Here is a 55,653-nt window from a genome sequence, read left to right on the forward strand (position 1 = left end):
CCCCCCCCCCCCCCCAACCCCCCCCCCCCCGCCCCCCCCCCCCCCCCCCCCCCGGCCCCCCCCCCCCGCCCCCCCCCACCCCCCCCCCCCGGCCCCCCCCCCCCCCCCCCCCCCCGTCATCAGATCAATTCTTGCGAGATCAATTCTTGCGAGGCCGGTTCAGCGTACGGTGACGGGCGCGGGCAGCGGCGGCACCACCGTCGGCTGGGTGCCTCCGACCGGGCCGGCCTGCGCGGCCATCGGAGCGGGCCCGGCAGCGCCGGGCACGGGCGCGGCGGATGCGGTCGCGGTTCCCGGCGGCGGACCACCCGGCATCACGACCACGCGGGTGCCCACCTTGACGCGATCGAACAGGTCGGAGACGTCCTCGTTCAGCATGCCGATGCAGCCGGAGGACACGAACTTGCCGATCGTCGAGGGCTGGTTGGTGCCGTGGATGCGGTAAACGGTCGAGCCGAGATACATCGCGCGGGCGCCGAGCGGATTGCCGGGACCGCCGGCCATGAAACGCGGCAGATAGGGCTGGCGCTCGATCATCTCGGTCGGCGGATGCCAATCCGGCCACTCGGCCTTGCGGGTGATCTTCTGCACCCCGGTCCAGGTGAAGCCGTCGCGGCCTACGCGGACGCCGTAGCGGATCGCACGGCCGTTGCCGAGCACGTAATAAAGGTAGGTATTCGGGGTATCGACGATGAGCGTTCCGGCCGGCTCCTTGGTCGCCAGCGAGACTTCCTGGCGGCGCAGGTTTTGCGGCAGCTGCGCCGGAGCAGCGTCAGGCTGCTCCTCGGGCGGGAGCGAAGCTATCGCCATCGGCCGGCCGTCGGCACCCACGGGCGGCTGCCCGGCCTGGACCGTTCCGGTCGCGCCGGGACCAGCCACTGCCTCGGGCGGACGCAGGCCGTCACTGCCGGGCGCCTGAGCCGGACGATCGGCGTAGATCACTGCGGGCGGGCCGGCGGGGCGGCCGTAGCGCGGATCATCGGGTGACGTCACGGGACCCTGCGGCGGCGCGGCCGAATAGACGGGGGCACCTGCGGGACGGCCATAACGGGGATCATCGGGCGACATCACCGGCCCCTGCGGCGGCGCGGCGGAATACACCGGCGGAGCGCCGGGCGGACGGCCGTAGCGCAGATCAGGACCGGGCGGCGGCAGCGCTGCCTGCGGCATCGCATCGTCTTCATCGTCGAGCGCGTCGAAACTCGGCGCGCGGTCGCCGGGCCGATATTCGGCCGGCGCGCCATAGCTCGGCGCCTGCTGGACCGGATAGCTCTGGGCCTGCGCGAGCGAGGTTCCCGCCGCAGCGACTGTTGCGGCAGCGCATATCGTCAGAATATGTTTGATCATCATCGCTCTTGTATAGTCCCCGGGCCCCGTCCGGACCGTTAACGGCCAGATGACGGAAGATAGCGGCACATTCAAGACATTACAGGCAGATTTGTGCCTGATTTGCCGATTTGTGGTCCGCAAGACTACCGTTGCCTCCTTGCATCACGGGACGAAAATCAGCCCACGCCCGAGATCGCAGGAGTCGCCGGCTCCGTTTTTTACGGAACGGCGCGGAATCGTTGCGGTATGTTCGAATCAGCCTGATTCGCCTCCGCTTTGAGCTTCGATCCCCGCGTGGCGAACGCGGCAAGCAGTACCGTCACCGCGTTCAGATGGCTCATGGGCCCTGGCCACTTCGCCGCCGGGGCGGAAATTCGCAATCCCTCGATGCTTCCCGGCTTTCGCTTCCTGTTTGCCGCGATCCTGCTGTCAGCCTCCATCCTGGTGTTCGGCCTGGGCGCCGCCGCGCTGCTGCGGGCGAGCCACGAGCAGTATGTCAGCAACCCCTCCTGGCGGAATGGTCCGCAGGAGCAGGTGTTTGCACAAGCTCCCGAGCCGGCCCAGCCGGTGCTCGCGGTCCTGCGCACCGAGTCGGAAGCAGCCACCGATCCGACGCCGTCGCTGCGCGATCAAGTCCCGACCATCGCGCTGCCGATGAGCGAGCCCGAACAAGTCGTCGCGCTGACAACTGAGACCGACGGTCAGCCGCAGGTCGCTGCACCTCCGGCCGATGTCCCGGCCGAACCGGCCAATGTCGAGGCCAAGGCCGAGACGACGACGGAGACCGCGGTGCCGGCCTCAAGCAACACGCTTACTCCGGCCGACGCCAGCGCATCCATCGCCGAGACCAAGCCCGTTTCGATCGCTCTCACGAGCAAACCAGCACCTGCCGCAGCCCCGGCTTCGTCCACGTTCGACATGGCGAGCGCGAAGTTCGCCGCATTGAACGACCCGGCGACCAGGACCTGGAAGGATCCGCCGGCCAAGGCCAAGGCCAACGCTATGGCCGACAGCGGTTCGCCGGAGAGCAAGGCGACCAAGCCGCGGGCGCATCGCGTGAAGAAGCGCCGCCGCATTGTCCGGCGTCCGCCGCCACCGGTTCAGCAACTTGATCCGTTCGGACAACCGCAACCCACGCTCGCCGCAACGACGACCGCGCGCCTACGTCAGTAGGTTACGCCGGCCCCGTTGCGATCGGCGGTCCTTTTTCCTGACCCCATTCCGACCATGAGCCGTCGTAGAGCGCGGTGTCGGTGATGCCGAGGCGATAGAGCGCCAGCGTCAGCACGCCGGCAGAGACCCCGGAGCCGCAGCTCGTCACGATCGGCGCTTCGAGCTTGACGCCGGCGTTCGTGAAGGCAGCGCGCAGATCATCGAGCGGCTTCATCGTGCCGGTCGCGGCATCGAACAGGAGATTGTAGGGCACGTTGCGCGCACCGGGGATATGGCCGGAGCGGATGCCCGCGCGCGGCTCCGGCGCCCTGCCCTCGAACCGGTCGGCGGCGCGCGCGTCGATCACCTGCTCGGCACGGCTTTCGACGTTGGCGATCAGTTGCTGCATGCTGCGCACGCGCTTGGAATCATAGCTCGCCTTGAATGTCGCTGGCTTCGGCTTCGTCTCGCCGCTCTCGGTCGCACGCCCTTCGGCACGCCACTTCTTCAGGCCCCCGTTGAGGATGCGCACATTGCTATGGCCGAAAGCCAGGAACATCCACCACGCGCGGGGAGCAGCGACCCAGCCACCGGCATCGTAGATCACGACGGTGTCGGCATTGGAGATGCCGAGATGACCGACGTCGCGGCCGAACTGCTCGGCGCTCGGGTACATGTGCGGCAGCGGGTTGGAATGGTCCGAGACCGCGTCGACGTCGAAGAACACTGCGCCTGGCAGATGCGCGGCGAGGTAATCATCCTTCGGCAATGGCAGCACGCCGGGCAGCTTAAAGCTGGCGTCGAGCACCTTGACGTTGGCATCGTTGATGTGGGCGGCGAGCCATTCGGTGGAGACGAGGGGATCGGTGGGAGTGGTCATTAGGGTGCTCCGGCAATTGTCTCAGTCGTCATGGCCGGGCTTGTCCCGGCCATCCACGTTCTTCTTGCGGCGAAGACGTGGATGCCCGGGTCATCTAGCGCGAAGACGCGCTTCGCGCTTTTGCCCGGGCATGACGGAGTGTGTGGTGAGAAAGGTATTCACCTCACCCCTTCTTCTTCGGCTCCCACTGCTCGACCGGCCCGCCGGCGTCGCGCCAGGCGGCGTAGCCGCCGGCGATGTGGGCGACGGGCTTGAGGCCCATGTCCTGCGCGGTCTTGGCGGCGAGCGCAGAGCGCAAGCCGCCGGCGCAATGGAAGACGAACTTCTTGTCCTCCTGGAACACCGGCTTCGCATAAGGGCTCTGCGGATCGATCCAGAATTCGAGCATGCCGCGGGTGCAGGCGAACGCGCCGGGGATGCGGCCGTCGCGCTCGATCTCGCGGGGATCGCGGATGTCGACGATGACGACGTCGCCGTTCTTGGAGATCTCGATGGCGTCCTTGGCGGTGAGCGTCTCGATCTCGGCATTGGCTTCGTCGATCAGCGCCTTGATGCCGCGGGTGATGGTCTGGGGCATTGTTCGTATCTCCCTCTTCTCGTCATTCCGGGGCGCGCGTAGCGCGAACCCGGAATCCATTCATCTACACGTACTGCCACCCGATGGATTCCGGGTTCGATGCTTCGCATCGCCCCGGAATGACGACGGCGAGGTCAGTGCGTCAATTCCTTCATCGCACCTTCCAGACCTTCAATCGTGATCGGATACATGCGGTTGGCGAAGATGCGTTTGATGATGGTGGTGGATTCCGAATAGTCCCAGTGCTTCTGCTGCACGGGATTGAGCCACACCGAATGCGGATAGGTGCGGATGATGCGGTCGAGCCAGACCGAGCCAGGCTCTTCGTTGACGTGCTCGACCGAGCCGCCGGGCACCATGATCTCGTAAGGGCTCATCGAGGCGTCGCCGACGAACACGATCTTGTAGTCGTGCGGGTATTTGTGCAGCACGTCCCAGGTCGGCGTGCGGTCGGTGAAGCGGCGCTTGTTCTGCTTCCACACGCCTTCATAGAGGCAGTTGTGGAAGTAGAAATACTCCATGTGCTTGAACTCGCTCTTCGCCGCCGAGAACAGCTCCTCGACCTGCTCGATATGCGCGTCCATCGAGCCGCCGATGTCGAAGAACACCAGCAGCTTCACCGCGTTGCGTCGCTCGGGCCGCATGTGCACGTCGAGATAACCGTGATTGGCGGTCTCGCGGATGGTGGTGTCGAGATCGAGCTCGTCCGGCGCGCCGGTGCGCGCGAACTTGCGCAGGCGCCGCAGCGCCACCTTGATGTTGCGGATGCCGAGCTCGACATTGCCGTCGAGATCCTTGAACTCACGCTTGTCCCACACCTTCACGGCGCGGTTGTTGCGGTTCTTCTCCTGGCCGATGCGAACGCCTTCGGGATTGTAGCCATGGGCGCCGAACGGCGAGGTGCCGGCCGTGCCGATCCACTTGCTTCCGCCCTGATGGCGGCCCTTCTGCTCCTCGAGGCGCTTCTTCAGGGTCTCCATGAGCTTGTCCCAGCCCATGGCCTCGATCTGCTTCTTCTCATCGTCGGTCAGGTATTTCTCGGCGAGCTTCTTCAGCCACTCCTCGGGGATCTCGGCCCCCTCCATGGCGTCTAGCAGGCTCTCCAGCCCCTTGAAGACGGTGCCGAAGACGCGGTCGAACTTGTCGAGGTTGCGCTCGTCCTTCACCAGCGAGGTGCGCGAGAGATAGTAGAAATTCTCGACCGAATAGTCCGCGAGATCAGCGTCGAGCGCCTCCATCAGCGTGAGGTATTCGCGCAGCGTCACGGGGACCTGCGCATCGCGCAGAGAAGTGAAGAATTGCAGGAACATGGGTGACAGATTGCCCGTCGGGGGGCGAACGTCAAGGGGCGGAGGCCATCGCTCTGCGCTGGACCGGGAGGCTTTTTGCTCTAGAATTGGCAGTCTCACGGGGTTGTTTTGGGGACGTTTGCAATGGGAATTCTCGCAGCGCTCATCATTGGCGCGATCGCAGGCTGGCTTGCCGGCAAGATTGTCCACGGGGCGGGATTTGGGCTGATCGGCAACATCGTCGTCGGCATCATCGGTGCGCTCGTGGCCAGCTGGATTCTGCCTCAGCTGCATATCCAGCTCGCAACGGGCACGGTCGGGGCCATCGTGGATGCCACGATCGGCGCGGTGATTGTGCTCGTCATCCTTTCGCTGATAAAACGGGTCTGAAAGCCTGACCGAACCAGGAACGGCCGCCACGCGCGGCCGTTCCGTTTGTTGGACCAGGGCCATGAAACTGGCAACGCCTGGGACGACGACCAACAAGGACGCGCGATGAAATTTACCGGCACCAAGGACTATGTTGCGACCGACGATCTCAAGGTCGCGGTCAACGCCTCGATCGTGCTGGAGCGCCCGCTGCTCATCAAGGGCGAGCCCGGCACTGGCAAGACGGTGCTGGCGGAGGAAGTGGCGAAGGCGCTGAACGCCCCGCTTCTGACCTGGCACATCAAGTCCACCACCAAGGCGCAGCAAGGCCTCTACGAATACGACGCGGTGTCGCGCCTGCGCGACAGCCAGCTCGGCGATGCCCGCGTGTCGGACATCAAGAACTACATCAAGCGCGGCAAGCTGTGGGATGCCTTCACCGCCGAGCAGCGCCCGGTGCTGCTGATCGACGAGATCGACAAGGCCGACATCGAATTCCCGAACGATCTTTTGCTCGAGCTCGACCGCATGGAATTCCATGTCTACGAGACCGGCGAGACGATCAAGGCGAAGCAGCGCCCGATCATGATGATCACCTCCAACAACGAGAAGGAGCTGCCGGACGCGTTCCTGCGCCGCTGCTTCTTCCACTACATCAAGTTCCCCGACGCCGACACCATGACCCGGATCGTCGACGTCCATTTTCCCGGCATCAAGAAGCGGCTGGTCGAGGAAGCCCTGCGCATCTTCTTCGAGGTCCGCGAGGTGCCCGGCCTGAAGAAGAAGCCGTCCACCTCCGAACTGCTCGACTGGCTCAAGCTGTTGCTCAACGAAGACATGAGCGTCGAGCAGTTGCGCGAACGCGATCCGCGCAAGCTGATCCCACCACTGCACGGTGCGCTGCTCAAGAACGAGCAGGACGTGCATCTGTTCGAGCGGCTGGCGTTCTTGAGCCGGAGGGAAGTGTAGGTTCGAGCGCACTCCGCGTTGCGGGCGAGGCAATCGGCCAAATCAACCGGTGTCGTCCTGGCGAAGGCCAGGACCCATACCGCGTGACTATCGATAAAACTCCGGCGCCAGTACCGCCCACCAAACCCCTCCCTGGGGTAATGGGTCCTGGCTTTCGCCAGGACGACGGTGGTGAAGCATCACGCTTCAACACACCCGCATCCTAAATCGCAGACACGCCTTCGCATCCTCGCGGCGCATTCGCCCGAGCTATGCTCTCTCCGTCACCCCTTTGACAAAGAGGGTGCAGGGAAGGCCGGGTGCCGGCTGGCACCCACGGTCCGCTGTGCGCATGTAGCGCAAAAGGACTGCACAGCGGCATACAGGCGAAGCCCAACACACGGCCTTCCCTGCGCAATGGTCGGACGGCTTATGCCGTGCTCTCCCGGGAGCCGAACTTTCCTTCTGGCCTCCCTCGCCCCGCGAATTGACGATGCCGTCCGCCCGGTTGGGCTCGCGCACATCTCCGCAAAGGCTTGACCGTAGCAACGACGGCCAGGACCACACGGTTTTGCCGTACGCAGCTCATCCGGCTCCGCCAAGAGGCTTCGCCGGACTTCGGCGCCGCTCGTCCGCACGAAGCCTCGGGCTCACAGGGACTACCCGCCCTGCCCGCGCCTCTCGCGCACGACGCTGCTGCGTCCACCGCAACCCGGCCCGCGTTTCGAACGACTCGCGAACCGCCCCTCTTCGGAGGCCGGGCTGTTTCGATGTATGCCGCAATTCCGAATTTCGGTAAAGCGGAATATTTTTGTGGAAAGGGATTGACGGGTGTCGAGGTGTTTTGCCCGACGGGCCAAGTAGCCCGGATGGAGCGCAGCGCAATCCGGGAAAATCGTGCAAACCGATGCAGTCATCCCGGATTGCGCTACGCTCCATCCGGGCTACGGACGATCCGGTCTATCTTGCGGGCCTTTCGATCTGCTCCGCCGAGCGCGTTTCAGCCCAGCGCAAGAAGATCGAAATGACTTCGCCGAGCCTATCCGGAGGACACGCCCCGGTGAATACATCGTCCTTCACGCGACAATGGAAAAACTGCCGGTGATCGCTTGATTGAAGCTCGGCAATTTCTTCGAAAGCCCGACCGGACAAATATGTATCTCTAAGCTCCACCCTGAAGTTCCAACCGGGATTGTCGAGCGTCTCGATCGTTATCCCGTAGGTGTGCTCCCAGTCTCCATTGCATTGGGCCGCGTACCAGCGCTCCAGTCGTTCAAGCACTTCGCCTGCGTCTTGCATCGGATTTCTGTCCGTTGGATGATCAGCTTGTAGGGTGGGTTAGCGTCAGCGTAACCCACCTCTTTTGTCTCCGCGTCGAGGGACGTGGTGGGTTACGCCGCGCGAATTGCGCTTCGCGCAATCGCGGGGCTAACCCACCCTACAAGGTCACGCCACAGCCGCATCGGGCACGCGTGCGGCTTCCATCGGCTGCTTGCCGCGTATCAGGTCCGAGGCGCGGTCGGCGATCATCATGGTGGAGGCATTGAGGTTCGCCGAGATCATGCGCGGCATGACGGACGCATCGATGACGCGCAGGCCTTGCAACCCGTGGACGCGGAGCTGGTCGTCGACCACAGCCCAGGTGGAATCCGCCGGGCCCATGCGGCAGGTGCAGCCGGGGTGGAAAGTGGTGGTGCCGCGCTCGGTGGCGGCGGCCAAGAACTCGTCGTCGGTGTTGATGTTGGGACCGGGGAAATCCTCGTAGGCGTAATAGGGCGACAGCGGCGCGCTCTTCAAAAGCTTGCGCGCGAGCTTCATGCCGCCGACGATGACGCGGCGGTCGAGCTCGGCGTCGAGATAGTTGGTCTGGATGATCGGCGGCGCGAACGGATCAGACGAGCGGATGCGGACATAGCCGCGACTCTCGGGGCGCTGCTGCCAGGAGGCCACCGTCATGCCGGGCTCGTCCTCGAGCTGGCCCTGCACGCCTTCCTTGTAGCTCGCCGGGGTGAAGGTGAGCTGGAGATCGGACGAATCCGCACTCTCGCCGGAGTGCCAGAAGCAATAGACCATGGTTGGCGACAGCGAGAGCAGGCCTTTGCGCGCGGTCGCCCATTTCATCGCCTCGACCCAGAGACGCCAGCCGCGACGAAGCTCGTTGATGGTCCTGATGTCTTTGACGCGCGCGACCGTGCGCGGCGCATAATGATCTTGCAGGCCTTCGCCCACCGGAAGCGCGTGACGCACCTGGATGCCGTGGGCGCTGAGCAAATCAGGCGAGCCGATGCCGGAGAGCTGCAAGAGCTGCGGCGAATTATAAGTGCCGCCGGAGAGGATCACCTCCTTGTTGGCGCGGACTTCGACCGGCGTGCCGCCCGAGCCGCCTTTCATGTAGCGCACGCCGACGGCGCGCTTGCCCTCGAAGATGATCTCGGTCGCATGCGCGTGGGTGTGGACATGGACGTTCGGCCGCTTCATCGCGGGCTTGAGGAAGGCTGTGGAAGCCGAGACGCGCAGACCCTTGTCGATGGTGCGCTGGCAGTAGGAGACGCCTTCCTGCATCGCGCCATTGTAATCGGGATTGCGGGGAATCCCGAGCGAGACCGCGCCCTCCATGAAGGCTTCGCAAAGCGGATCACGCCAGTTCATGGTGGTGACGGTGAGATTGCCGTCGCGGCCTCGATAAATGTCCTCGCCCTCGCCGACCCGTTTCTCCAGCCGCCGGAAATAGGGCAGCACGTCGGCATAGCCCCAGCCACGATTGCCCATCTGCGCCCAGGTGTCGAAATCCATGCGCTGGCCGCGATTGTAGATATGGCCGTTGATCGAGGACGAGCCGCCGAGCGTCTTGCCCCGCGGCGCGTAGATGCTGCGCCCGCCGGTCCAGGGCCCGACCTCCTGCTGGTAGGCCCAGTTGATGCTCTTCATGTGGAAGGTCTTGATGAAGCCCGCCGGCAAATGGATGTAGGGATGCCAGTCGCTCGGGCCCGCCTCGAGCACACAGACGCTGGTCGCAGGATCTTCGCTCAGCCGGCTGGTAAGCACGCAGCCGGCGGAGCCCGCGCCGACGATCACATAATCAAATCTGTCCATGGTGCCTCGGCCGCCTCTAGCGCGGCTTGTCGTTGAGTTGATAATTCAAATGCGTTCGCACGGTCGGCCATTCGGCCGCGGTGATGCTGTAGACCACGGTGTCGCGGAGCGTGCCGTTGGGCGCGACCTGGTGGCTGCGCAGGATGCCGTCCTGCTTGGCGCCCAGGCGCTCGATGGCGCGGCGGCTCTGGTGATTGAAGAAATGCGTGCGGAATTCCACCGCGATGCAGTCGAGGGCTTCGAAGGCATGGGTGAGCAGCAGCAGCTTGCACTGCGTGTTGAGCGGGCCGCGCTGCGCGCTCTTGCCGTACCAGGTCGAGCCGATCTCGACGCGGCGGTTGGCGGCATCGATGTTCATATAGGTCGTCATGCCCACGATCGTGCCGCTGCCATCGAATACGGTGAAAGGGAGCATCGAGCCTGCGGCCTGAAGTCCGAGCCGGCGGTCGATTTCCTTGCCCATGTTGTCCGGCGTCGGAATCGCGGTGTACCAGATGGTGGAGAGCTCGCCGTCCTTCACGGCCTCGATCAGCCCCTCGCGGTGCTGATGCGACAGCGGCTCGAGACCGGCATGCTGTCCGCGCAGGGTGATGGGATCGGGCCAGGGCATATTGAAGTCTCCTTAGGTCGCGTCATTGCGAGGAGCGAAGCGACGACGCAATCCAGACTGTCACCGCGGCCGCATTCCTGGATTGCTTCGCTTCGCTCGCAATGACGGTCACTAGCACCGTTTATTGGTTTAGGAAATTGAGAGGCAAACCGCTGCGCGGCCAGTCCATGGCGATCAGCTCGCCCTTGCCTGAGAGCGTGATGTAGGCGGTCTTCAGCTCGGGGCCGCCGAAGGCGATGTTGGTGGTGACGCGGTCGCCGGTCGGGACCTGCTCGACCAAGGTACCATCAGGCGCGATCACCGAGATGCAGCCGGAGACGAGGGTGGCGACGCAGACATTGCCGTTCGCTTCGACCGCGAGCGAGTCGAACATCTGGTAGCCGCCGAGGCCGCAGATCGGTTTGCCCCGCTCGCCGCGATAGATCACGTCGCGCGGCTTGAGCGTGCCGGGCGCGGAGAGCTCGTAGGCCCAGAGCCGGCCCGTCGGCGTCTCCGCGATGTAGACGGTGGTCTCGTCGGGCGACAGACCGATGCCGTTCGCCGGCAACACGCCGTGGACGATTTCGACGATCTCCTTCATGCCGGGCTTGAGATAATACATGCCGCCAACGTCCATCTCGCGCGCGCGGCGCTTGCCGAGATCGGAGAACCAGAGGCCGCCCTGCTTGTCGAACACCAGATCGTTCGGCCCGCGCAGATCGTGCTCGCCACATTTGGTCACGACGGTCTCGATCTTGCCCGCTTGGAGATCGACGCGCTGGATCGAGCCGCCGAGATAATCGTCGGGCTGCGGACCCGGCATGATCATGTTGCGGGTCGGGATCCAGGAGAAGCCGCCATTGTTGCAGATGTAGATCTTGCCGTCGGGCCCGAGGGCTGCGCCGTTCGGACCGCCCGGAATCTTCGCGACGATCTCCTTGCGCCCGTCGGGATGGATTCGGGTCAGGCGCTGGCCGCGGATTTCCACCAGCACGACCGAGCCGTCCGGCATCACGACCGGCCCTTCGGGAAATTCGAGGTCGGTGGCGAGAACGCGGACGTTGGACATGTGGGGACCCTCCCGGCTGCTTGTTATGACTTGCACGGGATGTCCGGCACGGGCCCCACACGCAAGATTGCCTGCGGTTATGGCAAAGTCACCGGGGCTTGCCAAGCAAGCGGGATGGTATGCCAGCGTTGCGCGCTAATCTCGCACGGGTATCCAAATCTCCAGGCCGCCATTGCCGGTGGCGGGATCGAATTTCTCGTCGTAGCGTTCGAAGTTCGGCGCATCGGCAGCCTTCAGGCCGGAGGCCGGCAACCACTGATTCCAGATAGCGTTGACGGTGCGCCTGATCGAGGCGACGTGGTCGGCGTGGGTGAACACCGCATAGCGCTGCTCGGGGATACGGATACGGCCGAAGCGGCGGGGCAGCTCGGAGAAATCGGCGACCTCGACGCCGGCGATGTAGTCGAAATTGCCGGCATCGTCGCCGTTGCAGCAGACGCCATAGGCGACCGGTCCAACGCGCGCGGGAATGTCGGCGACATCCTGGTGGAAGCGCTGCCACAGTCCGGGAATCACCGCGCCGTTGTCGCAGGAGATGCGCTCGTTGATGCCTGCGATGAGGAAGGCCTTTGTGGTTTCGAAGCGCGGGGCGGCGAGTTTGTCGGAGATGGTCGAGTCCATGAGGATCGGCTCCTGAAGCTTGAGATGGCCGGTGCATTGCGCGGCGCGCACCGCTTCGGGCGTGGTGCCGAACTGGTCGCGGAACGCGCGGGTGAATGCTTCGTGCGAGCCGTAATCCGCCTCCAGCGCCAGCGAGAGGATGTCCGGCGCGCCGTTCGCAAGACTGCGCGCCGCTTCGCTCAGCCGCCGCGCGCGCACGTACCGCATCACCGGCAGGCCGGTGGCTGCGGCAAACGCGCGCACGATGTGGAACCGCGACACGCCTGATATCGCAGCAATCTCGTCGAGCGTCATAGGCTCGGCCAGATGGCTCTCGACATACCAGAGCGCGCGCTGGGCTGGGTTCATGGCGTCTCTCTCGTTCGAAGCGCAACCATGATGCACGGAAGTCCGCAGGCTTCGCTTGATCGGCGTTGCGATCCAGCAAGAGGATAACGCCGGACCAGCCACTGGCAACGTCCGGGCGTTCATGGCTACACTCGGGACGTCCTTGAAACCGCTCACGAGAAAGCAGGAGGAACCGCGTCATGAAGATCACCGATGTGCGCGCGCACCATATCCGCATCCCCTATGACGCCGGTGTCGCGAGCTTCCGTCAGGGCGCCTCCGCCATCACCGCCCTCGACATGGTGATGGTCGAGGTCACCACCGACGCCGGCTTGACCGGCTGGGGCGATGCCTTCGCCTATGTCTGCCCGCGCACCACGCGCAGTGCCGTCGAGGAAATGATCGCACCGCAGGCCCGTGGGCTGGAGGTTCCCGATGCCGCCGGCATTCCCGCGGTGATGGAGCAGATCCAGCGTAATCTGCATCTGTTCGGGCGTTACGGCATCACCATGTTCGCGATTTCCGGGCTCGACATCGCGCTGTGGGACCTCGCCGCCAAGATCAAGGGCGTGCCGCTGCACCGCCTGCTCGGCGGCACCCGGCGCCCAGCCATTCCGGCTTATGCGAGCCTGTTGCGGATCGGCTCGCCCGACAACATCGCCGCCGAATGCAAGAAGGCGCTCGCGCTCGGCTACGGCGCCATCAAGCTGCACGAGACCACGGCGCCGGCGGTGTTTGCCGCGCGCGCGGCGATCGGGCCCGGCATTCCGCTGATGGTGGACATGAACTGCCCGCTGTCCGGCGAAGAGGCGATCGCGTTCGCCAGGACATGCCGGGACGCGCAGCCGATGTTCCTCGAGGAGCCGATTTGGCCGCCGGAGGATTTTACGGCGCTCGCCGAGGTCCGCAGCAAGGGCGGACTCGGCGTCGCGGCCGGCGAGAACGCCTGCACGGAATATCAATTCCGCCAGATGATGGATGCGGGCGCGGTCAGCCACGCCCAGCCGTCGGTGATCAAGGTCGGCGGCATCACGGAATTTCTGAAGGTTGCGGCGCTCGCGGATCGGCAAGGCGTCAAGATCGTTCCGCACTCCCCGTATTTCGGCCCCGGCCTGCTGGCGACCTTGCATCTCCTGGCAGGGCGCGACGACGGGTTGGTCGAGATGTTTTACCTGAAGCGCGAGGCCTGCCTCTGGGGAGGCCGCGCCGATGTCGATGCCACCGGCCATGTCGCGGTGCCGACCGGACCTGGACTCGGCTATGAGCCCGACCGCAGCGTGATGGAGCGATATCGCGTCGCCTGAGCGCGGCGCCTATTTCGCCGCATCTTTCGGCGGCGGCGCATCCTGTTTCTTCTTTACATCCTCCGCGGTCTTCGCCTGCGCGCTCTGGAGATCGCCGAGCATCTTCTGCAAGCCGGCCACCGTCGTCTTCAACGCGTCGATCTGGCGGCCCGCGGCATCCAGCTTCTGCTGGTGATCGAGATTCAGCCTGGTGATCGTCTTCTGGAGGAAGTCGACGTTGCTCTGGAGGCAGCTGGTGCGGCGCTCCATGGTCTTCTCGACGGTGCAGATCTCGATGCCGGGCACGTCCTGCGCGCGGACCGGCGCAATCGCCAGCGTGGCGAGCAGCAACATCGCGAAGCAGACGCCGGTGCCTCGAAGCAGCATGCAGGTTCCTCGTCAAATCAATCACGGCAATGTGCGCTTTTTGCACGCGGCCTGTCGAGGCTACCACACTCGCACCGCATTCTCGCGTTGAGCTTGCAGCTGTTCCCTCGGACGGGGAGCGATGATCTGCACGCGGAGGAAATGGGCGCTCCTTCCGCGGCTTTGTTTAGGGGAGTTTTTGATGGCAACGCGCGACAGACGACTGGCGGAATTCGACGGCGCCGGAGAACCGCCGCCTGGCCTTGCAGTCGAAGTGCTGTGCGAGGACCACAGCGGGACTTATCAGCTGCCGTTCGCCTGCCGCTATGTCGAGGGACGCTGGCAGAACCACACGGCCGGTGTCGCGGTCGAAGCTACCGTCATCGGCTGGCGCGTCCCACGCATGAAGCATTCGGGCGTGGCCTGAGCACTGATGTCTGTCTCAAAATGCAACGGGGTCGCGTCCCGGCTTAACCTTCGGAACGCGGCCCGAACGAATCGCGTCCGAATCAGCCGTAGGGCCCCGTACGCGCCTGTTCACGGCTAGATGTCGCAACTGGCCACCAGGCGCATACAATATCTGCGCACCGCTTGAGCAGGGCCAGCCAGCCATGGGCGTCAAAAGTTAACGGCTTCAATGACATGACCGCGGGTGCGGCGATTGGATGCTCGCTTCCAAAACAGGCAGATGGCACCCGGCCTGCCTAATATTCGACCTCGAGCTCCTCGATCTCAGCCGGCTCATCCTTTGCCGCCGCGATCCATTCCTTCATCTCCGGCATGGCCATGATGGTATCGGCATAGGCCTGCAGCTGCGGCTCAAGCTTGACGTTATAGGTCACGAAGCGCGTCACCACCGGGGCGTACATCGCATCAGCCATGGTGCGGGTCTCGCCGAACAGGAAGGGCCCGCCCGATTTGTCCAGGCAGTCGCGCCAGATCGCCCAGACGCGATCGATGTCGGCCTGCGCGCGCGACCAGATCTTGAAGCCGGGGAAGTGCCCCTTCAGATTGACCGGCAGCGAGGCGCGCAAGGTGGTGAAGCCGGAATGGATTTCGCCGCAGATCGAGCGGCAATGCGCGCGCTGGACGCGATCCGCGGGCAACAGCCCTGCATCCGGCATCGCCTCGTTGAGATATTCGGCGATTGCCAGCGTATCCCAGACGATCGCGCCGTCGTGCCGCAGGCACGGCACCAGGATCGACGATGACAACAGCAGGATTTCGGCGCGCGCCGACGCGTCGTCCGGCGCGGTGACGATCTCCTCGAAATCGAGCCCGGAAAACTTCGTCAGCAGCCAGCCACGCAGCGACCAGGACGAATAGTTCTTGCTGCTGATGGTCAGTGTCGCCTTCGCCATGTGGCCTTCCCTCACGCCTGTGACTTGCACCCGCCCGGACTGCCGAGTGCGCACCGCCTGTGCTTCCCGCGAAAAGAGCAGCAAGCGACGTGCCAATCTTGAGGGCGGCCCATCTCCGGTTTGGCTCCGATATTGCATAACAGCACGGGGACAGGTGGGCGTTTCAGTATGATGTCGATGTATTATCAGGCCTTTCAGAACCATATGGACCTGACGGCGCCGTGGCGGTCGGGGGCTTCGTCCGCGCTCAAATTCCTCAATCTGGTGCCGCAGGGCTTATCGGATCAGGTCGTCGGCCGGCTGTCGGCCGCGCTGGAGCTGATCTCCCGCTCCACCCTCACCTACCACCGCCCCGCCTACGGCATCGACAGCGTCATGGTCGGCAATCGCGAGGTCGCCGTGACCGAGGAGATCGCTTATGCGACTCCGTTCGGCTCGCTGCTGCGCTTCAAGAAGGAAGGCGTGGGCGAACAGCCGCGCATGCTGCTGGTGGCGCCGATGTCCGGCCATTTCGCGACGCTGCTACGCGGCACCGTGAAGACGCTGCTGCAGGATCACGACGTCTACATCACCGACTGGCACAATCCGCGCGACATTCCCCGCAGCGAGGGCCGTTTCGGGCTCGACGACTACACAGAGCATCTGATCGACTTCCTCGGCCAACTGGGCCCGCGCCCGCACATGGTCGCGATCTGCCAGCCCTCGGTCTCTGCACTCGCGGCCGCCGCGATCATGTGCGAGGGCAACCATCCTTCGCGGCCGGCGACGTTGACGCTGATGGCCGGCCCGATCGACACGCGCATCCAGCCGACCAGAGTCAACGAATTCGCCAAGAGCAGGCCGATCGACTGGTTCGAGCAGAACCTGATCAACTACGTGCCGATGCAGTGCCGCGGTGCCTTGCGGAAAGTCTATCCCGGCTTCGTGCAGCTCACCGCCTTCGTCTCGATGAATCTCGAGCGCCACATCAAGCAGCATATCGATCTCGCCGATCACATCGCCAAGGGCGAGAAGGAGAAGGCGGCCAGCATCAAGACCTTCTACGACGAATATTTCGCCGTGATGGACCTGCCCGCGGAATTCTATATCGAGACCGTGCGCGACGTGTTCCAGGAGCACCTTCTGCCCCAGGGCAAGCTGATGCATCGGGGACGTCCGGTGAACACCAAGGCCGTCAGCCGCATGGGGCTGATGACGGTCGAGGGCGAGAAGGACGACATCTGCTCGATCGGCCAGACGCTGGCCGCGCAAGACCTCTGCACCGGCGTGCGCGCCTATCGCCGTGTGCACCACATGCAGGCCGGCGTCGGCCATTACGGCGTGTTCTCGGGCAAGCGCTGGAACAACGAAATCTATCCGCTGCTGCGGGATTTCGTGCACGTGAACTCCTGAAGCCGCGCCAAATTTCTTTCAGCAGGATTGGACAAGGCAGCGCTGCTTTGGGAAAGACGCTGGCGCTGCACCAGACCTAAAACCTGGCCATGCCGCTCGCCCCGGAGGCCAAGCCATATCCGAACTTCCCACCCCAGCTGCAACACCCGCCGCGGTCGTCGAGGCATTGAAGGCGGTCGCAGGCAATCCGCCGAAGGTGCGCGCGAGCTTCGCTAAGGGGCGATGTGTGCGCGGAACCTACGCCCCGTCCGACCGCGCGGCAGAGGTTACGCGATCGCTGAGCTTCACCAAGCCCTCGCGTGTGCTCGCGCGCTTCTCCGTCGGCGGCGGCAATTCCGGGGTGACCGACACCGACAACCTCGTGCTGCGCGGCTTCAGCTTCAGGCTTGGCGACGACGCCCATCGCTCGGACATCCTGACGGAAACCGCTCCGGTGCATTTTGCACGGACGCTCGACCAGATGCTCGCCTTCCTCGAGGCGCACATTCCGGGCGCGGACGGCAAGCCTGACATCGAGAAGGTCCGGGCCTTTTCCGCGGACAATCCTGAAACACTGAACCAGGCGAACTACCTCGCGGCACGCCGGCTGCCCGGCAGCTTTGCCGGCACGACCTATTGGGGCGTGCACGCCTTTCCCGCGACGAACGCGAAGGACGAGACCCGCTTCATCAAGTTCAAGGTCGCGCCTGTCGGCGGCGACGTCACCTTGAGCGAGGACGAAGCCAGGACGAAGTCGGCCGATTTCCTCCATGACGATCTCGCGCGGGGAATCGCAGCCGGCGATGTCCGCTTCAACGTGATGGCCTTGCTCGACCGTCCCGGCGATCCCACCATGGACGTGACCCTGCGATGGCCGGACGAGGACAACCGTGAGCAGGTGCGGCTGGGGACGATCGTCATCACCAGCCTCGAGGCCAACGAGGCCTGCGACGGCTCCATCTTCAATCCCGCCAATCTTGCCGACGGCATCGGCCATCCGCCGGACGAGATCTTTGCGGCGCGCCGCACGGCCTACACAATCTCGCTGTCGAAGCGCCGGTAAATTCAAGTCTTGTCCCGTCCGCCATCCGTTTCGCGGCGCCACGCGCCCGGACTGACACCGACGATGGACGAGAACACGCGGGTGAAATGGCTCTGATTGGCAAATCCGGCCGAGATGGCAATCTCGGACAACGGCAGGTCGCGGACTGTCATGAGTTGCTTGGCCGCCTTCACGCGCTGCTGGAGCAGCCATTGATGCGGCGGCAGGCCGGTGGAGATCCGGAATGCGCGTGAGAAGTGGCTGACCGACAGGCCAAGCTCGGTCGCGATCAGCTGTAGCGCGATCTTGCCCGAGAGATCGGAATCGAGCCGGTCACACGCACGCTTCACCTGCCATGGCGCGAGACCGCCGCGGCTCGGTTCTGCGGCTGGCTTCAGCCCACCATAGGTCTGGGCGACATGGGCGGTGAGCGCGAGCATCATGTGATCGACGAAAAGCTGGTTGGTCTCGTCGGGCCGACGCAGTCCGTGCTGCAACGAGGCGCCGACATGTCGAACGACTTCGTCGTCATGACCGACACCGGGCTCGTAGCTGAGCTCGCCAACGCGCGGCCCGCCCGGTTGCCTGGCAACGCTGTTGAGCGCCGAGCGCGGCAAATAGAAGAAGAGCGAGTGAAACGGCTTGTCGATCACATAGCGCGGATCGCGCTTGAGGTCGTACAGATAGGTCGCACCTGCGCGAACATCCGCTTTGGTGACACAGCGGCCCTCCTCCCAGCATTCGCAATCCGGATAGTCGCGGAGTTTCAGGCTGAGGAGATAGGCATCTTCCGCCGCCAGCGAGCCGGAAATATCCGGTGTCGGATCGTCGTTGCGGACTTCGGTAACCGCGAGCTCGGCGCTGTGCAGCGAACGCGTGATCAGGACCGGTGCTTGCTTCGAGCGAAGGCCCTGCCCGAGCCTCTGCCCGTAGACGCCTGCTTGTGTCATTCTAGCAAATCCATCCGAAGGCACGTCTTCGCCGGCCCTCCCGAGATCCGCGCATTATCGGAGATCGCCGGCCGACGGTCCAGCTGCAGCGCATAACACGAAGCCGTCGCGGCGGGCGGGTGCAGCGGGCCGCGACGCGATGATTTCATTGTGATTTCAGCGTGATGTCACCGGCCCGGCATGGCGAAGGACAACACCGTTGACCTGCCAGACAGATTGCTGCGCGACTTCATCGTGCATTTCGGAAATGATTTGCGGCCTGCGCACGTCAGGCGGACCATTCCTCGCCCCAGACCTGGACGACGTGGCCCGGCGACACCTCGCGATATTGGCGCACGGGCGGCTGGTAGTCGGGCGCGCGCACCGGGCTTCTGATCTCGTCGTTCGCTACCTCGCGCCTGGTGCCGCGGCGCGCTGGATCGGGCACCGGCACGGCCGCCATCAGCTTCTTCGTATAGGGATGCTGCGGATTCCCGAACAAGGCCGCGCGCGGACCGGTCTCGACGATCTCGCCGAGATACATCACCGCGACGCGATGGCTCATGCGCTCGACCACCGCGATATCATGGGAAATGAAAAGATAGGCAAGTCCCATGCTGGCCTGAAGATCCAGCATCAGATTGACGACCTGCGCCTTGACCGAGACGTCAAGTGCCGAGACCGCTTCGTCCGCGACGATCAGCTTCGGTCCGAGTGCAAGCGCGCGGGCAATGCAGATGCGTTGACGCTGGCCGCCGGAAAATTCGTGCGGAAAGCGCGCGGCCATATCGTCAGTGAGACCAACGCGAACGAGCAAATCGGCGACCTTCTCCCGCGCCTGCGACGCGGTGGCGAGCCCGTTGGCGAGCAACGGGGCCGCAATCGCCGTTCCCACCGACATGCGCGGGTTGAGGCTCGCGAACGGATCCTGGAACACGATCTGCATCTGCTTGCGAAAGTCACGCAAGGTGCGGGCATTCATCGCCAGCACATCCTGCCCGTCGATCAGAACGGTGCCGCTGTCCGGCTCCGTCAGCTTGAGAATGGAGCGGCCCGTCGTCGACTTGCCGCAGCCGGATTCGCCGACCAGCGCCAGCGTCTCCCCGGCGCGCAAGGTGAAGGAGACGTTCTCGACCGCATGGACGCGGCCCGAGACCTTGCCGAACAGGCCCGAGCGGATTGGAAAGCGCGTCGTGAGGTTGGAGACCTCGAGCAGCGGTCGCTCGGCAATCGAGACCGTATCGGGCGTCTCCGCCGGCTCGTCCGAGGTTCCCGTCAGCTTGTCGACGATCGGAAAGCGCATCGGCCGCGTCCGCCCGTCCATCGAGCCGAGGCGTGGCACGGCGGCGAGCAGTGCTCTTGTGTAGGGATGCGAAGGGGCTCCGAAGATGCGCGAGGTCCGGTCGGTTTCCACCGCCTGGCCGCCAAACATCACCACGGTGCGGTCCGCGATCTCGGCCACCACGCCCATGTCGTGGGTAATGAAGAGGATCGACATCTCCTCTTCCTGCTGAAGCTCCTTCAGAAGCTCCAGGATCTGGGCCTGGATCGTGACGTCGAGCGCTGTGGTCGGCTCATCCGCGATCAGCAGCCTCGGCTTGCAGGCCAGCGCCATCGCGATCATCACGCGCTGGCGCATGCCGCCGGAGAAGCGATGCGGATGCTCGTGGAAGCGCGATTTTGCAGCGGGTATCCGAACACGATCGAGCAAGCGGATGGTCTCGGCCTCCGCCGCCGCGCGCGACAGGCCGCGGTGCTGGATCAGTGCTTCCGCAATCTGGAAGCCGATCGTCAGCACCGGATTGAGGCTCGTCATCGGCTCCTGGAAGATCATAGCGATGTCGTTGCCACGAACATCCTTCATGCTCGCTTCGGGCAGCGTCAGCAGGTCGCGGCCGGCAAGCCGGACGCTGCCTTCGACGCGGCCGTTCTCCTTCGGAATGAGCCGCATGATCGAGAGCGCGGTGACGCTCTTGCCCGAACCGGACTCGCCAACGATCGCCACGGTTTCCCCCGAGGCAATATCGAACGACACGTCGCGGACGACGGGACTCCATTGCCGTTCGCGGAGGAAGGACGTCGTCAGGCCTGAGACCGACAGCACCGGCGACGGCGCGTTGGCAGCGACTTGATCAGCTCCGCTTGCGCCCATGCTCATGCCGGTGTCCTAATAGCCACGAGTACGGTCGACACGCCCCGGCAGCACTTCACCGCGACGGTGGCGTGCGATCACGTCCAGCACGAAATCGACAGCCGCATCCGGCGTCGTCATGCTGGCATTGTGCGGCGTGACCAGGATGCGTGGGTGGCTCCAGAAAGGGTGGCCCGCAGGCAGCGGCTCCGGCTCGGCGACATCGAGGACAGCACCCGACAACGCGCCGCTGTCGAGCGCCGCGAGAAAGTCGGCTTCGACCAGATGCGGGCCACGCCCGACGTTGACCAGCGACGCGCCGCGCGGCAGGCGCGCGAACAGATCCGCATCCAGGATGCCGCGGGTCTCATCGGTCAGAGGCAGCAGGCAGACGAGAATGTCGGTCTGCGCAAGGAAATCCGGCAACGTCTCCATGCCCGAATAACAGGTGACGCCGTCGATCTCGCGCGGCGAGCGATTCCAGCCGAGAAGCGGAAAGCCGAACGCCTTGAAGCGGTCGAGCACGGCCTGGCCGAGCTGGCCGAGCCCCATCACGCCGACGCGACGACGTTTGGCCGGCGTGATCCGGATCTCGCGCCAGACCTGTTCCTTCTGCTGGCCAATGAAGTGCAGGAGATCGCGATGCAGCGCGAGCACAGCCATGGTGACGTATTCGACCATCGTCTCCGCGATGCCCGGCTCCAGCATGCGCACCAGGGGAATGTGCGGCGGAACTTTTGACGCGTCGAACTGATCGACACCCGCGCCGACCGAGAAGACCAGCTCGAGATTGGGGAAAGTCGTCGCGATGTCGTCCGGCGGCACCCACGCCACGAGATAGCGGACGTCAGCGGGATCGCCGATGTCGGGCCAGAGCCGAAACGGAACATCGGGCGCGCGCTCGGCGAAGAAGCCCGCCCACTCAGCGCCCCGAACCATGTTGGCCTTGTAGAGAACCGTCATGCTGCAAGACCCTCAGAACGGGCTGACCGGCGCGAGCCGGCGGCCGTCGATCAGGCGCTTGTGGCTGTAGGCCACGGGATCGACCAGCGGCGTCGCGCCCGTCACGATGTCGGCGGCGAGCTTGCCGGCCGCAGGACCGATGCCAAAGCCGTGGCCGGAGAAGCCGGTGGCCAGGAAGAAGCCGGGCATGGCGTCGACCGGCGAGATCACCGGAATGGTATCCGGCGTGCAGTCGATCGTACCGCCCCAGGCTTCCGCGATCTCGATGTCCTTCAATTCAGGGTTCGACTTGATCAGCGAAGCCAGCGCGGCATTGACCAGCGACATGTCAGGCGCGGGATCGCGCACGCGCTCGGTCTCGAACGGCGACGGCTTGTCCAAGCTCCAACTGGTGCCCCGCATGAGCTGGTCGAAGAAGGATTTGCCGAATGACAGTTTCAACCCGTTCTTGCGATGCAGATAGGTCGGCCAGAAGGTTCGCGCGTAGCGGAACAGATCGGGCGACAGTTCGACCGTACCGCGGTTGCGCAGCGCCAGGGTAAAGCCGCCGTCGAGCCGGCGGCGGATGCAATAGAAATCGGTGCCGAGCGCGCCGGAGGTAATCTCCGGCCCCGGCGTGGTCCGGCACGCGGTGGCGTTGACGAGGCCAATCGGCAGCTCGATGCCGTGGCGTCGGCAGAACAGCGACGACCAGGCGCCGCCGGACAGCAGCACCGATTGCGTGCGAATGGTGCCCTTCTCGGTGACGACGGCGCTCACCCGTCCGCCCTGCGTCTCCAGTCCGCGAGCCGCGCAGCCCTGATGAATGGTGACGCCGTGTTTTCGGGCGGCGGTCGCAAGCGCAGGCACGGCCATCGAGGGCTCGGCGCGCCCGTCACTCGGCGTGTGCAGGCCGCCCACCCATGTCTCGGAATTGCCGGGCAGACGCTCGGCCACCTCGGCGGGCGTCAGGACGGTCGAGTGAACCTGCATGTCGCGCGCCGTTGCGGCCCATCGCTCCCAGCTGGCGAGCTCGTCCTTGCTCTTGGTCAGGAACAACACGCCGGTGCGGCGGAAGCCGGCATCGACGCCGGCGTCGTTCTGCATGTCTTCCCACAGGCGCAGCGCCTCGCGGGCCAGCGGGATCTCCTCACGCGCGCGGCCCTGCTGACGGCACCAGCCCCAATTGCGGCTCGACTGCTCGCCGCCGACATGGCCCTTCTCGACCAGGGCGACGGAGAGACCCTTCTTCGCGAGATGATAGGCCGCGGACACGCCGATGACGCCGCCGCCGATGACGACGACGTCAGCCTGCTGAGGCAGCTGTTCGTCGCTATTTATACGGGTGAGCGGCGGGGACATGGGGCACTCCTGGAAATCAGCTCGATCGAAGCTCGTCGGCTTGTCATGGGATGTTCATTCGCGGATCGAGCGCGTCACGCAGGCCGTCGCCGAGAAAATTGAAGCTCGTCACCGCCAGCGTGATGGCGAGGCCCGGCGCAATCGCGAGCCAGGGCGCGCTGGTAAGATAGATCTGCGCGTTGTTGAGCATGTTGCCGAGGCTCGCGGCCGGCGGCTGGATGCCGTAGCCGAGATAGCTGAGATAGGACTCCAGCAGGATCGCCTTGGCGACATTCAGCGTCGCCGCCACCACGATCGGCGCGATCGCATTGGGCACCAGCTCACGGAACATGATCCGCAGGCTCGACGAGCCGAACGCGAGTGCAGCAACCGCAAACTCGCGTTCCCGCAGCGAGCGCACCTGAGCCTCGACGACGCGGGCCACCCACATCCAGGCGGTTGCCGCGATCAGAACGGTGGTGGTGACGAAGCCGGGCTCGATGAGCGCCGCGAGCGCAAGCAGCAGGAAAATGGTCGGAAAACACAGCATGGCGTCGACGAGCCGCATCAGCACGGCGCCGACCACCCCGCCATAGAAGCCGGCGAAGGCGCCGACGGCGATGCCCACCGCCATCGCGATCACCATCGCGACGAAGCCGATCGACAGCGAGACGCGCGCGCCCATCATCAGACGCGCCAGCACGTCGCGGCCGAGTTCGTCGGTACCGAGGATGTGCGCGCCGGAAATCGGCGGCGCGAACCGCTTCATGATGTCGATATAGGTGTCGTCGAACGGCAGCAGATAGGGACCGAAGGCCGAGCCGAGGACGAGCACGAGAATGATCACGGCGCCAGCGAGCGCGAGCCGGTGCCGGCGGAAGCGCCGCCAGGCGGCTTGGCCCGGCGCAAGCTGAACGGTCGAGAGGGCTGCGCTCGTCATCGCCTAGCCCACCCGTATCCTGGGATCGACGACGGCATAGAGGATGTCGGCGAGCAGGGAGCCGATCAGCACCATCATTGCCGAGAACATCAAAATGCCCATCACCACGGGGTAGTCGCGATAGCCGATGGAATCGAGAAACAGGCGCCCCATGCCGGGCCAGGTGAACACGGTTTCGGCGACCAGCGCGCCGCCGAGCAGCGTCGGAAACTGCAGGCCGGCAACGGTGATCATCGGCAGCAGGGCGTTGCGCAGCGCATGCACGGTGAGAATGCGCCATTCCGGCATGCCCTTGGCGCGCGCGGTGCGGATGTAGTCCTGGTTGATGACTTCAAGCATCGAGGAGCGCATGAAGCGGCCCCACATCGCGGTCTCGACCAGCGCCAGCACCAGGGCCGGCGCGATCAGATGATGCAGAAGGTCGAGGAAGGAGCCGTCGCCGACGGTCTCGCGGTTGCCGGCCGGTAGCCAGCCGAGCTTCACCGAAAAGACATAGATGGTGACGAGGCCGAACCAGAAGGTCGGGATCGACAGCGCGATCATGGCGCCGACGGTTGCGAGCGAATCGAACAGAGAATAGCGGCGGAGCGCGCCGAGCACACCGATCCAGCAGCCAAGCAGTACGGCGATGATGGTCGCTGTCGCCATCAGCTCCAGCGTGGCGCCGAGATGCGACGAGATCACCGCCAGCACCGCCTCGCCGTCGCGATACGAGCGGCCCCAATCGCCGCTCAGCATCCGGCCGAACCAGTCGAGGTACTGGATCGGCAGCGAACGATCGAGGCCAAGCTGCCTGGTGACGCGATCGAGATCCTCCTGCGTCATCTGCGCGGACGCAGCGAATTGCGAGAGCGGACCGCCGGGCGCCAGATGCAGGATGGCGAAGCCGATCGCGGACACGATCACCAGCAGCATGATCGCCTGCGCCAGGCGATTGGCGACGTAACGAGCCATCTCAGGCGATCTCGCGCACCTGAACCATCAGGCCCAATACCATTCGCGGATGTTCCAGCAGTTGATCGACATGTTGATGTTGGGGCGGAAACCTTGCAGCCCTTCCTTCACGCCTTCGGCGATGAAGCCCTGGAACAGCGGCAGGATCGCGAGGTCGTCGCGGATGAGCTTTTGCAGATTGCCATAGGTCGTCTTGCGCTGCGCCAGATCGAACTGCTTGGCACCTTCGGCGAGAAGCCGATCCGCCTCCGGGTTGCGATACTGATAGGTGTTGTAGCCGCGGCCACCCTTGGCAGGGATGGCGCCGGAGCCAAAGCGGGGCGTCACGTCGGGGTCGCTGCCGAGCATGAAATTCACCCCCACGATCACCGAGTTGAATTTCGATTGCTGCCAGAAGTCGCCCCAGATCACGGCGGCCGGCATGTTGTTGACGCGCATCGCGGCACCGATCGCGCGCCAGTCCTGGATCAGCAGCTGCTGGGTCTGCTCGCGCACCGCGTTGCCCGACGTCGTGGAATTGGTGAATTCGAGTTTGACGCCGCCCTTCTCGCGCACGCCGCCGGAGCCGCGGACCCATCCCGCTGCATCTAACAGTGCGTTGGCTTTGACGGGATCGTATTTGTGCTGCGGCAGTCCCTGCTGGAACGACCATGCCTGCTGCGGCACGAAGCTTTCGGTCAGCGTCGGCAGGCCGTAGTTCAGCGCGTCGATGATCGCCTGCTTGTTGATCGCGAAATAAAGCGCCTCGCGCACGGTGCGGTCCGCCAACGCGCCGAACTCCAGATTGGGCGCGATGTGCTCCACCGACGACGTCGAGGAGACGAAGATCTTGCGGCCCTTCAACGTCTTCGCCTCCTGCACGAAGTTCGGCAGAATGCCTTGCAGGCCGGTGTAGTCGACCTGCCCGGTGCGGAACTGGGTGTAGAGCACGGTCAGGTCGGGAATATATTTGAAGACCACGCGTTCGACGTACGGCCCCTTGCCGTGGTAGCCGGTATGGGCATTCAACTGAATGTGGTCGCCCGGCACGCGCTCGCCCCAGCGGAACGGCCCGGTGCCGACAGGCGCGTTGTGGAACGGCGACGCGTTCGGATCGGTCACCTTCTCCAGGATGTGCTTGGGCACGATGAAGGTCAGGGATCCCAGGATCGAGATGTAGGGCGAATAGGGAGCTTCCATGCGCCAGTGAATCTCGTCGGGCGCGACGACCTTGATGTCCTTCACGAGACTATGGCCGACCCGGCTGCGCGCGCGGAAATCGGGGTTGTTGATCAGCTCGAGCGAGAACTTCACGTCCTCGGCCGTGAACGCCGTGCCGTCGTGCCATTTCACGTCGCTGCGGAGCTTGATCTTCCAGGTCAGGCCGTCGGCCGACAGGCCGCCATTCTCGATGGTCGGGACCTCGCGGGCGAGATCGGGAACGAACTTGCCATCGGGATCGATGAACCAGAGCGGCGAGAACACCTGCCACCAGATGCCCTGGTCGACCTCGATACCCGGCATCAGGGGATGAAAGACCGTCGGCTCCTGCGACAGCGCCGCGATCACCTGCCCGCGCGGCTTGTCGGGCGGACTGGTCGGGCGTTCGGTCTGCGCAAATGCGCTGCCCGAAAGCGTCCATCCCGCCGCGGCGCCTGCGCCGAGCTGAAAGATCTGACGGCGATTCGGATTGCCGAGATGCAGTGCTCCAACGCCGAACTTCCCGGTGTCGTCCGCCATGACCACTCTCCGTTTTCGCACGCGGCACCGTCTCCCGCGCCCCGAGATCCCCGGCAAAGGGACAGGAGTGGGCTTTAGTGCTTCTAAATTTTTCTATCAAAAGTTCATCACGACTAAATACAGCTGTCAATCGCATTGCTAGGATGCGCGACCTTTTCACTCCGACTGATGCTCCGGACCGTCCTTGTCCGGGGCTGAGGTGATGCATGGGAGAGCGACATGGATGGTCGCGGCGAGATCAACGATCCGAAGGATGCCCCGGAGATCGAGACCGACGATGCGGTCGACCAGCGCCTCGGCGAGACCGTGCGGCTGCTGCGCCAGCGTGCGGGCCTGTCGATCCAGGACGTCGCCAACAAGACCGGCCTCTCCAACGGCATGATCAGCCAGCTCGAACGCGCGCGCGCCATGCCGTCGATCCGCACGTTGCGCCTGCTCAGCATCGCGCTCGATGTTCCTATCTCCTATTTCTTCGAGACCACCGATCCCGCCGACGTGCAGCGCTACATCGTGCGCAAGAACAGCCGGCGCCTGCTGCGGCTCACCGCCAGCGGAGTCGTCAAGGAAGCGCTGACGCCGGCAGACAAAGGCCAGCTCGAACTCTACGAGCTCACGCTCAATCCCGGCGCCTCGTCCGGCACCGACTTCCTGCAGCACACCGGCGAGAAGGCGGGCTATATCCTCTCGGGGAGCCTGCGGCTGTGGCTCGACAACCAGGCCCATCTGCTCGAGGCCGGCGACAGCTTTCGCTTTCCGAGCATCGTGCCGCATATGTTCGACAACCCGACCCAGCAGACCGCCCGCGTGATCTGGGTGACGACGCTGCGCCAGACCGATTCGCCGGCAGGTTGAAGCGCCGCCAACCCGGCACCACCGCAAATTGCCCCTCGACGCCGCCGCGCGGAATCTGTAGCTCACATCTGTCGCTGACGTGGAGCCGGACATTGACAGGGCGGACACGGGGGGCCGCGACTGACGCGTTGGTGTGAGACCATGAAACTCAGGGGGCTTCTGACACTCGCGATGGCCGCGCAGGTCATCGTGACCGCGGCGGCTCTCCTTGTCTCCTATGCCGCGACCGGAACCGGGTTCGGCATTGCCCAGATCGTCGCCCTGCTAGCAAGCGGCGCCATTGCCGTCCTGCTCGCTGGTCTGTGCACGCGCGCGATCGAAAACACGCAGGAAAAACGTGCCGCCGCGCAACTGGCCGAGCAGGCGCAGGCCAGCGCACAGATGACGCAAGCCGTCATCAAGACCGCGCTCGACGCCTTCATTCAGACCGACCAGAGCGGCATCGTGCTGGAATGGAGTCTTCAGGCCGAGGCCCTGACCGGATGGACGCGCAAGGAGGCACTCGGCACCGATGTAGTCAACCTCCTCATCGCCGAGCCGCTGCGCGACGGCTTCAGGCAACGCATGATGCGGCTGCTGCCGGAATTGTCGGATACGCCGATCGGCATCCGGTTCGAAGCGACCCTGCTGCACCGGGACGGCGACGAGATCCTGATCGAGGCCTCCAGCACGGCGCTCCGCATCGGGGAGCGCACTCTCATCAACAATTTCGTCAAGGACGTTACCCAGAAGCGCGCCGCCGCGGAGCAGCTGATCCAGGCCCAGAAGATGGAAGCGATCGGCCAGCTCACCGGCGGCATCGCGCACGAATTCAACAACATGCTCACCGTGATCACGGGCACGATCGAGATCCTCGCCGACGCCGTGAAGGACAATCCGCCGCTCGCGACCATCACCAAGCTGATCAGCGACGCCGCCGATCGCGGCGCCGCGCTGACGTCGAGCCTGTTGTCGTTTGCCCGCAAGCAGGCGCTCAAGCCGGCCGAGAGCGACATCAACGTACTGCTCGAAGAGCTCGCAAAGCTGCTGCTGGCAACCTTCGACAAGAAGATCGAAATCGTGACCCGGCTCGACGGCAACGTCTGGCTCGCCCTCGTCGACCGCGGCCAATTGAGCTCGGCACTTCTCAACCTCGCGATCAACGCCCGCGACGCGATGCTGGACGGCGGCAGACTGACGCTGACGACGCGCAACGTCGTGTTCGGCGTCCGCGAGGCCGTGGCGGTCGGAGCCGGCTATGCCGGCGACTATGTCGAGATCGAGATCGCCGACACCGGCACCGGCATTCCGCCGGCCATTCTGGAGCGGATCTTCGATCCCTTCTTCTCGACCAAGGACGTCGGCAAGGGCACGGGGCTTGGGCTCAGCATGGTATTCGGATTCATCAAGCAGTCCGGCGGCGGCATCAAGGTCGCTTCCGAAGAAGGACGCGGCACCATTTTCACGATCTACCTGCCGAAGGCGGAGGCGAGCACGCTTCGCCCCACCGGCTATGACGAGCGCAAGGTCGTGGGCGGGACGGAAACCATCCTCTGTGTCGAGGACGACCGCGACGTCCGCCAGTACGTTACGGTCCAGCTCGAAAGCCTCGGCTACAAGGTCATCCCGGCCGCCAATGCGGCCGAGGCACTCGCCATCTCGGCCGAAGGCACGCCCTTCGACCTGCTCTTCACCGACATCGTGATGGCCGGCACATTGAATGGACGAGAGCTCGCCGACGAGATGGTGGCAGCGCGCCCCTCGCTGCGGGTGCTGTTCACGTCGGGCTATGCCTACGACGCCCCGCATGCGCAGGGACGCGCCACCAAGGGCGCGCCGCTTCTGACAAAGCCCTACCGGAAGGCCGAGCTCGCGCGCATGCTGCGCCGCTCTCTCGACACCGCCGTCGACGACGCGGGCGATCCGATCCCGACGCCCTATTCCGTGCAGGCCGATCTCGAAGGCTTTCTGCGCAGGCAGGCGGCTGAACGCGACAGGCGTTAGTGCGAGTCTTGCGCATGGACAGCGCATGGTTGCTGCGCAACACTCCACGTCAGTTACAATCCCATTGGAGGCGAGCCATGACTGCACTCGAAAAGGGCATCACCGCGAACGGTACGGGCTATGGCGGCAAGACCTGGAACATCCTCGGCCAGGTCTACTTTCCGAAGGCCGTCACCGAGTCCACCTTCGCGTTCGAGACCAACAGCGAGCCCGGCCAGTTCGTGCCGGTGCACATCCATCCGACCCAGGACGAATTCATCCTGGTGCAGGAAGGCACGCTCGACCTAAAGCTCGATGGCAAATGGGTGAAGGCCCATGCCGGCGACCTCGTGCGCCTGCCGCGCGGGATCCCGCACGGCTATTTCAACAAATCCGACAAACCGGCCCGCGCATTGTTCTGGGTCTCGCCGATGCAGAAGCTGGAGGCGCTGTTCAATCAGCTCCATGACCTGACCGACCCGGCCGAGGTCGTGCGCATCTCGGCGCTGCACGAGGTCGACTTCCTGCCGCCCGAAGCCAACGACTAGGCTACGATCCCCCGACCGACGAATCGTTAGGGGAACTGGCCATGCCTGCACGACGTCAACTCCTCGCCATCGGGGCGCTTGGGCTGCTCCTTACGACGTTCGTCCCGAGCCGGGCGCAAACGCTCACCGCCAGGCAATCGGAAGCGGTTGCGACCTACGAGCGTGCGCTCGGCGATTTCAAATCCATTCTCTCCGAGCGGCGCCGCCAGATCGAGGCGAAGCAGCCGCTGCCGAACCTGCCGGGCCAGGCGCTGTATCTGGCACGCGTCGCCGTGATCAGTGCTTACAAGGATCTCACCGATGCCATGCCGTCGCGGATCGGCAGGCCCAACAAGTTCGAGATACCACCGGCCTATTTCGATGCCGACATCGAGCCGCTGGTCGACGAATACTCAAAACTGTTCGACATCATGGAAGCGCCGCCGGCCGGCGCGCAGGACTCGGCGACGCCGTTCAAGGACGTGGTCGATCTCGCGGTCGCGATCGCGCGAGCCAAGGGACTTGCGCCTGGCCACGCCGAAGCCGCGGGCCGGATCAGCCTCGGGCTGTTCTTCGCCGAGACCAACGGCAAGCAGAACGTCCGCAACGGACGCTCGAACACCTATATGGGCAGCTTCCAGACCGGCCCGTCCGAGGATCGCAACGGCCGCAGGAAATGGGAGGCCATCAAGGGCGAGATCGCGGCGGCCGATCCCGACTTGAGCGCGCGCGACGACAAGGAGGAGGCGCGGGCCCGCGGCACCGATCATCGCTTCAATCACTGGACCAACGTACGCGACGGGCTGATGAACGCGCATGCAGATATTTTCCGGGAGATCCCGGGGATCGTGAAGACGCTGCCCGACCCGATCGACCAGATGAAGCTGTTCGAGCTGATCCAGATCATTCCCACGCCGACGCGGGCGGCGCTCAAGTCCGTCGATCTCCTGAACTACAGGGTGTCCAGTCCGACCATCATGAAGCACCTGCGCAACAACAGCATCTTCGCATTCGGACGGGCCGACCGGGCGCGCACCTCGGCGAGCTTCCGGGAAATCCTTGGCGCGATGTGGCTGTTCAAGCGGAAATTCGAGAAGGCGATGGCGAAATATGCGGAGATCAAGCCGCGCTGAGGGGCAGCTTGCTCGCCGCATGGCACGAGGGTGAGAGGCGCCAGCCCGCGGGCATCCGCACTGCGGAGCCGTTGGGCCTGCCCCACTCCAACGAGATCGGCGCGTTCTTTGTGAGATTGTTGTCATGGGCCTCGCCCAAAATCCAACGCTCGTGGCGACGTAGACTCCTGCCGCACCACAGCGCTCCGAAGGGTCATCAAAGGCGCTTGGTGAAATGGTAGCGACGAATGCCACCACCCACGGTCTTGTTGCTGGCGGCATCGGCAATCTCTTCGCGCACGCTTCGGTATCCCGCGTTTCGATACAGAGCCAGCGCGTCCCGCTGAAGCTCCGACGTGCTCAGCTGCAGTTGCTGCCGATTTCGCCGGCGGCATTCATCCTCCGCGAACGCCAGCATCTTTCGCGCAATTCCCTGGCGCCGCAAGCCGGGAGCGACGTACATGCGCCGCAACTCCATCGCATGCTCGCCTGAGGCCTCCAAACCGAACATGCCGACGATCTCGCCGTCGGCAACGGCGACCCAGAAACCGCCGTTCCGGCTTGCATAATAATCCGCGAGCCGATCAATCTCTTCGGCGAGCGAGCGGACGATATAGCGTTCAAACTCCTCCGCCATATGCGTCGGAGCCAATAGACGATTCACCCGGATGAACAGCTCGCGCACGGCAGCGGCATCAGGCGGCGCGAAGGCGCGAATCTCAATCTCTCTTGTCATAGAGGCGCTGCCGCCGCTACTCGGTTCTTATAGGCGAATCCTTCAGGCCGTTGTTGTCATAGGCCTTGCGCAAGGTGCCGTTCGTCACCGCCTCGTTCATGAACTTGGCGGCGAAGGTCAGCGCTTGGGGATGGCCGAGCGGCACAGCGACCGCGGTGACGGTCTTCTTGAACGTCTCGTCGAGCACGCGCGTGCCCGGAATCTTCTGCGCCATCTTGTTGAGCTGGTCGCGCGACAGCGCGAAGGCATCGATCTCGCCGCTCTTCAGGAGGCCGAAGATCTCGTCATAGGTCTGGTAGCCCGTGACCTTCGCGTTTTTCAAATGCGCGACCGCGCCGCGCATTGTGGTGGTCGCGTTGACGGCCGCGACCTTGATGCCCACCTGGTCAAGCGTGGCAAAGTTACTGACGCTCGAACCGGCCTTGACAATGTAGGTGGCGTCCGCGACCTCGTAGATCGGGCCGAACATCATCCTGGTCTCGCGCTCGGGGTCCTTGGGGAGCCAGGTGACGTCCCATGTGCCTTTGCCGGCGGCATCGGTGATCTGGCCGGAATTCTGGTGCACGACATATTCGACGGGCACGCCGAGCTGCGCGGCCATCTCCCTGCCGAGATCGACGGGAACGCCGGCATAGCCGGCCTCGGTCTTGGTGGACCAGAACGCGCCGCCCGCCGGGCTGATCGCGATTGCGACCCGCAGCTTGCCGGTCGGTGCGATCTCGTCCTTCAGACCATCGGCTAGCGCGGGCATGGCGACCGCCGCTGCGAGAACGAGGCCGGCAAGGACCGACTCAAGCACCGACATAAGAGACGTGGGCATGTCATGATCTCCCGACCTTTTCTTCTTTTATTCTTCTCTTGTTCTTCCCGACTGCTTCGCGCGTCGTCGCTCGGCCTTGACTCAATTCTGGTCGATCGTGCACGCGATGAAAAGCGGTTTGTGATGGCAAAACTGCCAAAGGCCACAGCGCGATCTGCAGTGCAAGGCCGACGACTGCCATGGCTATGGTGTTCCACGGCCGGGCATTTGTTGGTAGCCTCCCGCCCCGACAGACAGTAACCGGGGGCCACCGAATGACCTGCGCGAATCCCGCATCTCCCGCACGGCGCAACCGAGCCTGGAGACATGTCGGGCGGGCACTGGCCGCCGCGATGGCCGTCGCCGCGCTCGCCGGCTGCGAGGACAAGAACAGTTTCGTCGCGCCGCCCCCGCCCAAGGTGGACGTGGCTACGCCGGTGCAGCGCCCGGTGACGCGCTATGTCGAGGCCACCGGCAACACCGCGCCGGTCAAGAGCGTCGATCTCGTCGCGCGCGTGCAGGGCTTCCTGCAATCGATCGACTACCAGGACGGCACCTTCGTCAAGCAGGGCACCCAGCTGTTCACGATCGAGCCCGAAACCTACAAGCTCAAGCTCGAACAGGCGCAAGCGGCCGAAGCCGGTGCGCAGGCCTCGCTCCGGCAGGCGGAGGCCGACTACAAGCGGCAGGCCGAACTGGTGCAGCGCCAGGCGGTCTCGCAGGCGACCCTGGACACTTCGACATCGAACCGTGACAACGCCCAGGCCAACCTGCAGCAGGCCCAGGCCAACACCAGGCTCGCCGAGGTCAATTACGGCTACACCAAGGTGAGCGCGCCGTTCGACGGCATCGTCAGCGCGCATATGGTCTCGATCGGCGAGCTGGTCGGCGTCTCCTCCCCGACCCAGCTTGCGACCATCGTCGCGATGGACCCGATCTGGGTGAACTTCACGGTCAACGAGCAGGACGTGCTGCGAATCCGGGCCGAGGCGCAACGGCGTGGCCTGACGCCGGCCGACCTCAAGCAATTCCCGATCCAGATCGGACTGCAGACCGAATCCGGCTATCCGCATGAAGGCCACCTCGACTATGTCGCGCCGACCATCAACACGTCGACCGGCACGCTCGCTGTGCGCGGCCTCGTGCCCAACGACAAGCGGGTGCTGCTGCCCGGCTATTTCGTCCGCGTTCGCGTGCCCTTCACCCAGGAGAAGGACGCCCTGCTCGTGCCCGACACCGCGCTCGGCAGCGATCAGGGCGGTCGCTATCTGCTGGTGGTCGGCAAGGACGACACCGTCGAGCAGCGCAAGGTGCAGATCGGTCCCGTCGACAACGGCCTGCGCGTGATCGAAAGCGGCCTGAAGCCGGACGACCGCGTGGTGACCGCAGGGCTGCTGCGGGTGATTCCGGGCCAGAAGATCGACCCTCAGGTGACGAAGATCGAGCAGCCGCAGGCGTCTGCCAAGTAAGTAGGGAGCGCCTGCCATGATCTCAAAATTCTTCATCGAGCGGCCGGTCCTCTCGAACGTCATCGCACTGCTGATGATCCTGATCGGCGGCGTCGCGCTGTTCAACCTCGCGATCGCGCAATATCCCGACGTGGTGCCGCCGACGGTGCAGGTCACCACGCGCTATCCCGGCGCCAGCGCCAAGACCGTGATCGACACGGTTGCCTTGCCGATCGAACAACAGGTCAACGGCGTCGAGGACATGCTCTACATGCAGTCCTACAGCGGCTCCGACGGCACCTATACGCTGACCGTGACCTTCAAGATCGGCACCGACCTGAACTTCGCGCAGGTGCTGGTGCAGAACCGCGTCTCCAGCGCGCTGTCGCAATTGCCGCAGTCGGTGCAGAACCAGGGCGTCACCGTGCAGAAGCGGTCGACCTCGATCCTGCTGTTCGTGACGCTGACTTCGCCGGACAAGACGTTCGACAGCCTTTATCTGAGCAACTACGCCACCATCAACCTGCGCGACGAGCTCTCGCGCCTACCCGGCGTCGGCAACGTCACCGTGTTCGGCGCCGGTCAGTATTCGATGCGGGTGTGGCTCGATCCGAACAAGTTGCAGGTCCGTGGCCTGGTGCCGCAGGACGTCATCCAGGCGATCCAGCAGCAGAGCCAGCAGGTCTCCGCCGGTCAGGTCGGCGCGCCGCCGACGCCGCCGGGTCAGGCGTTTCAGTATACACTCAACGTCAACGGCAGGCTCGACGACACCACCGAGTTCGAGAACATCATCGTCAAGTCGGGCACCAGCGGCGACGTCACGCGGGTGCGCGACGTCGGTTGGGTCGAGCTCGGCGCGCAGACCTACAGCCAGATCTTCTCGCTCAACAAGCAGCCGGCCACCGGCATCGGCGTGTTCCAGTCGCCCGGCGCCAATGCACTCCAGGTCGAGCAGGCCGTCGAGAAGAAGATGGCGGAGCTTGCAAAGGCGTTCCCGCAGGGCATGAAGTACGACACGCCGTTTGACACCACCAAATTCGTGCAGGCCTCGGTGCACGAGGTCTACATGACGCTGATCGAGGCCGGCCTGCTGGTGCTGGTCGTGATCCTGGTGTTCCTGCAGGACTGGCGCGCGATGCTGGTGCCGGCAACCACGGTGCCGGTGACCATCATCGGGGCGTTCGCCGCCATGGCCGCGCTCGGCTTCACCATCAACATGTCGACCTTGTTCGCGATCGTGCTCGCAATCGGCATCGTCGTCGACGACGCCATCGTCGTGGTGGAGGGCGCCGCGCACAACATCGAGCAGGGCATGAACGGCCACGACGCCGCGATCAAGGCGATGGACCAGTTGTTCGCGCCGATCGTCGGCATCACGCTGGTGCTGATCTCGGTGTTTTTGCCGGCGTCGTTCCTCGCCGGGCTCACCGGCCGCATCTATTCGCAATTCGCGCTGGTGATCGCGGCGACCGCGCTTCTGTCCGCCATCAACGCGGCGACGCTGAAGCCAACGCAATGCGCACTGTGGCTGCGGCCGACGGTGCCGCCGGAGCAGCGCAACTTCTTCTATCGCGGCTTCAACGCGGTCTACAACCGCGTCGAGCGCGGCTACATCCGCCTGATCGGCGTGCTGTGCAGGAACAGCACGATCTCGGTCGCGATCGCACTGGTGCTGATCGTGATCGGCGGCTACGGGTTGTCGCGGGTGCCGACCGGCTTCCTGCCGATCGAGGACCAGGGCTATCTGATCGCCGCCGTGCAACTGCCCGACGGCGCCGCGCTGGGGCGGACCCAGAAAGTGCTCGACAGAGCGAGCGAGCTGATCAAGGACACGCCGGGAGTCCAGCAGGTCATCACCATTGCCGGCATCTCCGCGCTCGACAACAGCGCCAGCCTTGCCAACGCGGGCGTCGCCTACATCATCCTGAAGGACTGGGACGCGCGCAAAGGACCGGGCGAGGATCTGCGCTCGCTGGTCTACGGGCTGAACGACAAGCTCGCGGCCATCATGGAAGCGCGCACGCTGGTGCTGCCGCCACCGCCGATCCAGGGCATCGGCAACGCCGCCGGCTTCTCGATGCAGGTCGAGCTGCGCGATGGCAACAGCGATTTCGCCAAGCTCCAGGCCATCACGGGCGCGATGGTCAGCAACGGCCAGAGCCAGAGCGCGCTGCAGCGCGTCCAGTCCTCGTTCCGTTCCTCGGTGCCGCAATTCAACGTCGAGATCGACCGGATCAAGACCCAGACCCTGCACGTCACAACGGACCAGGTGTTCTCAGCGCTGTCGACCTATCTCGGCTCGTCCTATGTCAACCAGTTCAACAAGTTCGGCCGCGTGTTCCAGGTCTACACCCAAGCCGATCCCGCCTTCCGCGTCACCGAGCGCGATATCGCCAACATGATGGTGCGCAATTCGAACGGCGACATGATCCCGATCGGCACCGTCGCCACGATCACACCGGCCACCGGTCCGTCGCTGATCAGTCTCTACAATCTCTATCCCTCCTCGACCGTGATCGGCCTGCCGGCGCAGGGCTATTCGTCCGGCCAGTCGCTGAAATTGATGGAGGAGATCGCGGACAAGACGCTGCCGCCGGGCACGGGCTTCGAATGGACCGCGATGTCCTATCAGGAGAAGGCCGTCTCCAACCAGATCTACTGGGTGTTCGGGCTCGCCATGCTGCTGGTCTATCTCGTGCTCGCCGGCCAATACGAGAGCTGGTACGCGCCGATCTCGGTGATCCTGGCCGTGCCGCTGTCGTTGCTCGGCCCCATGCTGATCCTCAACGGCCTGAAGATCGACAACAACCTCTATTGCCAGATCGGGCTGATCCTGCTGATCGCGCTGTCGGCCAAGAACGCGATCCTGATCGTCGAGGTCGGGCTCGAGCTGCACGGCCGCGACGGCAAGCCGGTGCTGGAAAGTGCGATCGAGGCGGCGCGCGCCCGCTTCCGCCCGATCCTGATGACGTCGTTCGCCTTCATCCTCGGCGTGGTGCCGCTGGTGATCGCGACCGGCGCCGGCGCCAGCGCGCGCAAGTCGATCGGCATCACCGTGTTCTCGGGCATGCTGGCCTCGACCTGCCTTGCGGTGCTGTTCGTGCCGGCGTTCTTCGTGGTGGTGCAGCGCTTCGAGAACTGGCGTGCGTCGAAGAAGACGCCGAAGGCGGTGGCGGTGGCCGAGGTGAAGTCCTAGGCTTTCTCCGTGGACGTCGGCCGCGCCTCGCCGCTCGAGACCAGGAGCACCGAGACCTTCGCCTGCCTGAGCACGGCGTCGGCGACGCCGCCGAAGGAGAGGTGGTCGGCCTGGATGCGATCGACGCCCATCACCACGAGATCGACGTCGGTGGTCTCGATCTCGCGCAGGATCGCCGCTTCAGGCGCCCGGTTCGCGCGCAAGGTCGTGGTGATGTCGACCTCGTAGCGGGCGGCGAGATCGCTGGCGTCCTTCAGGATGCCGGCCTCCTGGCTCAGACCACGCGAGGCGCCGCGCTGCGCGCCCCTGTCGCGCGTCGTCGCGACATAGATCACCCGAAGCGAGCCTGATCCCGCCTGCGCCAGCGCGACCGCGACCTCGGCGCCGCGCTTGGAGACGCCGCTGCCGGAGACCGGAACGAGGATGTTGAGCGCCTCGGGCATCGGCTGCTTCAGGTGCTTGCCCTTGGCCGCCACGATCGCGAGCGGTCCTTCGAACTCCGCTGCGATGTCCTCGATCCTCCGGTCGAATCGATCCTTGGTGGCCACGACCTTGTCGATGCCGACGACAAGAAGATCGAAGCCCTTCTTCGCTTCGTCTCCGATCGTCTCACCGAGCCCGGATTTGCGGGCCCGCGTCGTGACATCGACATCGCGGACATCCTGGTCGCCGCTCGCTGATACCGCTTCGGCGGCTTTCTTCACCACCGCTTCGGGGCTTTCCTCTTCGTCGCGACCCTTCTCCTGCTCCTTGGCGCGCTTGCCGATGTGCAGCACGGTGATCGGCAGGCCGCGCATGCCGGCGATCAGGCCGGCGATGTGGGCGGCGAAGCTGGCATTGACGCTCTCGTCCACCGCGAGCAAGGGACGTTCGAGATTGGCGACGAAGCCGCGCCTCTCGAACTCTTCGCGCTCCAGGCGCTCCCTCTCCTCCTTGTTCATCGGCAGCTTCGCCAGCGCCGCGCGCAGCATCGGCGGCATGGCCATCGTGGTCACGATCGCCATGGTCACGATCATCGTGAACAGGTTCTGGCTGAGCACGCCGATCGAAAGACCGATGGTGGCGATGATCACCTCGGTCGAGCCGCGCGCGTTCATCCCGCTTGCGAGTGCCAGCGACTCCCGTGTGTTCAGCCCGCCCACGGTTCCGCCGACGAAGGCGCCCCCGAACTTGCCGACGCTGGCGATCACGACCAGCAGGCCGGTGAGCATCAGCAAATGGGGATCGCGCAGCACCGTGAGGTCGGCGCTCAAGCCGGCGAGACCGAAGAACACCGGCATGAAGAAGCTCGAGATCAATCCGCGCAGGCGCTCGTCGATCTGCCGCGTCAGGATCGGGGACTCTCCGACCAGAATGCCGGCGACGAATGCGCCGAGCACGGTATGCACGCCGATCAGATGCGTGATCAGCGCCATGGCGCACATCATCAGCAGGATCACCGTGATGACCGGCGCGGTGCTGACGAGAGTGTCGTTGGCCCACCGAATGAGCTGGAATGCCAGGCGGCGGCCGATGGTGAAGCTGATGGCGAGGAAGGCCAGCGTGCCGAGCACGGCTTTCGCCACCGAGGCGATATCCAGCGTACCGTGCGAGGCCAGGCTGAAGATGACGGCGATGATGATCCAGCCGATGGTGTCGTCGATGACGGCGGTGGCGACGATGATCTGGCCGACATTGCGGCGCATGAAGTTCATCTCGCGCACCACCACCGCGACGATCTTCACGGAGGAGATCGACAGCGCCGTGCCCATGAACAGCGACGCAACCAGGCGGGCTTGCGGATTCGGCAGCAGCGTATCCGGCAGGAACTCGCCGAGTGCAAAACCGCAGGCGAAGGGCACGAGGATGCCGGCGATCGAGATCGCGATCGCGGCCTTGCCGACCTTCCTGACCAGCTTGAGGTCGGTCTCCATGCCGGTCAGCAGCAACAGCAGCAGGATGCCGAACTGCGCGATGCCGTCGATCATCGCTTTCTGCTCGGGCGTCTTGGGGAAGATCGCGTGCTGCGCGTCAGGCCAGACCCAACCGAACAGCGACGGACCGAGCAGGATGCCGGCGAGCAGTTCGCCGATCACCGAGGGCTGGCCGAGGCGCTGCATGATCTCGCCAAGACCGCGGCCGACCGCGATCAACAGCACGATCTGCGCCACCAACAGGAATTCGGACGGACCGGCCGATTTGCCGCCCTCGGCACTGGCCGCAACAGTGGTGAGGACAAGAGCTGCGGCGACAAGGCCGACCGGTCGGAGCAGGCTCCACTGCATGCAGGAATTTTCCCCCTTCATCTGCCCCGGCGAGGTGCCGGGATGACGGGGATAGAACCCGCGGCAGGCAACCGGAGTTCCTTGAGTTCGCGGCCGGTTAAGGGGGCAACACCAAAAAACGCGAAAACAACCCCATGCACAGTAGGGATGAGGTTGAAAAGGCTGGATAAAATTTTGTCTTTGCCGAAATCAAGTTTCGTCTTTGCCGAAAATGCTTGCTCCGTCGGGCAAAACACTGGCATGATGGCATCGTGGGTGGTGTGCGCAGGGTGCCTCCTCATCCCCCGTCATTTCGCGCGCAGCCAAGGAAAACACCGTACCACCCCCGAAAAAATATAGCTTTGATGGCGGCGCGCGCCAAGACGACCGGGGGGCCGCCCCCCCCCCCCCGGGCGCGCGCGCCCCCCCCCCCCAAACCCCGCCCCCCCCCCCCAACCTTGTTGGGTGGGGGGGGGGGCCTCGCAACCCCACGACGTGGAGGCAGCCGCGCGCCTCACGCCGATCCCTCACACCGCCTGCGGTGTCCTGATCTCGCGAGGCAGAATGATCGCCGCTGCGATCGCGAGCAGGCAGAGTGCGGCGAAGGCGTGCAGCATGGTGACGAAGCCGCCCTGCTCGTAGAGCCAGGCGACCAGGCCGACCGAGGCGCCGGCGGCGGTGAAGCCGATGAAATAGCGCACGGCATAGGCGCGCGAGCGCCATTCCTCGCTGGTGTATTTGCCGACCATGGCGTCGTTGACCGTGACCTGCCCGAACGCGCCCATGACGATGCCGATCGAGACCAGGATCAGCGGCAGATTGGACAGGCTCGCGGCCAGATACAGGAACGGCGCCAGCATGAAGGACAGCGGCAGCGCCACCGTCTTCAGCGAATAGCGGTCGAGCAGCCGGCCGATCGTGTACTGCGTCATCGCGCCGAACACATAGACGCAGGCGGCGATGACGCCGAGCAGCGCCGGGCTTTTGGTGAGATCGGCAAGCCGCTCGGCGAACAGCTTTGGCAGCGCCACGGTGACGGCATTGAAGGTCGTCGAGATCGCGATCACCACGATCAGCAGCGACAGGATCACGCGCCACATGTCGTGCTTGGCGACCCGCGCCTGCGCTGCCGCCTGCTTCGAGCCCTTGCGGTCCTCGTGCACGACCATCATCGCAAACGCGATGCCGATCAGGATGGTGACGATGCCAGGGACGATGAAGGCGAAGCGCCAGCCGAGATACTGGCCGATCACGCCGGTGACCAGCGCCGACGATGCGACGCCGAGATTGCCCCAGACGCCGTTGATGCCCATCTCGCGGCCGAGCCTGTCAGCATAGGAGACGATCATGGCGGTGCCGACGGGATGATAGATCGAGGCAAAAATGCCGATCGCGAACAGCGCCGCGCCGAGCTGCGCCTGCGTCTGCACGAAGCCGACCGAGATCATGGCGGCGCCGATGCCGACGAAGAAGATCAGCATCATGTGGCGGCGGCTCCAGCGGTCGCCGAGCCAGCCGGTGAGCAGCGAGCCCGCGCCGAAGGCGACGAAGCCGGGCGTCGCGTAAGGCAAGAGTTCCGAATAGGCCATGCCGAGCGCCGGTCCCATGATGATCACCGCGGCGGCGAAAATCAGCATTGCGTAATGGTCGATGAAATGGCCGGCGTTGACGAAACTGATCACCCGGCTGGGGCTGTTCATTCCGAATCCTCTCCTGCTTCGAAATGAGTTATATGTCTTGGGCATGACGGGATGCTGCCAATGACTGTCGTCGAGACGCCAATCCTCCGGGCAGTCCGGAGCAATCATCGCTCGCCCGCGGGCGTGCATCTGGTCGCGCGCGACTACCCCAAGGGCATGCGGATCGATCTCCATCTGCACCGCGAGGCGCAGCTAATCTATGCCGCCAAAGGCACCATGCAGGTGACGACGCCCGGGGGACGCTGGCTGGTGCCGCCGGACCGCGCGGTGTGGGTGCCGGCCGGGCTCCAGCACGCCATCGATCTGCTTGCCGACATCGAGATGCGCACGCTGTATTTCGACCTCGCCTGGCTGAAGCGCGAGCAGCGCCATGAGGGACTGACCAAGGAATTCGTGGTGCGCGTGTCGCCGCTGCTGAACCAGGCGATCCTCGCGCTGTTCGACGCGCGCAATACCGAGGAGCGGACCGATCTGCTGGTTCGCCTGGTGATGCTGGAACTGGTCCAGGCCGAGGATTCCGCGACCTTCGTGCCGCTGCCGCACGAGCCGCGCTGCCGGCGCGCGGCCATGATCGTGCTCGACGATCCCACCGGCCTGCACGACATCGACGCGCTGGCGCGCGAGGTCGGAACCTCCGCGCGCACACTGTCGCGGCTATTCTCGACAGAGACGCAGCTGAGCTTCAAGAGCTGGTGCCAGCGCGCGAGAATCGCGGCGGCGATCCAGCGGCTGTCGACCGATGGCAATGTGTCGGTCAAGCAGCTCGCGACCCAGCTCGGCTATGCCAGCGTGCCGGCGTTTTCGGCCGCGTTCCGCCAGGTGACGGGGCGAACGCCGACGGAGTTTGCGAAAAAAGCATGACTACAGATGCGAGCGGCCGGTCAGCTTGCGCGGCGTTACGCCAGAATGTCGCGACGGCGCGCCGGCCCTTAGGCCTCCACAAGCTGGGCAAGATCTATTCTTCAGGAAGTCCTGCCTTGCGTAAGCCCTCCGCAATGCGAACTCGCTGCGCAAGACAGGTCGGATGATCCGTTGGCGAACTGGCGCGGAATCGGGCGATGCTGAAGCCCGGAGCGAGCGTCAGTCCCGCCCGGACACGGATCTGCGCTTCCTTGATCTCACCGAGATGCGCCTGCCCGGCGGCGAGATAGAAATGAACAAAGGGCGCAATATTACGGTTGGTCTCGATCGATCGCTTGAACCAGCGAACGGCAGCCTCGTCGGCGCCGAGATATGATTGCGCGACGCCTGCCGTATTCATCCAGGAACAGGCCTTATTATCGCGGGGAGAGAGCCGGAATGCCTCCATGACGTGGGCTTCGGTCTCTTCGGCTCGGCCCAGATTGCACTTGCCAAGTCCGATCCACGCATGGGCCGTGGCCAGATTCCGGTCCAGCACCAACGCCCGCTCGCACTCGGCGATGCCCTGGGCAGCGCGGTTTGTGAAAATCTGGACGACGCCCATCAGGCAATGCGCCCTCGCGTGATTGGGCGTGTTGGCAAGTATTCTGGTCAAGGATGTTTCCACCAGTTGCAGAGGCGCCGTCCGGTCGATCAGCATGGAGGTCGCCCGCATGGTATCGACGTCTGTGATCCCCACCATGGCTTCGACGTTTGTGGCGTCCAGCAGGAGCGCTTGTTCGAAGAACGGGCGAGCCTGCGACAGGCTCGTGGGATCCGTTCCGCGATTCAGATACGCCATGCCCTGGAAATATAGGTCGGTCGAGTCTGGATGTGGCGCACGCGCAGCGCGCCGTGCCTCTACCCTGACGAGCTCGGTTCCCAATTGATTGGCGAGACGCGCACCGATTTCGTCCTGCATGTCGAAAAGATCTGCCACCTGCTTGTCGAAACGTTCGCCCCACAAATGGTTTCCGGTCTCGGGGTCGATGAGCTGGACGTTGATGCGCATCCGGCTTCCGGCCCGCTGCACCGAGCCCTCGAGCACGTAGCGAATGCCGAGCTCGCGGCCGAGCTGCTTCCGATCGACAGGCATACCCTTGTAGCTGAAGGCGGTGTTGCGGCCGATCACGAAGATTCCGGCCATTCGCGACAGATCCGTGGTCAGGCTCTCGGTCACGCCGTCGACGAAATAGTCCTGGGCGGGATCGGGGCTCAGATTGGCAAAAGGCAGAACCACGAGCGACGGCTTGCCTGCGGCGGGGCTCGGCAAGCCCGCAGTCGCTGGCACTTCGCGCACCTCCGCGACGAAGCGGACGCCCTTGCGAGGAAAGGTCTTGATCAGGCGCTGCGCGTCTCCGGAATCGCTGATCGCCTTGCGCGCCGCATTGAGTCGCGTGGTCAGGGCAACCTCGGAGACGGCGCGACCATGCCAGATGGCGCGGATCAGGTCGTCCTTGCTGACGACACGCTCGCGGTTGCCAATCAGATAGCCGAGCAGGTCGAACACCTGCGGCGCGATGGCGATGACCTCCAGCCCGCGACAAAGCTCGCGCCGCTCAGTGTCGAGTGAAAAATCGTTGAAGAAATAACGCAAGCGACTTCCCCGAGACCGCCGTCCGGCGTCGACATCCGTGCGGTGCGCAAGAATAAGCTGCCGGTAAGGAAAATGTAAGCCGGCGACCAAGCCCGTTCATCCTTCATGTGATACATCCGGCGGTAGTACCCGTTCGGTGACCCAAATGGATGAGGGAGGACAGGGGATGATCACGCGTCGTACCGTATTGGCCGCATCGGCGGTCTGTGTGGCGAGCTCCCCCTCCTGTCTCGTGCCGGGCGCGCTCGCACAGCCGCTCTCAAAAACCGTGCACATTCTGACGGGCTTCTCGCCCGGGCTGCAGGACGCCATGGCGCGGTTGGTGGCCGGACAGATGAAGGGCTATGCGGACACCATCGTGGTCGAGCCCCGGCCGGGCGCAGCGGGTCGCATCGCGGTGGAGGCGGTGAAGAACGCTGATGCCGACGGATCGGCTATGTTGTTGTCGCCGCTCGGCTTCATGATGTTCTTTCCACACGTCTACAAGACGCTGAGGTACCAGCCGCGTGATTTCACGCCGGTGTCGACCGTCGCCTCTACCCCCACATTGCTGACAGTCGGCCCGATAGTTCCCGCCGACGTCAAGACGCTGGCGGATTTCGTGGCCTGGTGCCGCGCCAATCCGAAGCTTGCCACGTTTGGCACGCCGGGCGCCGGAACCCCGCTCCATTTTCTCGGTACGATGCTGGGCCGCAGCGCGGGCTTCGATTTTCTTCACGTGCCATATCAGGGCGGTGGCGCGATTCAGGATCTGGTCAAGGGAGTGATTGCAGCGACCGTTATGCCGATCGGCAGCTCGCTCGGACTTGTCCAATCCGGAGATCTTCGTGCGCTGGCGACCACGGGGCCGCGCCGAAGCCCATTCGTTCCGGCGGTACCGACGATGCGGGAAGCGGGATACCCGACGCTCGAGGACCTCACATGGTTTGCGTTTTTCGTTCCGGCGAAGACGCCGGCACCGATTGTCGATAAGCTCAGTGCCGCGATCCAAGCGGCCGTTCGCACCGACGAGGTCAGGGCCGGCATGGCAAAGCTGGCCATCGAGCCCGATGTGATCGCGATGGACGAATTCGCCCGGCTGATCGCATCCGAATCCGAGCGATGGAAGGCCATCGTGCAGGAAACAGGGTTTGTCCCGACCGATTGAGCGCAGCAATGGAGGCAACAGATGAGCCGGCCAGCGTCCGTCCTTGATCTCGTGCAGTCGCATCGCATCACCGCGGTGATCTATGCTGCGGCAAAGCTCAATCTCGCTGAGGCCGTCGGAGGCGAGGCGAAATCGGTGGCTGAGCTTGCCCGGCTGGTGTCCACCGACGAGGGGGCTCTGCGCAGACTGCTCGTTGGTCTGACCACACTTGGTCTTTGTAGGCAGGCAGACCACGACCGGTTTGCCATGACCGATCTCGGCCTCCAGCTCGGCGAGACGGCCGACCCATCCTTCAAGGACTGGGTTCTCTTTGAGGGAGAGGTGCTCGCGCAGTCCTGGAGTGGACTGGTCGATTCGGTTCGCTCCGGAAAGACCGCGACTCAGCTGCGCGGAGAAGGCGACGACCGTTATGCGGCCACGGGCAATACGCCGGAATCAAGCCGCCGGTTCAACGCTGCGATGGTCAGCCTCACGCGGTCCATGGTTCCGAAGATCGTTGCGGCCCACGATTTCGCAGCTGCGCGCCTCGTCATGGATGTCGGCGGCGGCACCGGCGAATTGATCGGCGCCTTAGTTCAGCACAACCCGCGTCTTGAGGGCGTCGTCCTTGATCTTGCGCGTTGCGAGGCAGATGCGCGCGCACATTTCGATCGGCTCGGTATTGCCCGCCGCAGCCGATTCGTCGCCGGCAGCTTCTTTGAAGAAATTCCGGGGGGCGCCGACACAATCGTGATGAAGAGCATTCTCCACAATTGGAATGAGGACCGTTGCCGGATTATCCTGCACAATTGCCGGAACGCGCTGCCGTCCCACGGGACATTGATCGTGATCGAGCGGATCATGCCGGAGCGCGCCACGACGGCGCCCGAGGATCGCTCCTGTGTCATGAGCGACCTCAACATGCTGCGAGGACCGGGCGGTTGCGAGCGGACGGAAGCCGAGTATCGCAAGCTGGCGGACTCGGTCGGCTTCGCTTTCGTCCGGACGACCGGGATCGGCTCCTTCAGCTTGGTCCAATTCAGGAAATCCGGTCACTGAGCAGGCTGTCGCTCTGGCAGGAAGGGCCGGGATCATGGACGCCCCGGCCGCCACCCGCGGCACGCTGGCCGCGGCGTACTCGAAGTCCCGCCTTCGCCGGGCATGACAGCATTCTCGAAACGCACGCCCCCGCTAAACTTGCCAAAATCCCCGCTTGATTGTGATCGGCTTCCGCCCAAATCCCGTGTAAGATTCCCGCACCGCACAAACCTGAGACGAAAGCCCCGATGGCCAACGCCTTCTTCTCCGACCTGCTCACCACCATCTCCGAGCGCGGCCGCACGCTGCTTCGCCGCGGGGATTCTGCCGACACCAAGCCGGACGCCGATGGGCTCATCGAGCTCTGCGGCGCGCTGCTGTCGGGCCGGGGTGAAGCGTCGGGCACCGCCATGGCGCGTGAGGTGCTCGACATCTACCAGGACCTGGATGCGGCGGGACGTCGCGCCTTTTTCGAAGCCCTGGTGCGCGATTTCGGCCCGGATCGGGAACGCCTGTCCAAGGCGATCGAGACATGGCGCGCCAAGCCGGCCGACGAGGATGCCAGCGCCCTGCACTTCGCCTCCGAGCCGCGCCGGCAGGAGCTGATCCGCCGCCTCAACCGCGCGCCGGGCGGCACCGGCGATCTCGTCAAGATGCGCGCCGATCTGCTCGAGATGATGAACGGGCACGCCGATCTCGCCGCGCTCGATCGCGACGTTTCGCATCTTCTCTCGTCATGGTTCAACAGGGGGTTTCTCGTGCTGCGCAGGATCGACTGGTCGACGCCGGCCAACATCCTCGAAAAGATCATCCGTTACGAGGCCGTGCACGAGATCAGCGACTGGGACGATCTGCGCCGCCGCATCGATCCGGTCGACCGCCGCTGCTACGCCTTCTTCCATCCCGCCATGGTCGACGAGCCCCTGATCTTCGTCGAGGTGGCGCTGACCGAGACGATCCCCGGCGCGATCGCGCCGCTGCTCGCGGTCGATCGCCCCTCCGTCCCGATCGAGCGCGCCCGCACCGCCGTGTTCTACTCGATCTCCAACACCCAGCGCGGTCTCGGCGGCATCTCCTTCGGCAGCTTCCTGATCAAGCAGGTGGTGGAGGAGCTGCGCCGCGAATTGCCCAAGCTCGACAATTTCGTGACGCTGTCGCCGGTGCCGGGCTTCATGCCTTGGGTGAAGCAGGACAAGGATTTGCCGCTGTCGGACGAAGACCGCGAGATCCTGAAGCGCCTCGACGATCCCAAATGGTTCGAGAACCCCGAGACCACGACGCTGCTGCGTGGCGTGATCGAACCGCTCGCGGCGCACTACTTCCTCAAGGCGCGCACGCCGAAGGGCAAGCTGATCGACTCCGTCGCGCGCTTCCATCTCGGCAACGGCGCCCGCCTCGAGCGCATCAACTGGTTAGGGGATCTCTCGCCCAAGGGCGTGCGCGAGTCCGCCGGCGTGATGGTCAACTACCTCTACCGCCTCGACGACATCGAGAAGAACCACGAAGCCTACGCCAATGACGGCGAGGTCGTGGCCTCCAGCGCGGTGAAGAAGCTCTTGAAGGGCGAAGGGCGGCGGCTGCTGGATATGCGGCTGTCGTAGAGACGCACTCGCTTCGTATTCCATCGTCGTCCTGGCGAAAGCCAGGACCCATTACCACCGCCGCCTGTTTGGCGAAGACTGCGCCTTGCGTTGTTCAAGCAAGCGATTGCTAGTCTGCGCGCTAACTCCCTCTTGGGGTAATGGGTCCTGGCTTTCGCCAGGACGACGTTGAGGGGGCGCGCGACTATCGCAACGGCGCATGCCGCCGCAGCCGCGTGAATTACTCCGCCAGCGCCTTCATCTCCTTGTAGAGATCCGACTTGCCTTCGAAGCCGATGCCTGACAGCTCCGGCATGGTGATGTGGCCGTTCTCGACGCGGACGCCGTCGGGGAAGCCGCCATAGGGCTGGAACAGGTCGGGGTAGCTCTCGTTGCCGCCGAGGCCCAAGCCGGCTGCGATGTTGAGCGACATCTGGTGGCCGCCGTGGGGGATGCAGCGGCTCGGCGACCAGCCGTGAGTTTTCAACACTTCAAGCGTGCGCTGGTATTCGCACAGGCCGTAGGACAGCGCGCAGTCGAATTGCAGCCAGTCGCGGTCCGGCCGCATGCCGCCATAGCGGATCAGATTGCGGGCGTCCTGGTGGCTGAACAGGTTTTCGCCTGTGGCCATCGGGCCCGGATAGAATTCGGCGAGGGCTGCCTGCAGCGCGTAGTCGAGGGGATCGCCGACCTCCTCGTACCAGAACAAGGGATAATCCCGCAGCATCTTGGCATAGGCGATCCCGGTCTCGAGATCGAAGCGGCCGTTGGCGTCGACCGCGAGCTGCGCGTCCTTGCCGATCTCCTTGAGCACCGCCTCGATGCGGGTGCGATCGTCCCCGATGTCAGCGCCGCCGATCTTCATCTTCACGACGTTGTAGCCGCGATCGAGATAGCCGCGCATCTCGCCGCGCAGCATCGAGAGGTCCTTGCCGGGATAATAATAGCCGCCGGCGGCGTAGACGAACACGCGCGGATTGGCTTTGACGCCATGACGCTCAGCCAGCAGGCGAAACAGCGGTTGGCCTGCGATTTTCGCCACGGCATCCCACACCGCCATGTCGATGGTGCCGACCGCGACGGAGCGCTCGCCGTGGCCGCCCGGCTTCTCGTTGGTCATCATCGCGCCCCAGACCTTGTCGGGGTCGAGATTGTCGCCGGAAGCGTTCAGCAGCGATTTCGGATCGGCCTCCAGGATGCGCGAGGCAAAGCGCTCGCGGATCAGGCCGCCCTGCCCGTAGCGACCGTTGGAGTTGAAGCCGTAGCCGACGACGCGCTTGCCGTCGCGCACGACATCGGTGACGACGGCAACCAGGCTCGTCGTCATCTTGGTGAAATCGATATAGGCGTTGCGGATCGGCGAAGAGATCGGCTTCGTGATCTCGCGGACGTCGACGATGCGGACGGACATGGGGTTTGGCTCCTTCGGTCATTCCGGGGCGATGCGCAGCATCGAACCCGGAATCTCGAGATTCTCAGGTGCGCAATTGCGCACCATAGTTCGCGCTATCGCGCGCCCCGGAATGACGGCTTCGCCGTCACTTCTTATCCCTGAAATACGGCTCGACCGGGCCGTGCACCTTGATGGTCAGCGGGTTGCCGTGGCGGTCCTTGGCGTTCCCTGCGGTGACGCGGACCCAGCCTTCGCTGATGCAGTATTCCTCGACATTCGTCTTCTCGACACCCTTGAAGCGGATGCCGACGTCCCGCGCGAGGATGTCCGCATTGTAAAAGGGGCTGTTCGGATCGACCGAGAGGCGGTCCGGAAATTCGTCGCTCATGATTGTCTCGCTCATAACAGGGTCTCGATTTGCTGCCGCAATCCTTCGGGCCGGGCGGTCGGCGCGTGGCGCGCGACCACCTTGCCGGTACGGTCCACCAGGAATTTCGTGAAATTCCATTTGATGGAGGCACCCAGCAGGCCGGATTGCTGGCGTTTCAGGTACTCATACAACGGATGCGCATTGCTGCCGTTGACGTCGATCTTCTCGAACAGGGGAAAGGTGACGTCGTAATTGGTCGAGCAGAACGCCTGGATCTCGCTCGCCTGTCCAGGCTCCTGCGCACCGAACTGGTTGCAGGGAAAGCCGAGCACCGAGAAGCCGCGCGGATTGAGATCGCGATGCAGATCCTCCAGCCCACGATATTGCGGCGTGAAGCCGCATTTGCTCGCGGTGTTGACGATCAGCAGCACCTGTCCCTCGAAGCTGCGCATGGGCACTTCTTCGCCGAGAAGCGAGTTGGCCTTGAAGTCGTAGATCACCGACATCGCTAACCCACGGGGTCGATCGGCGACGGTGGCACGCCGCCCGCCTCGATCGCCTCGCCCGCGAGCAGACAAAGATCCTCGCGATAGCGGCCGGACACGATGTGCACGCCGACCGGCGCCTTGCCGACGAGGCCGGTGGAGACAACGAGGCCAGGCAGCCCCATGAAGGGAATCGCGATCTGCGGCAGCTGTGCTTCCCAGACCCGCTTGAAGGAAGAATCGTCCTTGCGGTCGAGATGGTCGGGGAACGGCAATTCGCCGGAGACCGGTGTCAGCAGCACCGCATAGGTCTCGAAGAACAGCATCCAGTCGCGGGTCAGCGTGGCGCGGCGGGTCAATGCCTTGGCGTAATTGGCCTGGTCCATCGGCGTGACCCTGGCGCGGTTGCCGTTGAGGCACGCCAGCGCGCCGGGATCGCCTTCACGCTCGGCCATCTCCAGTTGCGCCTCGTAGCCGTCGCCGAGCCAGAGCTTGATCTGCCATTCGACGGCATCGCGCATCGGCGGGGTGTTCTCGATTGTATCGACGGTCCAGCCGGCACGCTCGAGCCGCTTGCCCGCGTCGATGACGGCGGCCTTCACCTCGGGCGCTGTGGCCAAGCCGTCCGGATTGAGGCAGAGCGCGGCGCGCTTGGGACGCGAGGGGCCTTCCAGCGGCGCGGGCACGAACCAGGGGTCGCGGATGTCGCGGGCCGACATCGCCGCGAGCGAAATCCTGATGTCGTTGACGGTTCGCGCCAGCGGGCCCGACACCGCCATGATCTGAGGCCCGATCGGACGCTCCGGCAGGGCCGGATTGAAGGCGGGGATGCGGCCGAGCGTCGGGCGCAGACCGTGCACGCCGCAGGCATAGGCGGGATAGCGGATCGAGCCGGCAATGTCGGTGCCATGGGCGATATGGCCAATGCCTGCCGCGACCGCCGAACCCGCGCCGCCGGACGAGCCGCCCGGGGTCAGCGAGGCGTCGCGCGGGTTCTTGGTGTCGCCATGGACCAAATTGGTGGTGAACCAGCGATAGGAGAAGGCCGGGCAATTGGTGCGCCCAAGCAGAACGGCGCCGGCTTTGCGGAAATTGGCGACCACCGGATTGTCCTCGCGCGCGATCAGGTCGCGCTGGAGCTTGAGGCCGTTGGTGGTGGCAAAGCCCTCCTGGTCGACATTGGCCTTGATGGTGACGGGCACGCCGGCGAGCACGCCGGGGTCCTCGCCCCTGGCGATGGCGGCATCGACGGCATCCGCCTGCTTGAGCACGTCCTCCGGCCGGTGGTCGATCACGGCGTTGAGGCTGGGATTGACGGCGTCGAGCCGGGCCAGGCCGGCCTGCGCGGCCTCCCTGGCGGAGACCTTCTTGGTTTTGACGAGGTTGGCGAGGTCGGCCGCCGACAGGCGCCAGAGATCTTGCATGGCTTGCTCCGTTTAACCGGCGTCTTTTAGCCCCGGGAACGCGGCAAAGCCATGCGGATTTCGCAGGGGCGAAGGGCGGGGGATGCCGGGTAAGGCCTCATTCTCCGTCATTGCGAGCGAAGCGAAGCAAATCCAGACTGCCTCCGGGGAAGCAGCCTGGATTGCTTCGTCGCAAGGGCTCCTCGCAATGACGGGGAGAAAGTCGGGGCCTCAATGCCGCGTCGCGGACTGGTCCGGGATGTCCAGCAGTGCCTCGGTGAAGGGGAATTCGAGCACGATCTCGCCTTCGCGGTCGGTGACCTCAATGACCGCCTCGAGCAGGGCCGGCTGGGTGCCTTCCGATCGCAGCACCTCCAGGATCATCTGGCGGGCAACCTCCCAGGCACGGTCGGGATTGCGCAAATCCTCGCCCTCAGGATCCACGATCAGTTCGTCGCCGATACGGGTGTTGAAGAAATATCTGGGCATCACGAAGTTCCAGTTGGGTCGCCTGTACCGGATTGAAAGCTGCACTGCACTCACAACTGCTTTATCAGGACAGGGTTCGCGACCGAATACGCCCAAGCGCAGAGCCGCATCACCAGAAAGTACTGTTCCCGACGCTTTTTTCGCGGCGCAATATGCCCTTGCTCGGGAAAATTTCACTGGCGAACTTTTGTGCTCGCAGTAACTTAGCTCCGGGCGGATACGTCCGAAATCTCGAAAATGGAGAGCCGAAATGGCCTGGAAAGCCCCGAAGATCGTCGAAGTGCCCTGTGGCATGGAAATCAACATGTATGTGAGCGCCACCCGCAAGTAAGCGGTTGGTTTGCGTTCTGCGCAGGTGGATCTTTCGGTCACGATGCATGTCCGGAAGACAGGATTTGTGTTTGCGTGAGGTCCACCTCGCGACACTATCTCCAGGAGACGGATCATGCTTCGCGTCGTCGTCCTGGGCGCCGCAGCCGGCGGCGGAGTGCCGCAATGGAATTGCGGCTGCGGGGGCTGCCGGACGGCCCGTGAAAACGGCCAAGAGCTGCAACGGACCCAAGCCTCGGTCGCCTTCAGCGGCGACGGCGAGCACTGGTTTTTGATCAACGCCTCCCCCGACCTCCGCCAGCAATTGAATGCCACGCCGCAGCTGCATCCGAAGGCAGGCGCGCTACGCCATACACCGATCGCAGGCGTGATCCTGACCAACAGCGAAGTGGACGCGGTCGCCGGCCTGCTGTCGATGCGCGAGGGCTCGCCCTTCACGGTCTATGCGCATGAGAAGGTGCTGGCGATCCTGAAGGCCAACAGCATCTTCAACGTGCTGAACGAGAAGAACGTGCAGCGCCAGCCGATCGAGATCAACGAGCCGTTCGAACCGCGGCTGCCGGACGGGGCGCGCTCAGGGCTTGAGGTGCTGCCCTTCGCGGTCTCGGGCAAATCGGCCTGGTACCTGGAAGGCAAGGCGCATCCCGGCGGCGACACCGGCGAGGGCGATACGCTGGGGCTGAAGATCAGCGACAAAGCGACCGGCAAATGCTTCTACTTCATCGCCGCCTGCGCCGAGGTCACCGACGCGCTCAAGGCCGAGATCGACGGCGCTGCGCTGGTGTTCTTCGACGGCACGGTGTGGCAGGACGATGAGATGATCAAGGCCGGGCTTAGCCACAAGACCGGAAAGAGCATGGGCCATGTCGCGATGTCCGGCGACCACGGCGCCATCGCGCGGCTCGCCGACCTCACCCTCGACAGGAAGATATTTCTGCATATCAATAACTCGAACCCGGCGCTGCTGCCCGCGTCCCCCGAGCGCAAGGCCGCTGAAGCGGCGGGCTGGCAGATACCCGCTGACGGAACGGAGATCGTGCTGTGAATGCCGCGTCGCTGACTGGAATGACCGCGCTCTCGGTGGGCAAGGACATCAGGCTCACTAGCGCCGAGGAGCTTGAGGCGGCGCTGCGCCATATCGGTGCGACGCGCTATCACAGCCTGCATCCGTTCCATAAGATGCTGCACGGCGGCAAGCTGAACAAGGGCCAGGTCCAGGCCTGGGCGCTGAACCGCTACTATTACCAGAGCACCATCCCGATCAAGGACGCGGTGGTGATCTCGCGCTTCCGCGACCGTGCCACGCGCGTGGAATGGCGCCACCGCATCGAGGATCATGACGGCGATATCGGCTCCGAAGGCGGTATCGAGCGCTGGCTGAAGCTGACCGACGGCCTCGGGCTGGACACGGCTTACGTGGAATCGACCGAGGGCATCCTGCCCGCGACGCGCTTTGCGGTGGAAGCCTATGTGCACTATTGCCGCGAGAAGTCGCCACTGGAAGCGATCGCCTCCTCGCTGACCGAATTGTTCGCGCCGAACCTGCACGAAGAGCGCATTGCCGGCATGCTGGAGCACTACGACTTCGTCAACCCTGACATCATGAGCTACTTCAAGCGCCGGCTGGCGCAGGCGCCGCGCGATGCCGGCTTTGCGCTCGACTATGTCAAGGCGCATGCCACCACGCCCGAACAACGCGCGTCCGTCTGCAACGCGCTGATCTTCAAGACCAACGTGCTCTGGGTGCAGCTCGACGCGCTCCAACACGCCTATGTCGAGGGCCACATTCCGCCGGGCGCGTTCGTGCCCCAAGAACACCAAAAAGCGAGCTGAGGAACAAGCGATGGCCGGGCCGCGTCACATCAGCGTCAGCGAGACCAGCCGGCCGGTTCTGCCGCGGCACGCCAAGCTGAAATATGACGAGACGCGAAAAGTCTGGGTGATCCTGGCGCCCGAACGCGTGCTGGCACCCGACGAGATCGCGGTCGAGGTCTTGCAGCTCTGCGACGGCGAGCGCAATGTCGGCGAAGTGTCCGACCAGCTCGCGGCAAAATACGCCGCGCCGCGCGAGGCGATCCTGGCCGACGTCATCGTCATGCTGCAGGATCTCGCCGACAAGGGCTTTCTCACGGAGGCCCGGGAGAAGACGTCATGAGCGATGTGCTCGGCAATCCCACCATCCCGCCCGACACGAACGACAGCCTCGCGGTGCTGGAGAAGAGCCGCTCGACGGCGGAGACGTTCGGCATCCCGCTCGCCGTGCTGCTCGAGATCACCCATCGCTGCCCGCTGCAATGTCCCTATTGCTCCAACCCGGTCGAGCTCGACCGCTCGGGCAAGGAGCTGACCACCGAGGAATGGAAGAAAGTCCTGAGCGAACTCGCCGAGATCGGCGTGCTCCAGGTGCATTTCTCCGGCGGCGAGCCGACCGCGCGCAAGGACCTCGTCGAGCTGGTCAAGCATGCGAGCGATGTCGGCCTCTACACCAATCTCATCACCTCGGCCGTGCTGCTGACGCGCGAGCGGCTGAGCGAGCTTGCGGATGCCGGGCTCTGTCATGTGCAGATCAGCTTCCAGGGCGTCGAAGAAGCCCTCGCCGATCGCGTCGGCGGTTACAAAAACGGGCACCGCAAGAAGCTGGAAGTGGCAAAATGGACGCGCGAGCTCGATTTGCCGCTCACCGTGAATGCGGTGATGCACCGGCAGAACCTGCACCAGCTGCCTGATATCATCCAGATGTCGGTCGATCTCGACGCCGACCGGCTCGAGGTCGCCAATGTGCAATATTACGGCTGGGCGCTGAAGAACCGCGCCGCCTTGATGCCGACAGTGGCGCAGCTCGACGAGTGCACCCGCATCGTCGAGGAGGCGCGCGAGCGGCTGAAGGGCCGGCTCACGATCGACTATGTCGTGCCCGATTACTACGCGCTGCGGCCGAAGAAGTGCATGGGCGGCTGGGGCCGGCAGTTCTTCAACATTTCGCCGGCCGGCAAGGTGCTGCCCTGCCACGCCGCCGAGAGCATTACCGGGCTCGACTTCGAATCGGTACGCTCCAACCATTCGATCGCCTGGATCTGGCAGAACTCCGAGGCCTTCAACCGCTATCGCGGCACCGGCTGGATGAAGGAGCCGTGCAAGACCTGCGAATTCCGCGAGATCGATTTCGGCGGCTGCCGCTGCCAGGCCTTTGCGCTGACCGGTGACGCCGCCAACACCGATCCGGCCTGTGCGCTGTCGCCGCTGCACGAGACCATCTTCAAGCAGGCCGAGCGCGAGGCCGAGGGCGACACCAACCGCTTCGTCTATCGCAATTTCGCCGGCGGCACTCTGGAATCCGGCGAATGACGCCTGACGCCGACGCGGCCAGCTCGGTCAAGCGCGCCGATCCCTTTGCGCCGTTGAGCTCCGAAATGCTGGACGTCGGCGACGGCCACGAGCTCTATGTCGAGAGCGTCGGGCGCACGGACGGAATCCCCGCGGTCTATCTGCATGGCGGCCCCGGCAGCGGCTGCCAGCCCGACCATCGCCGGCTGTTCGATCCCGATCGTTTTCACGCCGTGCTGTTCGACCAGCGCGGCTGCGGTCGCAGCCGGCCGAAGGGGTCGCGCGCGCACAACACCACGCAGCATCTGATCGCGGACATGGAAAAGATCCGCGAGAAATTCGGCGTCGCGCGCTGGATGGTGGTCGGCGGATCCTGGGGCGCGACGCTGGCGCTGGCCTATGCGCAGGCGCATCCCGCGCG

Annotated in this window: 53 protein-coding genes (1 of these 53 only partly in view); 23 read left to right on the plus strand and 30 right to left on the minus strand. The window is 64.6% G+C overall.

Going from position 1 to position 55,653, the window contains the following annotated elements; translation table 11 throughout:
• Positions 1-159: 159 nt before the first annotated feature.
• The gene (locus tag AC0L3C_RS17015) at positions 160-1,347 is read right to left on the minus strand and encodes a L,D-transpeptidase (protein WP_473279297.1); all 1,188 of its coding nucleotides are present in this window, start codon (positions 1,345-1,347) and stop codon (positions 160-162) included.
• A 321-nt stretch (positions 1,348-1,668) separates the two neighbouring features.
• Here AC0L3C_RS17015 and AC0L3C_RS17020 point away from each other — a divergent pair, with 321 nt between their 5' ends.
• Positions 1,669-2,502, plus strand: a complete 834-nt coding sequence (locus AC0L3C_RS17020) for a hypothetical protein (protein WP_473408525.1) — start codon at positions 1,669-1,671, stop codon at positions 2,500-2,502.
• 1 nt (position 2,503) lies between these two features.
• Here AC0L3C_RS17020 and sseA read toward each other — a convergent pair whose 3' ends face one another.
• The 3 genes from sseA to AC0L3C_RS17035 form a co-directional block, all read right to left on the minus strand.
• Entirely contained in the window at positions 2,504-3,361 is an 858-nt protein-coding gene (gene sseA, locus AC0L3C_RS17025; RefSeq protein ID WP_473408526.1) for a 3-mercaptopyruvate sulfurtransferase, read from the minus strand.
• A gap of 163 nt (positions 3,362-3,524) precedes the next feature.
• Positions 3,525-3,938, minus strand: a complete 414-nt coding sequence (locus AC0L3C_RS17030; protein ID WP_007613708.1) for a rhodanese-like domain-containing protein — start codon at positions 3,936-3,938, stop codon at positions 3,525-3,527.
• Positions 3,939-4,072: 134 nt separating this feature from the next.
• Positions 4,073-5,248: a vWA domain-containing protein gene (locus AC0L3C_RS17035; protein ID WP_063995163.1), complete on the minus strand. Its 1,176-nt coding sequence runs from the start codon at positions 5,246-5,248 to the stop codon at positions 4,073-4,075.
• Between the two features lie 123 nt (positions 5,249-5,371).
• On the opposite strand from AC0L3C_RS17035, the gene AC0L3C_RS17040 reads away from it, so the two are divergent.
• The gene (locus tag AC0L3C_RS17040; protein ID WP_007613712.1) at positions 5,372-5,617 is read left to right on the plus strand and encodes a GlsB/YeaQ/YmgE family stress response membrane protein; all 246 of its coding nucleotides are present in this window, start codon (positions 5,372-5,374) and stop codon (positions 5,615-5,617) included.
• 105 nt (positions 5,618-5,722) lie between these two features.
• The gene (locus AC0L3C_RS17045; protein WP_007600695.1) at positions 5,723-6,565 is read left to right on the plus strand and encodes an AAA family ATPase; all 843 of its coding nucleotides are present in this window, start codon (positions 5,723-5,725) and stop codon (positions 6,563-6,565) included.
• 939 nt (positions 6,566-7,504) lie between these two features.
• Here AC0L3C_RS17045 and AC0L3C_RS17050 read toward each other — a convergent pair.
• The 5 genes from AC0L3C_RS17050 to AC0L3C_RS17070 form a co-directional block, all read right to left on the minus strand.
• The gene (locus AC0L3C_RS17050) at positions 7,505-7,843 is read right to left on the minus strand and encodes an immunity 53 family protein (RefSeq protein WP_473263011.1); all 339 of its coding nucleotides are present in this window, start codon (positions 7,841-7,843) and stop codon (positions 7,505-7,507) included.
• A 147-nt stretch (positions 7,844-7,990) separates the two neighbouring features.
• A complete protein-coding gene (locus AC0L3C_RS17055; RefSeq protein ID WP_473408527.1) occupies positions 7,991-9,637 on the minus strand; it encodes a GMC family oxidoreductase in 1,647 nt (548 codons plus the stop codon).
• 16 nt (positions 9,638-9,653) lie between these two features.
• Complete coding sequence (locus AC0L3C_RS17060; RefSeq protein ID WP_473408528.1) at positions 9,654-10,247, minus strand: GNAT family N-acetyltransferase; 594 nt, start codon at positions 10,245-10,247, stop codon at positions 9,654-9,656.
• Between the two features lie 121 nt (positions 10,248-10,368).
• Positions 10,369-11,295, minus strand: coding sequence for an SMP-30/gluconolactonase/LRE family protein (locus AC0L3C_RS17065; RefSeq protein WP_473408529.1), 927 nt, complete (start codon positions 11,293-11,295; stop codon positions 10,369-10,371).
• A gap of 135 nt (positions 11,296-11,430) precedes the next feature.
• Positions 11,431-12,264 (minus strand): GyrI-like domain-containing protein, encoded by an 834-nt coding sequence (locus AC0L3C_RS17070; RefSeq protein ID WP_473263015.1) that lies wholly within the window; start codon positions 12,262-12,264, stop codon positions 11,431-11,433.
• Positions 12,265-12,443: 179 nt separating this feature from the next.
• Between AC0L3C_RS17070 and AC0L3C_RS17075 the strand changes: the two genes are divergently transcribed.
• Positions 12,444-13,547, plus strand: coding sequence for a mandelate racemase/muconate lactonizing enzyme family protein (locus tag AC0L3C_RS17075; protein WP_473263016.1), 1,104 nt, complete (start codon positions 12,444-12,446; stop codon positions 13,545-13,547).
• Between the two features lie 9 nt (positions 13,548-13,556).
• On the opposite strand, the gene AC0L3C_RS17080 is transcribed toward AC0L3C_RS17075, so the two are convergent.
• Positions 13,557-13,913, minus strand: coding sequence for a hypothetical protein (locus AC0L3C_RS17080; protein ID WP_473263017.1), 357 nt, complete (start codon positions 13,911-13,913; stop codon positions 13,557-13,559).
• 181 nt (positions 13,914-14,094) lie between these two features.
• On the opposite strand from AC0L3C_RS17080, the gene AC0L3C_RS17085 reads away from it, so the two are divergent.
• The gene (locus AC0L3C_RS17085) at positions 14,095-14,319 is read left to right on the plus strand and encodes a hypothetical protein (protein ID WP_007595594.1); all 225 of its coding nucleotides are present in this window, start codon (positions 14,095-14,097) and stop codon (positions 14,317-14,319) included.
• Between the two features lie 277 nt (positions 14,320-14,596).
• Here the strand turns inward: AC0L3C_RS17085 and AC0L3C_RS17090 are convergent, their stop codons facing one another.
• Complete coding sequence (locus tag AC0L3C_RS17090) at positions 14,597-15,253, minus strand: glutathione S-transferase family protein (RefSeq protein ID WP_473263018.1); 657 nt, start codon at positions 15,251-15,253, stop codon at positions 14,597-14,599.
• 168 nt (positions 15,254-15,421) lie between these two features.
• On the opposite strand from AC0L3C_RS17090, the gene AC0L3C_RS17095 reads away from it, so the two are divergent.
• The gene (locus tag AC0L3C_RS17095; RefSeq protein WP_084777503.1) at positions 15,422-16,645 is read left to right on the plus strand and encodes a polyhydroxyalkanoate depolymerase; all 1,224 of its coding nucleotides are present in this window, start codon (positions 15,422-15,424) and stop codon (positions 16,643-16,645) included.
• A 115-nt stretch (positions 16,646-16,760) separates the two neighbouring features.
• Positions 16,761-17,687, plus strand: coding sequence for a catalase family peroxidase (locus tag AC0L3C_RS17100; protein WP_473408597.1), 927 nt, complete (start codon positions 16,761-16,763; stop codon positions 17,685-17,687).
• 2 nt (positions 17,688-17,689) lie between these two features.
• Here AC0L3C_RS17100 and AC0L3C_RS17105 read toward each other — a convergent pair whose 3' ends face one another.
• From AC0L3C_RS17105 to AC0L3C_RS17135, 7 genes are all read right to left on the minus strand, one after another.
• Positions 17,690-18,616 carry a helix-turn-helix domain-containing protein gene (locus tag AC0L3C_RS17105; protein ID WP_085361471.1) on the minus strand — a complete coding sequence of 309 codons (927 nt, stop codon included), beginning with the start codon at positions 18,614-18,616 and terminating at the stop codon, positions 17,690-17,692.
• 268 nt (positions 18,617-18,884) lie between these two features.
• Positions 18,885-20,753, minus strand: coding sequence for an ABC transporter ATP-binding protein (locus AC0L3C_RS17110; RefSeq protein ID WP_473408530.1), 1,869 nt, complete (start codon positions 20,751-20,753; stop codon positions 18,885-18,887).
• 9 nt (positions 20,754-20,762) lie between these two features.
• Positions 20,763-21,689 carry a 2-hydroxyacid dehydrogenase gene (locus AC0L3C_RS17115; RefSeq protein WP_473408531.1) on the minus strand — a complete coding sequence of 309 codons (927 nt, stop codon included), beginning with the start codon at positions 21,687-21,689 and terminating at the stop codon, positions 20,763-20,765.
• A gap of 12 nt (positions 21,690-21,701) precedes the next feature.
• Positions 21,702-23,030, minus strand: a complete 1,329-nt coding sequence (locus AC0L3C_RS17120) for an NAD(P)/FAD-dependent oxidoreductase (protein ID WP_473408532.1) — start codon at positions 23,028-23,030, stop codon at positions 21,702-21,704.
• A 43-nt stretch (positions 23,031-23,073) separates the two neighbouring features.
• On the minus strand, positions 23,074-23,949 hold the full coding sequence (locus tag AC0L3C_RS17125; protein WP_473408533.1) for an ABC transporter permease: 876 nt from the start codon (positions 23,947-23,949) through the stop codon (positions 23,074-23,076).
• Positions 23,950-23,952: 3 nt separating this feature from the next.
• Positions 23,953-24,903 carry an ABC transporter permease gene (locus AC0L3C_RS17130; protein WP_473263025.1) on the minus strand — a complete coding sequence of 317 codons (951 nt, stop codon included), beginning with the start codon at positions 24,901-24,903 and terminating at the stop codon, positions 23,953-23,955.
• 27 nt (positions 24,904-24,930) lie between these two features.
• The gene (locus tag AC0L3C_RS17135; RefSeq protein WP_473408534.1) at positions 24,931-26,622 is read right to left on the minus strand and encodes a peptide ABC transporter substrate-binding protein; all 1,692 of its coding nucleotides are present in this window, start codon (positions 26,620-26,622) and stop codon (positions 24,931-24,933) included.
• Between the two features lie 219 nt (positions 26,623-26,841).
• On the opposite strand from AC0L3C_RS17135, the gene AC0L3C_RS17140 reads away from it, so the two are divergent.
• The 4 genes from AC0L3C_RS17140 (at position 26,842) to AC0L3C_RS17155 (ending at position 31,096) form a co-directional block, all read left to right on the plus strand.
• Positions 26,842-27,474, plus strand: a complete 633-nt coding sequence (locus tag AC0L3C_RS17140) for a cupin domain-containing protein (RefSeq protein WP_473408535.1) — start codon at positions 26,842-26,844, stop codon at positions 27,472-27,474.
• 141 nt (positions 27,475-27,615) lie between these two features.
• Complete coding sequence (locus AC0L3C_RS17145) at positions 27,616-29,457, plus strand: ATP-binding protein (RefSeq protein ID WP_473279313.1); 1,842 nt, start codon at positions 27,616-27,618, stop codon at positions 29,455-29,457.
• A gap of 77 nt (positions 29,458-29,534) precedes the next feature.
• Positions 29,535-29,984, plus strand: coding sequence for a cupin domain-containing protein (locus AC0L3C_RS17150; protein WP_473263029.1), 450 nt, complete (start codon positions 29,535-29,537; stop codon positions 29,982-29,984).
• 41 nt (positions 29,985-30,025) lie between these two features.
• Positions 30,026-31,096, plus strand: coding sequence for a hypothetical protein (locus AC0L3C_RS17155; RefSeq protein WP_473279314.1), 1,071 nt, complete (start codon positions 30,026-30,028; stop codon positions 31,094-31,096).
• A 196-nt stretch (positions 31,097-31,292) separates the two neighbouring features.
• On the opposite strand, the gene AC0L3C_RS17160 is transcribed toward AC0L3C_RS17155, so the two are convergent.
• From AC0L3C_RS17160 to AC0L3C_RS17170, 3 genes are read right to left on the minus strand one after another with little or no spacing between them, the layout of a single operon-like run.
• Entirely contained in the window at positions 31,293-31,811 is a 519-nt protein-coding gene (locus AC0L3C_RS17160; protein ID WP_473263031.1) for a GNAT family N-acetyltransferase, read from the minus strand.
• A 16-nt stretch (positions 31,812-31,827) separates the two neighbouring features.
• The gene (locus AC0L3C_RS17165) at positions 31,828-32,631 is read right to left on the minus strand and encodes an ABC transporter substrate-binding protein (protein WP_473263033.1); all 804 of its coding nucleotides are present in this window, start codon (positions 32,629-32,631) and stop codon (positions 31,828-31,830) included.
• A 1-nt stretch (position 32,632) separates the two neighbouring features.
• Complete coding sequence (locus tag AC0L3C_RS17170; protein ID WP_473263034.1) at positions 32,633-32,812, minus strand: hypothetical protein; 180 nt, start codon at positions 32,810-32,812, stop codon at positions 32,633-32,635.
• Positions 32,813-32,885: 73 nt separating this feature from the next.
• Between AC0L3C_RS17170 and AC0L3C_RS17175 the strand changes: the two genes are divergently transcribed.
• Entirely contained in the window at positions 32,886-34,079 is a 1,194-nt protein-coding gene (locus AC0L3C_RS17175) for an efflux RND transporter periplasmic adaptor subunit (protein WP_473408536.1), read from the plus strand.
• Between the two features lie 16 nt (positions 34,080-34,095).
• On the plus strand, positions 34,096-37,254 hold the full coding sequence (locus AC0L3C_RS17180) for an efflux RND transporter permease subunit (RefSeq protein WP_473408537.1): 3,159 nt from the start codon (positions 34,096-34,098) through the stop codon (positions 37,252-37,254).
• Here the strand turns inward: AC0L3C_RS17180 and AC0L3C_RS17185 are convergent.
• From AC0L3C_RS17185 to AC0L3C_RS17195, 3 genes are all read right to left on the minus strand, one after another.
• Positions 37,251-39,518, minus strand: a complete 2,268-nt coding sequence (locus tag AC0L3C_RS17185; protein ID WP_473408538.1) for a cation:proton antiporter domain-containing protein — start codon at positions 39,516-39,518, stop codon at positions 37,251-37,253. The two genes, AC0L3C_RS17180 and AC0L3C_RS17185, sit on opposite strands and share 4 nt — an antisense overlap.
• Before the next feature lie 17 nt (positions 39,519-39,535).
• On the minus strand, positions 39,536-39,760 hold the full coding sequence (locus AC0L3C_RS17190) for a hypothetical protein (protein ID WP_473279319.1): 225 nt from the start codon (positions 39,758-39,760) through the stop codon (positions 39,536-39,538).
• A gap of 264 nt (positions 39,761-40,024) precedes the next feature.
• The gene (locus AC0L3C_RS17195) at positions 40,025-41,197 is read right to left on the minus strand and encodes an MFS transporter (RefSeq protein WP_473279320.1); all 1,173 of its coding nucleotides are present in this window, start codon (positions 41,195-41,197) and stop codon (positions 40,025-40,027) included.
• Positions 41,198-41,257: 60 nt separating this feature from the next.
• Between AC0L3C_RS17195 and AC0L3C_RS17200 the strand changes: the two genes are divergently transcribed.
• On the plus strand, positions 41,258-42,058 hold the full coding sequence (locus AC0L3C_RS17200; RefSeq protein WP_473408539.1) for an AraC family transcriptional regulator: 801 nt from the start codon (positions 41,258-41,260) through the stop codon (positions 42,056-42,058).
• 94 nt (positions 42,059-42,152) lie between these two features.
• On the opposite strand, the gene AC0L3C_RS17205 is transcribed toward AC0L3C_RS17200, so the two are convergent.
• Positions 42,153-43,694, minus strand: a complete 1,542-nt coding sequence (locus AC0L3C_RS17205) for a winged helix-turn-helix domain-containing protein (protein WP_473408540.1) — start codon at positions 43,692-43,694, stop codon at positions 42,153-42,155.
• 166 nt (positions 43,695-43,860) lie between these two features.
• On the opposite strand from AC0L3C_RS17205, the gene AC0L3C_RS17210 reads away from it, so the two are divergent.
• The 3 genes from AC0L3C_RS17210 to AC0L3C_RS17220 all read left to right on the plus strand — a co-directional run bounded on the left by AC0L3C_RS17210 (position 43,861) and on the right by AC0L3C_RS17220 (position 47,459).
• Positions 43,861-44,841, plus strand: a complete 981-nt coding sequence (locus AC0L3C_RS17210; protein ID WP_473408541.1) for a Bug family tripartite tricarboxylate transporter substrate binding protein — start codon at positions 43,861-43,863, stop codon at positions 44,839-44,841.
• Between the two features lie 21 nt (positions 44,842-44,862).
• Positions 44,863-45,879 (plus strand): methyltransferase, encoded by a 1,017-nt coding sequence (locus AC0L3C_RS17215; protein WP_473408542.1) that lies wholly within the window; start codon positions 44,863-44,865, stop codon positions 45,877-45,879.
• Between the two features lie 227 nt (positions 45,880-46,106).
• On the plus strand, positions 46,107-47,459 hold the full coding sequence (locus tag AC0L3C_RS17220) for a malonyl-CoA decarboxylase (protein WP_473408543.1): 1,353 nt from the start codon (positions 46,107-46,109) through the stop codon (positions 47,457-47,459).
• 220 nt (positions 47,460-47,679) lie between these two features.
• Here AC0L3C_RS17220 and tarD read toward each other — a convergent pair whose 3' ends face one another.
• The 5 genes from tarD to AC0L3C_RS17245 form a co-directional block, all read right to left on the minus strand.
• Positions 47,680-48,849, minus strand: coding sequence for a D(-)-tartrate dehydratase (tarD, locus tag AC0L3C_RS17225; protein WP_473263046.1), 1,170 nt, complete (start codon positions 48,847-48,849; stop codon positions 47,680-47,682).
• 127 nt (positions 48,850-48,976) lie between these two features.
• The gene (locus tag AC0L3C_RS17230) at positions 48,977-49,234 is read right to left on the minus strand and encodes a DUF3297 family protein (RefSeq protein WP_007613756.1); all 258 of its coding nucleotides are present in this window, start codon (positions 49,232-49,234) and stop codon (positions 48,977-48,979) included.
• Positions 49,231-49,707 carry a glutathione peroxidase gene (locus tag AC0L3C_RS17235; RefSeq protein ID WP_473408544.1) on the minus strand — a complete coding sequence of 159 codons (477 nt, stop codon included), beginning with the start codon at positions 49,705-49,707 and terminating at the stop codon, positions 49,231-49,233. Before AC0L3C_RS17235 ends, AC0L3C_RS17230 begins: the two co-directional genes overlap by 4 nt.
• 2 nt (positions 49,708-49,709) lie before the next feature.
• Positions 49,710-51,110 carry an amidase family protein gene (locus AC0L3C_RS17240; protein WP_473408545.1) on the minus strand — a complete coding sequence of 467 codons (1,401 nt, stop codon included), beginning with the start codon at positions 51,108-51,110 and terminating at the stop codon, positions 49,710-49,712.
• A gap of 210 nt (positions 51,111-51,320) precedes the next feature.
• On the minus strand, positions 51,321-51,578 hold the full coding sequence (locus AC0L3C_RS17245; RefSeq protein ID WP_007613759.1) for a DUF6894 family protein: 258 nt from the start codon (positions 51,576-51,578) through the stop codon (positions 51,321-51,323).
• Between the two features lie 250 nt (positions 51,579-51,828).
• Here AC0L3C_RS17245 and pqqA point away from each other — a divergent pair, with 250 nt between their 5' ends.
• From pqqA to pip, 6 genes are all read left to right on the plus strand, one after another.
• Complete coding sequence (gene pqqA, locus AC0L3C_RS17250) at positions 51,829-51,909, plus strand: pyrroloquinoline quinone precursor peptide PqqA (RefSeq protein WP_007595659.1); 81 nt, start codon at positions 51,829-51,831, stop codon at positions 51,907-51,909.
• Between the two features lie 114 nt (positions 51,910-52,023).
• Positions 52,024-52,953: a pyrroloquinoline quinone biosynthesis protein PqqB gene (pqqB, locus tag AC0L3C_RS17255; protein ID WP_473408546.1), complete on the plus strand. Its 930-nt coding sequence runs from the start codon at positions 52,024-52,026 to the stop codon at positions 52,951-52,953.
• Positions 52,950-53,741, plus strand: a complete 792-nt coding sequence (gene pqqC, locus AC0L3C_RS17260) for a pyrroloquinoline-quinone synthase PqqC (protein ID WP_473408547.1) — start codon at positions 52,950-52,952, stop codon at positions 53,739-53,741. Before pqqB ends, pqqC begins: the two co-directional genes overlap by 4 nt.
• Positions 53,742-53,751: 10 nt before the next feature.
• Complete coding sequence (gene pqqD / locus AC0L3C_RS17265; protein WP_275169259.1) at positions 53,752-54,063, plus strand: pyrroloquinoline quinone biosynthesis peptide chaperone PqqD; 312 nt, start codon at positions 53,752-53,754, stop codon at positions 54,061-54,063.
• Complete coding sequence (gene pqqE / locus AC0L3C_RS17270; protein WP_473279329.1) at positions 54,060-55,253, plus strand: pyrroloquinoline quinone biosynthesis protein PqqE; 1,194 nt, start codon at positions 54,060-54,062, stop codon at positions 55,251-55,253. The genes pqqD and pqqE overlap by 4 nt, the downstream gene beginning before the upstream one ends.
• On the plus strand, positions 55,250-55,653 hold the start of the coding sequence (gene pip, locus AC0L3C_RS17275; protein ID WP_473408548.1) for a prolyl aminopeptidase. Its footprint extends 583 nt past the window's final position; 404 of the gene's 987 nt are visible here — the first part of the coding sequence; the start codon lies at positions 55,250-55,252; the stop codon falls past the right edge of the window. The genes pqqE and pip overlap by 4 nt, the downstream gene beginning before the upstream one ends.

It is taken from the genome of Bradyrhizobium sp. WSM4872, from assembly GCF_055811715.1.

Bases quoted from the DNA above. Each gene is read 5' to 3' on its own strand.
- AC0L3C_RS17015 (WP_473279297.1), bottom strand. From the start codon at position 1,347: ATGATCAAACATATTCTGACGATATGCGCTGCCGCAACAGTCGCTGCG.
- AC0L3C_RS17020 (WP_473408525.1), top strand. From the start codon at position 1,669: ATGGGCCCTGGCCACTTCGCCGCCGGGGCGGAAATTCGCAATCCCTCG.
- sseA (WP_473408526.1), bottom strand. From the start codon at position 3,361: ATGACCACTCCCACCGATCCCCTCGTCTCCACCGAATGGCTCGCCGCC.
- AC0L3C_RS17030 (WP_007613708.1), bottom strand. From the start codon at position 3,938: ATGCCCCAGACCATCACCCGCGGCATCAAGGCGCTGATCGACGAAGCC.
- AC0L3C_RS17035 (WP_063995163.1), bottom strand. From the start codon at position 5,248: ATGTTCCTGCAATTCTTCACTTCTCTGCGCGATGCGCAGGTCCCCGTG.
- AC0L3C_RS17040 (WP_007613712.1), top strand. From the start codon at position 5,372: ATGGGAATTCTCGCAGCGCTCATCATTGGCGCGATCGCAGGCTGGCTT.
- AC0L3C_RS17045 (WP_007600695.1), top strand. From the start codon at position 5,723: ATGAAATTTACCGGCACCAAGGACTATGTTGCGACCGACGATCTCAAG.
- AC0L3C_RS17050 (WP_473263011.1), bottom strand. From the start codon at position 7,843: ATGCAAGACGCAGGCGAAGTGCTTGAACGACTGGAGCGCTGGTACGCG.
- AC0L3C_RS17055 (WP_473408527.1), bottom strand. From the start codon at position 9,637: ATGGACAGATTTGATTATGTGATCGTCGGCGCGGGCTCCGCCGGCTGC.
- AC0L3C_RS17060 (WP_473408528.1), bottom strand. From the start codon at position 10,247: ATGCCCTGGCCCGATCCCATCACCCTGCGCGGACAGCATGCCGGTCTC.
- AC0L3C_RS17065 (WP_473408529.1), bottom strand. From the start codon at position 11,295: ATGTCCAACGTCCGCGTTCTCGCCACCGACCTCGAATTTCCCGAAGGG.
- AC0L3C_RS17070 (WP_473263015.1), bottom strand. From the start codon at position 12,264: ATGAACCCAGCCCAGCGCGCGCTCTGGTATGTCGAGAGCCATCTGGCC.
- AC0L3C_RS17075 (WP_473263016.1), top strand. From the start codon at position 12,444: ATGAAGATCACCGATGTGCGCGCGCACCATATCCGCATCCCCTATGAC.
- AC0L3C_RS17080 (WP_473263017.1), bottom strand. From the start codon at position 13,913: ATGCTGCTTCGAGGCACCGGCGTCTGCTTCGCGATGTTGCTGCTCGCC.
- AC0L3C_RS17085 (WP_007595594.1), top strand. From the start codon at position 14,095: ATGGCAACGCGCGACAGACGACTGGCGGAATTCGACGGCGCCGGAGAA.
- AC0L3C_RS17090 (WP_473263018.1), bottom strand. From the start codon at position 15,253: ATGGCGAAGGCGACACTGACCATCAGCAGCAAGAACTATTCGTCCTGG.
- AC0L3C_RS17095 (WP_084777503.1), top strand. From the start codon at position 15,422: ATGATGTCGATGTATTATCAGGCCTTTCAGAACCATATGGACCTGACG.
- AC0L3C_RS17105 (WP_085361471.1), bottom strand. From the start codon at position 18,616: ATGACACAAGCAGGCGTCTACGGGCAGAGGCTCGGGCAGGGCCTTCGC.
- AC0L3C_RS17110 (WP_473408530.1), bottom strand. From the start codon at position 20,753: ATGAGCATGGGCGCAAGCGGAGCTGATCAAGTCGCTGCCAACGCGCCG.
- AC0L3C_RS17115 (WP_473408531.1), bottom strand. From the start codon at position 21,689: ATGACGGTTCTCTACAAGGCCAACATGGTTCGGGGCGCTGAGTGGGCG.
- AC0L3C_RS17120 (WP_473408532.1), bottom strand. From the start codon at position 23,030: ATGTCCCCGCCGCTCACCCGTATAAATAGCGACGAACAGCTGCCTCAG.
- AC0L3C_RS17125 (WP_473408533.1), bottom strand. From the start codon at position 23,949: ATGACGAGCGCAGCCCTCTCGACCGTTCAGCTTGCGCCGGGCCAAGCC.
- AC0L3C_RS17130 (WP_473263025.1), bottom strand. From the start codon at position 24,903: ATGGCTCGTTACGTCGCCAATCGCCTGGCGCAGGCGATCATGCTGCTG.
- AC0L3C_RS17135 (WP_473408534.1), bottom strand. From the start codon at position 26,622: ATGGCGGACGACACCGGGAAGTTCGGCGTTGGAGCACTGCATCTCGGC.
- AC0L3C_RS17140 (WP_473408535.1), top strand. From the start codon at position 26,842: ATGGATGGTCGCGGCGAGATCAACGATCCGAAGGATGCCCCGGAGATC.
- AC0L3C_RS17145 (WP_473279313.1), top strand. From the start codon at position 27,616: ATGAAACTCAGGGGGCTTCTGACACTCGCGATGGCCGCGCAGGTCATC.
- AC0L3C_RS17150 (WP_473263029.1), top strand. From the start codon at position 29,535: ATGACTGCACTCGAAAAGGGCATCACCGCGAACGGTACGGGCTATGGC.
- AC0L3C_RS17155 (WP_473279314.1), top strand. From the start codon at position 30,026: ATGCCTGCACGACGTCAACTCCTCGCCATCGGGGCGCTTGGGCTGCTC.
- AC0L3C_RS17160 (WP_473263031.1), bottom strand. From the start codon at position 31,811: ATGACAAGAGAGATTGAGATTCGCGCCTTCGCGCCGCCTGATGCCGCT.
- AC0L3C_RS17165 (WP_473263033.1), bottom strand. From the start codon at position 32,631: ATGCCCACGTCTCTTATGTCGGTGCTTGAGTCGGTCCTTGCCGGCCTC.
- AC0L3C_RS17170 (WP_473263034.1), bottom strand. From the start codon at position 32,812: ATGGCAGTCGTCGGCCTTGCACTGCAGATCGCGCTGTGGCCTTTGGCA.
- AC0L3C_RS17175 (WP_473408536.1), top strand. From the start codon at position 32,886: ATGACCTGCGCGAATCCCGCATCTCCCGCACGGCGCAACCGAGCCTGG.
- AC0L3C_RS17180 (WP_473408537.1), top strand. From the start codon at position 34,096: ATGATCTCAAAATTCTTCATCGAGCGGCCGGTCCTCTCGAACGTCATC.
- AC0L3C_RS17185 (WP_473408538.1), bottom strand. From the start codon at position 39,518: ATGCAGTGGAGCCTGCTCCGACCGGTCGGCCTTGTCGCCGCAGCTCTT.
- AC0L3C_RS17190 (WP_473279319.1), bottom strand. From the start codon at position 39,760: ATGCCAGTGTTTTGCCCGACGGAGCAAGCATTTTCGGCAAAGACGAAA.
- AC0L3C_RS17195 (WP_473279320.1), bottom strand. From the start codon at position 41,197: ATGAACAGCCCCAGCCGGGTGATCAGTTTCGTCAACGCCGGCCATTTC.
- AC0L3C_RS17200 (WP_473408539.1), top strand. From the start codon at position 41,258: ATGACTGTCGTCGAGACGCCAATCCTCCGGGCAGTCCGGAGCAATCAT.
- AC0L3C_RS17210 (WP_473408541.1), top strand. From the start codon at position 43,861: ATGATCACGCGTCGTACCGTATTGGCCGCATCGGCGGTCTGTGTGGCG.
- AC0L3C_RS17215 (WP_473408542.1), top strand. From the start codon at position 44,863: ATGAGCCGGCCAGCGTCCGTCCTTGATCTCGTGCAGTCGCATCGCATC.
- AC0L3C_RS17220 (WP_473408543.1), top strand. From the start codon at position 46,107: ATGGCCAACGCCTTCTTCTCCGACCTGCTCACCACCATCTCCGAGCGC.
- tarD (WP_473263046.1), bottom strand. From the start codon at position 48,849: ATGTCCGTCCGCATCGTCGACGTCCGCGAGATCACGAAGCCGATCTCT.
- AC0L3C_RS17230 (WP_007613756.1), bottom strand. From the start codon at position 49,234: ATGAGCGAGACAATCATGAGCGACGAATTTCCGGACCGCCTCTCGGTC.
- AC0L3C_RS17235 (WP_473408544.1), bottom strand. From the start codon at position 49,707: ATGTCGGTGATCTACGACTTCAAGGCCAACTCGCTTCTCGGCGAAGAA.
- AC0L3C_RS17240 (WP_473408545.1), bottom strand. From the start codon at position 51,110: ATGCAAGATCTCTGGCGCCTGTCGGCGGCCGACCTCGCCAACCTCGTC.
- AC0L3C_RS17245 (WP_007613759.1), bottom strand. From the start codon at position 51,578: ATGCCCAGATATTTCTTCAACACCCGTATCGGCGACGAACTGATCGTG.
- pqqA (WP_007595659.1), top strand. From the start codon at position 51,829: ATGGCCTGGAAAGCCCCGAAGATCGTCGAAGTGCCCTGTGGCATGGAA.
- pqqB (WP_473408546.1), top strand. From the start codon at position 52,024: ATGCTTCGCGTCGTCGTCCTGGGCGCCGCAGCCGGCGGCGGAGTGCCG.
- pqqD (WP_275169259.1), top strand. From the start codon at position 53,752: ATGGCCGGGCCGCGTCACATCAGCGTCAGCGAGACCAGCCGGCCGGTT.
- pqqE (WP_473279329.1), top strand. From the start codon at position 54,060: ATGAGCGATGTGCTCGGCAATCCCACCATCCCGCCCGACACGAACGAC.